This window comes from Corynebacterium sp. MSK044 (assembly GCF_030232825.1).
Taxonomy (GTDB): domain Bacteria; phylum Actinomycetota; class Actinomycetes; order Mycobacteriales; family Mycobacteriaceae; genus Corynebacterium.
Genome location: NZ_JASPJJ010000003.1, coordinates 57070 through 114059 on the forward strand (window position 1 = coordinate 57070; position 56990 = coordinate 114059).

Annotated in this window: 55 protein-coding genes and 1 tRNA gene (2 of these 56 only partly in view); 19 read left to right on the plus strand and 37 right to left on the minus strand. The window is 62.6% G+C overall.

Going from position 1 to position 56990, the window contains the following annotated elements; all coding sequences use genetic code 11:
- The 4 genes in view from QP994_RS03035 to purD are tightly spaced (at most 26 nt apart) and all read right to left on the minus strand, a layout consistent with a single transcriptional unit that may run on beyond the window.
- Positions 1-1055 carry the start of a S9 family peptidase gene (locus tag QP994_RS03035; protein ID WP_284865328.1) on the minus strand. 1063 nt of this gene lie to the left of the window's left edge, so the window shows 1055 of its 2118 coding nt (coding positions 1-1055); the start codon lies at positions 1053-1055; its stop codon lies off the left edge, out of view.
- Positions 1056-1081: 26 nt separating this feature from the next.
- Positions 1082-1957, minus strand: a complete 876-nt coding sequence (locus tag QP994_RS03040) for a phosphoribosylaminoimidazolesuccinocarboxamide synthase (protein WP_284865329.1) — start codon at positions 1955-1957, stop codon at positions 1082-1084.
- 22 nt (positions 1958-1979) lie between these two features.
- A complete protein-coding gene (gene purB / locus QP994_RS03045) occupies positions 1980-3422 on the minus strand; it encodes an adenylosuccinate lyase (protein WP_284865330.1) in 1443 nt (480 codons plus the stop codon).
- A 13-nt stretch (positions 3423-3435) separates the two neighbouring features.
- Entirely contained in the window at positions 3436-4707 is a 1272-nt protein-coding gene (purD, locus tag QP994_RS03050; RefSeq protein ID WP_284855142.1) for a phosphoribosylamine--glycine ligase, read from the minus strand.
- Positions 4708-4738: 31 nt separating this feature from the next.
- Here purD and QP994_RS03055 point away from each other — a divergent pair, with 31 nt between their 5' ends.
- Positions 4739-5161, plus strand: coding sequence for an HIT family protein (locus QP994_RS03055; RefSeq protein ID WP_284865331.1), 423 nt, complete (start codon positions 4739-4741; stop codon positions 5159-5161).
- Between the two features lie 4 nt (positions 5162-5165).
- Here the strand turns inward: QP994_RS03055 and QP994_RS03060 are convergent, their stop codons facing one another.
- The 3 genes from QP994_RS03060 to QP994_RS03070 form a co-directional block, all read right to left on the minus strand.
- Complete coding sequence (locus QP994_RS03060) at positions 5166-6473, minus strand: sensor histidine kinase (protein WP_284865332.1); 1308 nt, start codon at positions 6471-6473, stop codon at positions 5166-5168.
- Between the two features lie 133 nt (positions 6474-6606).
- The gene (locus tag QP994_RS03065) at positions 6607-7320 is read right to left on the minus strand and encodes a response regulator transcription factor (protein ID WP_284865333.1); all 714 of its coding nucleotides are present in this window, start codon (positions 7318-7320) and stop codon (positions 6607-6609) included.
- A gap of 148 nt (positions 7321-7468) precedes the next feature.
- Positions 7469-7541 (minus strand) — tRNA-Thr (locus tag QP994_RS03070).
- Between the two features lie 111 nt (positions 7542-7652).
- Here QP994_RS03070 and thrE point away from each other — a divergent pair.
- From thrE to QP994_RS03095, 5 genes are all read left to right on the plus strand, one after another.
- Positions 7653-9185: a threonine/serine exporter ThrE gene (gene thrE, locus QP994_RS03075; protein ID WP_284855146.1), complete on the plus strand. Its 1533-nt coding sequence runs from the start codon at positions 7653-7655 to the stop codon at positions 9183-9185.
- A gap of 66 nt (positions 9186-9251) precedes the next feature.
- Complete coding sequence (locus QP994_RS03080) at positions 9252-9638, plus strand: histone (RefSeq protein ID WP_284855147.1); 387 nt, start codon at positions 9252-9254, stop codon at positions 9636-9638.
- Positions 9639-9656: 18 nt separating this feature from the next.
- Positions 9657-10994 carry an alpha,alpha-trehalose-phosphate synthase (UDP-forming) gene (locus tag QP994_RS03085; RefSeq protein ID WP_284865335.1) on the plus strand — a complete coding sequence of 446 codons (1338 nt, stop codon included), beginning with the start codon at positions 9657-9659 and terminating at the stop codon, positions 10992-10994.
- Positions 10991-11434, plus strand: coding sequence for a hypothetical protein (locus tag QP994_RS03090; RefSeq protein WP_284865336.1), 444 nt, complete (start codon positions 10991-10993; stop codon positions 11432-11434). Before QP994_RS03085 ends, QP994_RS03090 begins: the two co-directional genes overlap by 4 nt.
- Positions 11431-12198 (plus strand): trehalose-phosphatase, encoded by a 768-nt coding sequence (locus QP994_RS03095; RefSeq protein ID WP_284865337.1) that lies wholly within the window; start codon positions 11431-11433, stop codon positions 12196-12198. Before QP994_RS03090 ends, QP994_RS03095 begins: the two co-directional genes overlap by 4 nt.
- Here QP994_RS03095 and QP994_RS03100 read toward each other — a convergent pair.
- A complete protein-coding gene (locus QP994_RS03100; protein WP_284865338.1) occupies positions 12128-13246 on the minus strand; it encodes a LacI family DNA-binding transcriptional regulator in 1119 nt (372 codons plus the stop codon). The genes QP994_RS03095 and QP994_RS03100 overlap by 71 nt on opposite strands.
- A 29-nt stretch (positions 13247-13275) precedes the next feature.
- On the opposite strand from QP994_RS03100, the gene QP994_RS03105 reads away from it, so the two are divergent.
- Positions 13276-14199 carry a CE1 family esterase gene (locus tag QP994_RS03105; RefSeq protein ID WP_284865339.1) on the plus strand — a complete coding sequence of 308 codons (924 nt, stop codon included), beginning with the start codon at positions 13276-13278 and terminating at the stop codon, positions 14197-14199.
- Between the two features lie 41 nt (positions 14200-14240).
- On the opposite strand, the gene QP994_RS03110 is transcribed toward QP994_RS03105, so the two are convergent.
- Positions 14241-15263 carry an ABC transporter substrate-binding protein gene (locus QP994_RS03110; protein ID WP_284865340.1) on the minus strand — a complete coding sequence of 341 codons (1023 nt, stop codon included), beginning with the start codon at positions 15261-15263 and terminating at the stop codon, positions 14241-14243.
- A 76-nt stretch (positions 15264-15339) separates the two neighbouring features.
- Between QP994_RS03110 and QP994_RS03115 the strand changes: the two genes are divergently transcribed.
- The 4 genes from QP994_RS03115 to QP994_RS03130 are packed head-to-tail and all read left to right on the plus strand — an operon-like array spanning position 15340 to position 19166.
- On the plus strand, positions 15340-16413 hold the full coding sequence (locus QP994_RS03115; RefSeq protein ID WP_284865341.1) for a FecCD family ABC transporter permease: 1074 nt from the start codon (positions 15340-15342) through the stop codon (positions 16411-16413).
- Positions 16414-16448: 35 nt separating this feature from the next.
- Entirely contained in the window at positions 16449-17474 is a 1026-nt protein-coding gene (locus QP994_RS03120) for a FecCD family ABC transporter permease (protein WP_269965847.1), read from the plus strand.
- Positions 17474-18262 (plus strand): ABC transporter ATP-binding protein, encoded by a 789-nt coding sequence (locus QP994_RS03125; RefSeq protein ID WP_284855155.1) that lies wholly within the window; start codon positions 17474-17476, stop codon positions 18260-18262. Before QP994_RS03120 ends, QP994_RS03125 begins: the two co-directional genes overlap by 1 nt.
- 4 nt (positions 18263-18266) lie before the next feature.
- Entirely contained in the window at positions 18267-19166 is a 900-nt protein-coding gene (locus QP994_RS03130; protein ID WP_284865342.1) for a siderophore-interacting protein, read from the plus strand.
- A 56-nt stretch (positions 19167-19222) separates the two neighbouring features.
- On the opposite strand, the gene rlmB is transcribed toward QP994_RS03130, so the two are convergent.
- The 6 genes from rlmB to QP994_RS03160 all read right to left on the minus strand — a co-directional run bounded on the left by rlmB (position 19223) and on the right by QP994_RS03160 (position 24666).
- Positions 19223-20161, minus strand: coding sequence for a 23S rRNA (guanosine(2251)-2'-O)-methyltransferase RlmB (gene rlmB / locus QP994_RS03135; protein WP_284865344.1), 939 nt, complete (start codon positions 20159-20161; stop codon positions 19223-19225).
- Between the two features lie 6 nt (positions 20162-20167).
- On the minus strand, positions 20168-21571 hold the full coding sequence (cysS, locus tag QP994_RS03140) for a cysteine--tRNA ligase (protein ID WP_284865345.1): 1404 nt from the start codon (positions 21569-21571) through the stop codon (positions 20168-20170).
- Between the two features lie 14 nt (positions 21572-21585).
- Positions 21586-22086 carry a 2-C-methyl-D-erythritol 2,4-cyclodiphosphate synthase gene (ispF, locus tag QP994_RS03145; RefSeq protein WP_284865346.1) on the minus strand — a complete coding sequence of 167 codons (501 nt, stop codon included), beginning with the start codon at positions 22084-22086 and terminating at the stop codon, positions 21586-21588.
- A 21-nt stretch (positions 22087-22107) separates the two neighbouring features.
- A complete protein-coding gene (locus QP994_RS03150; protein ID WP_284855160.1) occupies positions 22108-23214 on the minus strand; it encodes an HNH endonuclease signature motif containing protein in 1107 nt (368 codons plus the stop codon).
- 117 nt (positions 23215-23331) lie between these two features.
- A complete protein-coding gene (gene ispD / locus QP994_RS03155) occupies positions 23332-24072 on the minus strand; it encodes a 2-C-methyl-D-erythritol 4-phosphate cytidylyltransferase (RefSeq protein ID WP_284865347.1) in 741 nt (246 codons plus the stop codon).
- 9 nt (positions 24073-24081) lie between these two features.
- The gene (locus tag QP994_RS03160) at positions 24082-24666 is read right to left on the minus strand and encodes a CarD family transcriptional regulator (RefSeq protein WP_284855162.1); all 585 of its coding nucleotides are present in this window, start codon (positions 24664-24666) and stop codon (positions 24082-24084) included.
- A 206-nt stretch (positions 24667-24872) separates the two neighbouring features.
- Here QP994_RS03160 and QP994_RS03165 point away from each other — a divergent pair, with 206 nt between their 5' ends.
- From QP994_RS03165 to disA, 3 genes are read left to right on the plus strand one after another with little or no spacing between them, the layout of a single operon-like run.
- Complete coding sequence (locus tag QP994_RS03165) at positions 24873-25424, plus strand: hypothetical protein (RefSeq protein ID WP_284855163.1); 552 nt, start codon at positions 24873-24875, stop codon at positions 25422-25424.
- Between the two features lie 12 nt (positions 25425-25436).
- The gene (gene radA, locus QP994_RS03170; RefSeq protein WP_284865348.1) at positions 25437-26837 is read left to right on the plus strand and encodes a DNA repair protein RadA; all 1401 of its coding nucleotides are present in this window, start codon (positions 25437-25439) and stop codon (positions 26835-26837) included.
- Between the two features lie 12 nt (positions 26838-26849).
- Positions 26850-27887, plus strand: coding sequence for a DNA integrity scanning diadenylate cyclase DisA (gene disA / locus QP994_RS03175; RefSeq protein WP_284855165.1), 1038 nt, complete (start codon positions 26850-26852; stop codon positions 27885-27887).
- Between the two features lie 22 nt (positions 27888-27909).
- On the opposite strand, the gene QP994_RS03180 is transcribed toward disA, so the two are convergent.
- Both QP994_RS03180 and QP994_RS03185 read right to left on the minus strand, forming a co-directional pair.
- Positions 27910-28704, minus strand: coding sequence for a hypothetical protein (locus tag QP994_RS03180; RefSeq protein WP_284865349.1), 795 nt, complete (start codon positions 28702-28704; stop codon positions 27910-27912).
- A 9-nt stretch (positions 28705-28713) separates the two neighbouring features.
- A complete protein-coding gene (locus QP994_RS03185; protein WP_284865350.1) occupies positions 28714-29328 on the minus strand; it encodes a carbonic anhydrase in 615 nt (204 codons plus the stop codon).
- Between QP994_RS03185 and QP994_RS03190 the strand changes: the two genes are divergently transcribed.
- Positions 29327-30211: an iron-sulfur binding domain-containing protein gene (locus tag QP994_RS03190; protein ID WP_284865351.1), complete on the plus strand. Its 885-nt coding sequence runs from the start codon at positions 29327-29329 to the stop codon at positions 30209-30211. The genes QP994_RS03185 and QP994_RS03190 overlap by 2 nt on opposite strands.
- Here QP994_RS03190 and QP994_RS03195 read toward each other — a convergent pair whose 3' ends face one another.
- Positions 30212-30382, minus strand: coding sequence for a DUF4236 domain-containing protein (locus QP994_RS03195; RefSeq protein WP_284855169.1), 171 nt, complete (start codon positions 30380-30382; stop codon positions 30212-30214).
- Positions 30383-30469: 87 nt separating this feature from the next.
- Between QP994_RS03195 and QP994_RS03200 the strand changes: the two genes are divergently transcribed.
- A complete protein-coding gene (locus tag QP994_RS03200; protein WP_284865352.1) occupies positions 30470-31813 on the plus strand; it encodes a lipase family protein in 1344 nt (447 codons plus the stop codon).
- Positions 31814-31946: 133 nt separating this feature from the next.
- On the opposite strand, the gene QP994_RS03205 is transcribed toward QP994_RS03200, so the two are convergent.
- From QP994_RS03205 to QP994_RS03230, 6 genes are all read right to left on the minus strand, one after another.
- On the minus strand, positions 31947-34751 hold the full coding sequence (locus tag QP994_RS03205; protein ID WP_284855171.1) for an AAA family ATPase: 2805 nt from the start codon (positions 34749-34751) through the stop codon (positions 31947-31949).
- Positions 34752-34899: 148 nt separating this feature from the next.
- Positions 34900-36573 carry a phosphoenolpyruvate--protein phosphotransferase gene (locus QP994_RS03210; RefSeq protein WP_284865353.1) on the minus strand — a complete coding sequence of 558 codons (1674 nt, stop codon included), beginning with the start codon at positions 36571-36573 and terminating at the stop codon, positions 34900-34902.
- A 21-nt stretch (positions 36574-36594) separates the two neighbouring features.
- Positions 36595-37092, minus strand: coding sequence for a hypothetical protein (locus tag QP994_RS03215; RefSeq protein ID WP_284855173.1), 498 nt, complete (start codon positions 37090-37092; stop codon positions 36595-36597).
- Positions 37093-37097: 5 nt separating this feature from the next.
- Complete coding sequence (lysS, locus tag QP994_RS03220) at positions 37098-38648, minus strand: lysine--tRNA ligase (RefSeq protein WP_284865354.1); 1551 nt, start codon at positions 38646-38648, stop codon at positions 37098-37100.
- 156 nt (positions 38649-38804) lie between these two features.
- Positions 38805-40160 carry a hypothetical protein gene (locus QP994_RS03225; protein ID WP_284865355.1) on the minus strand — a complete coding sequence of 452 codons (1356 nt, stop codon included), beginning with the start codon at positions 40158-40160 and terminating at the stop codon, positions 38805-38807.
- A gap of 45 nt (positions 40161-40205) precedes the next feature.
- Positions 40206-41162: a hypothetical protein gene (locus QP994_RS03230; protein WP_284865356.1), complete on the minus strand. Its 957-nt coding sequence runs from the start codon at positions 41160-41162 to the stop codon at positions 40206-40208.
- Positions 41163-41339: 177 nt separating this feature from the next.
- Here QP994_RS03230 and QP994_RS03235 point away from each other — a divergent pair, with 177 nt between their 5' ends.
- Positions 41340-42503 (plus strand): hypothetical protein, encoded by a 1164-nt coding sequence (locus QP994_RS03235; protein ID WP_284865357.1) that lies wholly within the window; start codon positions 41340-41342, stop codon positions 42501-42503.
- Here the strand turns inward: QP994_RS03235 and QP994_RS03240 are convergent.
- The 10 genes from QP994_RS03240 to hpt form a co-directional block, all read right to left on the minus strand.
- On the minus strand, positions 42500-43303 hold the full coding sequence (locus QP994_RS03240; RefSeq protein ID WP_284865358.1) for a pantoate--beta-alanine ligase: 804 nt from the start codon (positions 43301-43303) through the stop codon (positions 42500-42502). The genes QP994_RS03235 and QP994_RS03240 overlap by 4 nt on opposite strands.
- 18 nt (positions 43304-43321) lie before the next feature.
- Positions 43322-44014 (minus strand): 6PGD fold domain-containing protein, encoded by a 693-nt coding sequence (locus QP994_RS03245; protein WP_284865359.1) that lies wholly within the window; start codon positions 44012-44014, stop codon positions 43322-43324.
- A 10-nt stretch (positions 44015-44024) separates the two neighbouring features.
- A complete protein-coding gene (locus QP994_RS03250) occupies positions 44025-45146 on the minus strand; it encodes a DUF6779 domain-containing protein (RefSeq protein WP_284865360.1) in 1122 nt (373 codons plus the stop codon).
- A 10-nt stretch (positions 45147-45156) separates the two neighbouring features.
- Complete coding sequence (locus QP994_RS03255) at positions 45157-45624, minus strand: DUF3180 domain-containing protein (RefSeq protein WP_284855181.1); 468 nt, start codon at positions 45622-45624, stop codon at positions 45157-45159.
- Positions 45621-46103, minus strand: a complete 483-nt coding sequence (gene folK / locus QP994_RS03260) for a 2-amino-4-hydroxy-6-hydroxymethyldihydropteridine diphosphokinase (protein WP_284865361.1) — start codon at positions 46101-46103, stop codon at positions 45621-45623. The genes QP994_RS03255 and folK overlap by 4 nt, the downstream gene beginning before the upstream one ends.
- Positions 46104-46108: 5 nt before the next feature.
- Positions 46109-46501 carry a dihydroneopterin aldolase gene (gene folB / locus QP994_RS03265; protein ID WP_284865362.1) on the minus strand — a complete coding sequence of 131 codons (393 nt, stop codon included), beginning with the start codon at positions 46499-46501 and terminating at the stop codon, positions 46109-46111.
- A complete protein-coding gene (gene folP, locus QP994_RS03270; protein WP_284865363.1) occupies positions 46494-47354 on the minus strand; it encodes a dihydropteroate synthase in 861 nt (286 codons plus the stop codon). The genes folB and folP overlap by 8 nt, the downstream gene beginning before the upstream one ends.
- Positions 47355-47356: 2 nt before the next feature.
- A complete protein-coding gene (gene folE / locus QP994_RS03275; protein WP_284865364.1) occupies positions 47357-48025 on the minus strand; it encodes a GTP cyclohydrolase I FolE in 669 nt (222 codons plus the stop codon).
- Positions 48018-50474 carry an ATP-dependent zinc metalloprotease FtsH gene (gene ftsH, locus QP994_RS03280; protein WP_284865365.1) on the minus strand — a complete coding sequence of 819 codons (2457 nt, stop codon included), beginning with the start codon at positions 50472-50474 and terminating at the stop codon, positions 48018-48020. The genes folE and ftsH overlap by 8 nt, the downstream gene beginning before the upstream one ends.
- Positions 50475-50629: 155 nt before the next feature.
- Positions 50630-51280, minus strand: a complete 651-nt coding sequence (gene hpt / locus QP994_RS03285) for a hypoxanthine phosphoribosyltransferase (RefSeq protein ID WP_284865366.1) — start codon at positions 51278-51280, stop codon at positions 50630-50632.
- Between the two features lie 187 nt (positions 51281-51467).
- On the opposite strand from hpt, the gene QP994_RS03290 reads away from it, so the two are divergent.
- Positions 51468-52391, plus strand: a complete 924-nt coding sequence (locus QP994_RS03290) for a hypothetical protein (protein ID WP_284865367.1) — start codon at positions 51468-51470, stop codon at positions 52389-52391.
- 99 nt (positions 52392-52490) lie between these two features.
- On the plus strand, positions 52491-53552 hold the full coding sequence (locus tag QP994_RS03295) for a hypothetical protein (protein ID WP_284865368.1): 1062 nt from the start codon (positions 52491-52493) through the stop codon (positions 53550-53552).
- Positions 53553-53701: 149 nt separating this feature from the next.
- Here QP994_RS03295 and tilS read toward each other — a convergent pair whose 3' ends face one another.
- From tilS to QP994_RS03310, 3 genes are all read right to left on the minus strand, one after another.
- Entirely contained in the window at positions 53702-54667 is a 966-nt protein-coding gene (tilS, locus tag QP994_RS03300; protein ID WP_502869999.1) for a tRNA lysidine(34) synthetase TilS, read from the minus strand.
- A complete protein-coding gene (gene dacB / locus QP994_RS03305) occupies positions 54640-55899 on the minus strand; it encodes a D-alanyl-D-alanine carboxypeptidase/D-alanyl-D-alanine endopeptidase (RefSeq protein WP_284865370.1) in 1260 nt (419 codons plus the stop codon). Before dacB ends, tilS begins: the two co-directional genes overlap by 28 nt.
- A 112-nt stretch (positions 55900-56011) precedes the next feature.
- Positions 56012-56990, minus strand: the end of a protein-coding gene (locus QP994_RS03310) for a SpaA isopeptide-forming pilin-related protein (protein WP_284865371.1). Its footprint extends 2129 nt past the window's final position; only the last 979 of its 3108 coding nucleotides appear in the window; the start codon falls outside the window, past its right edge; it ends in the stop codon at positions 56012-56014.

Sequence of the window (56990 nt, forward strand, 5' to 3'; positions counted from 1 at the left end):
ACGAAGGCGAAATCGCGGTAGGCGTCAACGCCTTCGATGCGCACCTCATCGTTGTGCTGAATCAGCTCGTCCAGCTCGCGCAGCGGCACAAGATTGCCTATGCGCGTCGCGCCCACCCCCGAGTTCACTCCACACGCATTGTGGGTGACAATCCAGTATTCCTCCCCGGCGACAGCGGCGTAGTCGACGTGGTACTCCACGCCCGATTCGCGGTGCCAGAGAACCTCGAATTCACCTTCGGGGGTGGACATGGGCAGGACACGATACTCGGTGGTCAGCGAAGACGAAGACAAGATGAGTAGGTAAGACTCCGAACGATCCGCTGCGATGCCCACACCGAACTTCGCGTCCTCCTCCTCGTACATCAGCACATCGTCGCTGGCTGGGGTGCCGACCTTATGGCGCCAGATCTGGTGCGGGCGCCACGCCTCATCAACACGGATGTAGAACAGGTAGTCCTCCCCCGCCCACGTTGCGCCGTAGAAGATGCCCGGGATGGTGTCAGGCAGCAGCTCGCCGGTCTCCAGGTTCTTTATCTGCAGGTCAAAGCGTTCGTCGCCGGCGGTGTCCGTCGAAAAGGCAAGGAGGCGGCCGGATGTGGTCACGCTGGATGCGCCGACAGCGAAGAAGTCATGCCCCTCCGCTAACTCGTTGAGATCCAAAAGGATCTGCTCCCCTGGCAAGCCCGAACCGTCCTCCGGCAGGGTGGGTGGCAGCCACGGATCTCCACCTGAAGCGACAGGAACGCGGCAACTGATGCCGTAGTTCTTCCCCTCCTCCGTGCGGCCGTAGTACCACCAGTTACCCTGGCGCACGGGCACGGACATGTCCGTCTCCTTCACACGGGACTTGATCTCGGTGTAGATCTGCTCCGTCAGACCATCAAGGTGCGCCGTGCACTGCTTCGTGTATTCATTCTCCGCCTCGAGGTAGGCGAGGGTTTCCCGCGACTCTTTATCGCGCAGCCACTCATAATCATCCACGAAGTCACGGCCATGGAAAGAGCGCGTGATCGGGTGTTTCGGGGCAGAAGGTGGGGTGAGCTTGTCAGTCATGCCCACCGAGTCTAGCCCCCGTGAGATCACACGAACTTGCGGCCCGACAGGCGCTCGTACGCCTCGATGTAGCGGTCGCGCGTGGCCTCCACGACGGAGCCCGGCAGCTCGGGTGGCGGGGTGCCTTCTGCTGGGTCCCAGCCGGATTTCGGTCCGGTCAGCCAGTTGCGCACGTACTGCTTGTCAAAGCTGGGCTGGACCTGCCCCTCCTCATAGGAGTCAGCGGGCCAGTAGCGGGAGGAGTCGGGGGTCAAGACTTCGTCGGCAAGCACGAGCGTGCCGTCTTTGTCCAGGCCGAACTCAAACTTCGTGTCCGCAAGAATGATCCCGCGCGACTCGGTGTACTCCGCGGCACGCGTGTAAATATCCAGGGTGGTCGCGCGAAGTTTCTCCGCGAGCTCGCCCCCAAGATGCTTCACGACGTACTCAAACCGCACATTCTCATCATGATCCCCCTGCTCCGCCTTGGTGGCAGGCGTAAAGATCGGCTCCGGCAGCTTCGAAGCTTCCTTGAGCCCCTCCGGCAGCGCAACGCCGCAGACGGCACCGCCAGCGTCATATTCCTTCTTACCGGAGCCCGTCAGGTAACCGCGGGCAACGCACTCGAAGGGGATCATTTGCAGACGCTTTACGACGATCGCCCGACCCAGCACCTCTTCCGGGATCCTCTCATCATCGAGGGGGCCGGCGAGGTGGTTGGGCACGCCACTGAGAAGCGAAAAGAAGAAATCGCTGGTGTAGGTGAGAATCTTGCCCTTGTCCGGGATCTCCGGCTCGAGCGCAAAATCGAACGCGGAAATCCGGTCGGTGGCCACCATCAAGAGGGTGTCATCGTCGATCTCGTAGATCTCGCGGACCTTGCCCGCGGAGAGATGTTGATAGTCAGAAAGCTCTGGACGCATGCGAGAGATGTTACGCCTTTCGCTACAAGATCTCTCCAGGAGTGTAGGCAACCGCCTCCGGGTACTTCTCGGCCCACGTTTGAATCCGCGCCAGAACGTTGTCTACCTGGGACTCCGCAGCACCTATGAACGCGTGGCGGTCCGCGAGCGCCTCTTCCAACTGCTGCTGGTTGAGCGGCAGGCGATCATCCGCGGCGAGGCGCTCCACGAGGTTCTGCTCCTCACCGTTTTCGCGCATATCCAGTGCCATGGCCACGGCGTGTTCCTTGATCACCTCGTGCGCAGTCTCGCGGCCAACACCGGCACGAACGCTGGCCATGAGGATGCGAGTAGTAGCCAGGAACGGCAGGTAGCGGTCCAACTCACGCGTGATCATGGCCGGGAACGCGCCGAATTCGGCGAGGACGGTAAGGAAGGTCTCCATCATTCCGTCGATGGCAAAGAACGCATCCGGCAGCGCCACGCGGCGCACAACAGAGCAGAACACGTCGCCTTCATTCCACTGCTGGCCAGCAAGGTCACCGACCATGGTGAGGTAGCCACGCAGAATCACCTGGAAGCCACCGACGCGCTCGCAGGAACGCGCATTCATCTTGTGCGGCATAGCGCTGGAGCCGACCTGGCCTTCCTTGAAGCCCTCAGTGACGGTCTCGTTGCCCGCCATGAGGCGGATCGTGGTGGCCAGGCTCGACGGGCCAGCGCCGAGCTGCACGAGCGCGGACACAGCGTCGAAGTCCAGCGAGCGTGGGTAGATCTGTCCCACCGAATCGAAGATGCGCTCAAAGCCGAGGTGCTGTGCAATCGCGAGTTCGAGCTGGTTCAGCTTCGCCTCATCACCGTCGACGAGGTCGAGCATGTCCTGGGCCGTGCCCATCGGACCCTTGATGCCACGCAGCGGGTAGCGGCCCAGCAGGTCTTCGACACGGTCGAGGGCGACCAGCATTTCATCGGCAGCCGAAGCGAAGCGCTTACCCAGAGTGGTGGCCTGGGCCGCCACATTGTGGGAGCGGCCCGCCATGACCAGGGAGCGGTACTCCGCCGCGCGGTTGCCCACCGCGTTGAGCACCGCGAGTGCGCGGCCACGAACAAGCTCGAGCGAACGGTAGATCTGCAGCTGCTCCACGTTCTCCGTCAGGTCACGGCTGGTCATGCCCTTATGGATGTGCTCGTGGCCCGCCAGCGCATTGAACTCTTCGATACGCGCCTTCACATCGTGGCGCGTCACGCGCTCACGGTTCGCGATGGAACCAAGATCCACCTGGTCCACCACGGCCTCGTAGGCTGCGATGGCATCTTCGGGGATGTCCACGCCGAGGTCGCGCTGGGCGCGCATCACGGCGATCCACAGTTGGCGCTCGAGCACGATCTTGTGCTCGGCGCTCCACAGCCGCGCCATCTCCGGCGAGGCGTAGCGGTTGGACAGGACGTTGGCATTATGGGGCTTCGCGTTACTCACGCGGCCCATTATCGCATGAGTCCTAGCGGGAAGGGCCTACCGTGATCTTTCCGTCAATCGCGGGGCGCGCAATGTCGTGGCGGTAGAAGGAGCCGTCGAGCGAGATCTTCTCAATCACGTCATACGCTGCCTTCGTGGCCTCCTCCAGGGTTGCGCCGGTACCCACGACGTTGAGCACACGCCCACCTGCAGCAACGTAGCCGCCGTTTTCGCCCTCTGCGGTGCCGGCGTGAAGAACTATGCGCGGATCCTCCAACCCCTCACCCGTGATCTCCCCGCCCTTACGCGGGTTGGCCGGGTAACCCTCGGCAGCCAACACGACGGTAGCGGCGTAGCCATCCTTCCACTTCAGCGGCGGTAGGTCCGCCAGCGTGCCCGTCGCAGTGGCGTAGAGCGCATCCGCCAACGAGGACTCCAGCAGTGCCAGCACCGGCTGGGTTTCCGGGTCGCCGAAGCGAGCGTTGAACTCGATCACTGCCGGGCCTTCGTCGCCCCATGCCAAGCCGGCGTACAGCAAGCCTGAGTACGGGGTGCCGCGGCGCACCATTTCACGAGCAACAGGTACAACAACATCATCGACGATGCGCTGCACGCCATCTTCCGGCAGCCATGGCAGCGGAGTGTAGGCACCCATGCCGCCAGTGTTGGGGCCTTCGTCGCCGTCGTAGGCACGCTTGTGGTCCTGGGCGGGCAATAGTGGGACGACGGTTTCGCCGTCGACAAGGCAAAACAGCGAGACTTCCGGGCCGCCCAAGAAGGTCTCGAGCAACGCCGGATTACCTCCCTCAATCACAGCCTTCGCGTGGGCCACGGCCTCACGCACGTCGTCGGTGACCACAACACCCTTGCCTCCAGCCAGGCCGTCGTCCTTCACAATGAAGGTCGGCCCGAACTCACGCAGCTCCACCTTCACCATGTCCGGGTCCGTCACCTGCTTCGCGCGCGCAGTACGCACACCGGCAGTGGCCATGACCTCCTTGGCAAACGTCTTGGACCCCTCCAGCTTCGCCGCCTCCTGCGACGGGCCGAAGACCGCAATACCTGCCTCACGCAGCGCGTCTGCCACACCAGACACCAGCGGCTGTTCCGGGCCGATGACCACCAAATCCGCCCCGATTTCGCGGGCCAGGGCGGTCACTGCCGCCGGATCATCAACAGCCACATCGTGCCGCGTTGCGCGCATACCAGCGTTTCCTGGTGCGACGTGAAGCTCGTGCTCGCCGGCTGACGTGCGGGACAGTGCAGTAAGCAGGGCGTGTTCGCGGCCGCCCGAACCGATGACAAGGATGCGCATGCCTGTGATTGTATCGCTACCCTGGGCTGGCATGAGCACAGTATTTACAAAGATCCTGAACGGCGAGATCCCCGGTCGCTTCGTTTACCGCGATGAGACCGTCGCCGCGTTTTTGACCATCGAGCCCATCGCCTACGGCCACACCCTGGTCATTCCTGTCGCCGAGGTGGACAAGTGGACTGATCTTGACCCGCAGGTCTGGCTTCATGCCAACGAGGTCGCGCAAGAAATTGGCAAGGCTGTCATCGACGCCTTCGGTTCCCAGCGGGCCGGCTACCTCATCGCCGGTTTTGAGGTTCCGCACGCCCACATCCACGTCTTCCCCGCCGATGACATGTCCGGCTACAACCTGGCTAGTGTCATGCGCCACGACGAAACTGACCCAGCCCAGATGGACGAAGCAGCGGCGAAGCTGCGGGAGAAGTTGGGCACGGGGGTAGACGGGCGCAGGTAAACGATCAGAGCTTGGGCAGGCTGACGGTGAACTTCGTGCCCTTGCCCAGCTCAGTGGACACTGTGATCGCGCCGTCATGCTGCTCGACGAGTGACTTCGTAATAGCTAATCCCAGCCCGGAACCGCCGCCGCCTTTGGAGCGGTTGCGGGAGGTGTCGGTGCGGTAGAAACGCTCGAAGATGTGCGCGGCATCTTCCTGCGACATGCCCACACCGTTGTCTTCGACGTCGATGTAGACGCGGTCGAGGTATTCGCGCACCGTGACGGTGACTTCGGCGTCGGGGCCAGCATGTTTAAAACCGTTGGCGATCAAGTTGAGCAGCACCTGGTGCAGGCGGTCGGGGTCACCGGAGACCATGGGGATGTCGTCGGCCGCGTTGTTCACGTTCAGCGTGCGATCCGGGAATGCTGCGCGCGCGGAGCTAGTTGCGGAGAGCACGAGTTCAAGCATGTCCACGCTGCGCATGTTCAGGCGCGAGCCCTCCGCGCGGGTGAGCGCCAAAAGGTCCTCGACTAGGAGCTTCATGCGGCCGGATTCTTCGTCGATCTTGCCCAACACCATGTCCGCATCGTCGGTCGCCCCGGCGCGATACAGTTCCGTGTAGCCACGAATACTGGTCAGCGGAGTGCGCAGTTCGTGCGAGGCGTCGCCGACAAAGCGACGCATCTGTTCCTCTTTCTCCTGCGATTCCTCGAGCGTTTCCTGCAGCTGCTCAATCATGGTGTTCATCGCGTACGACAGCTGCCCCACCTCAGTGCTCCGGGGCCAGTTGGGGGCGCGGCAATCGGTCGCGCCATCCGCAATTGCCATCGCGGTATTCTCCAGTTCCTTGATGGGTAGCAGCGCGCGCCGCACAAAGAACGTACCCGCCGCGCCCATCATCGCAAGCACAAGAATGCTTATCGACGCCAACACCACCCCCAATCCATCCAACAACCGCACCTCATCATCTAGGCGTTTAGCCACGATGGTGACGGTGCCATCCACAGACCGCACCGCGATCACCCGGAACTGCTTCTCTTCCCCGTTATCCCCCGTGGGCAGGGAAGCGACGGTGTGTGGCTGGCGGTCGTAGGTCAGCTCACTCAGGTTAGGGATGGTGCCTGAGGCGTTAATCGCGCGCAGCTCGCCCCCCACGAAAGAGATGAGCATGTACTCACTCGGCAGCGACGAATTGATGGAGCGGGTATCCGGGTTCAACGCCCACGTATCCAGGCTGCGTTTCAGGTCGGAGTCCACGCGCTCATAAATCTGGCCGCGGGTTAAGCCATACACGGCCGTAGACATGCCCACGAGGCCAAGGCCAGACACCACTATCAGGATGATCAGCAGGCGCGTGGCCAGTCGAGTCCGTGAGACCCTACCGGTGGCAAGGCGCAGAAAAGTAGTTGGCTGGACGCGGAACCGTTGCGTGGGAGACCCCATAACAGGTGGAGTCTAGCCTCTACTGGCGCGGAGTTCGCAGAACGTATCCGACACCGCGCACCGTCTGGATAAGCTGCGGCTCCTCCTGGTCCACCTTGCGGCGCAGGTAGGAAATGTAGGACTCCACGACGTTGCCGTCCCCACCGAAGTCGTAGTGCCACACGTTGTCCAGGATCTTCGCCTTGGACAGCACCACCTCAGCGTTGAGCATCAAGTAACGCAGCAGGTTGAACTCGGTGGGCGACAGTTCGACGATCTGTCCTGCCTTGGTCACCTCATGCGTCTCATCATTCAAGGTGAGGTCTGCGTAGCGGATCGTGGCGTCCTTCGACTCCTCATCGGTGACATTGCCACGACGCAGGATCACACGCAGGCGGGTGATCACCTCTTCGAGGGAGAACGGCTTAGTCACGTAATCATCCGCACCGATGGTCAAACCGTGGATGCGGTCCTCCACCGCGTCCTTCGCCGTGAGGAACAAGACCGGAGCATCCAAACCGTCAGCACGCAGCTTGGACAGCAGCTCAAAGCCATCCATCCCCGGCATCATCACATCCAGGATGTACGCATCCGGCTTGTGCTCGTGAGCCAGCTTCAGTGCCCCCTGACCCGAATCCGCTGTAACAACGTCAAAGCCTTGGAACTTCAACGACACAGTCAGCAGGTCAACAATATTCGGCTCATCATCAACAACAAGCACCTTTACGTTCTGCGGGGTTGTGGTCTCAGCCATAATGTTCTCTGGGTTCGCTTTCTCTCGGATTCTTAAGGCGTTTCATAAAACGCGCGCAATGACCACCAGTAAACAACCCCACCCTGAACGTTTGCTGTACGTGGGCTGGGTGGGGGTGATGGGTTTATCGTCGATAAGCGAAAAAATGAGCTGGAGACGAGACTTGAACTCGCAACCTACGGTTTACAAGACCGTTGCGCTACCGATTGCGCCACTCCAGCACCCGTGCCCCAAAAGGCACTGACCCGCCATCATACAAGCCGCCCACCCCAAGCAACAAAAGGCGACGGGGGAACGCCCAACAAGATACTGTGTCCGATGTGGCACCGGTGATGAAGAACTTACGCGACGCTTTGCGCTCCTCTGGCCCTGTAGCAACGATCGACCAGGCACGCACGTCTCCGCCGCCTTCTGTCCTGGCTCCTGTTGACCTCACGGACCCAGCGCAGGTCGCCGCGGTGATGACCATCGGGGCGCGCGTCGGCGAAATCCTCATCGCCAACGGCACCACCAGCTCCGATGCCAAAGCGCAGATCCACGCCGTCACGTCCTCCTACGGCCTGCACTACTGCCACGTGGACATCACGTTGAACACGATCACCGTGAACTCGATCATCGGCACGACGCGCAAGCAACCGGTCGGGGTGTTCCGCGTGGTCACCGACATGACCGAGAACTACACCAAACTGCAAGAAGTCGACCGGCTCATCCGCTCCATCCGCGCGGGTGCCACCCCGCCTGAGATGGCCGAAAAAATTCTTGACGGCATCTACAGCGCCAAACCCCCCTACCCCTGGTGGGTTTCCATCGCCGGCTGGACCATGCTGGGTGCCGCCGTGGCGATTCTGCTCGGTGGCGACATCTTCATGTCTGCCCTCGGCGCCATCACCGCCGCACTGATCACCACCATCAACCTGTGGCTAGGCAAGAACGAACTGCCGTACTTCTACCACTGCGTTGTCGGTGGCTTTTTGGCCACGGTGCCGGCAGCGATCTTCTACACCCTGGCCGCGCGGGCGGGGACGACGATTGTGCCAAGCCAAGTCATCGCAACCGGCATCGTCGTGCTGCTCGCCGGCTTAACGCTCGTGCAATCACTCCAAGACGGGGTGACCGGCTCCCCCGTCACAGCGAGTGGCCGCTTCTTCCAAGCAATCCTGTTCACCGGCGCAATCGTCGCCGGTGTGGCCGGCGGCATCCAAGTGGCCGATCTCATGGGCGCAGGCCTTCCTCCGATTGAGACACAACCGCCCACACCGTCGTACAGTTCCGCCGCCGTGCGCATCATCGGCGGCGCCGTGGCAGCCGCTGGTTTCGCGCTCGCCGCCTACGCGGAGGTCCGCGCGATCATCGTGTCCGCTGTCACCGCGCTCGTAGGTGGTTTCACCTACTATGCGGTGCTCATCCCCTTCGGCGCTGGGCGCCTTTTCGCCGTATCACTGTGCGCCGTCATGGTCGGCCTCGCCGGTGGTTTGCTGGCCCGTCGCTTCCTCATCGCGCCGCTCATCACCGCCGTCGCCGGCGTCACCCCGTTCCTTCCAGGCTCCGGTGTGTACCGCAGCATGTACGCCCTGCTCAACGAGCAAACCGTGCTGGGACTGAACAACCTCTTCCTTGCTATCGGCACCTGCATGGCTCTTGCCGGCGGCGTTGTCCTCGGCGAATGGATCACACGCCGCATCCGTCGCCCCGAACTGTTCAACCCGTACAACGCCTTCCGCACCGCCGGCCGCATCACATTCCAGCAGATCAGACGCGCCGAACAAGCTGCTTCTCGACGCCTCTCAGGCAACCCCGCCAAAAAACAACATCCCAAGCCCCACAAGCAGCCAAAGCGTCCAAACACGCCGCCGGCTGGGCAGTAGCGTAGGATGAATGGGTCGAGAAGGGCTCGTCGATAAGCAATCAACCCGACACCGATGGAGGTAACCGTGCCCCCCAAGATCACTGATAGCCGCCCGAACCCGGAAGCCGTCCACGCGGTCGAGGAACAAACCGCCGCGGGCGCGCGCAGTGTTGTGGCCACCTACGCCGAGGATCTGACCGACGGCGTGACCCTCATGTGCATGCTCGGCGTTGAGCCTGAAGGCCTGGTGTACAAGCAGTTCGAAGAAGACCTGGCCAGCGGCGCGCAGGCCGAAAGCGAACCTGCGAAGAAGGCGACGAAGAAAGCCGCGAAGAAGACGGCCAAGAAGACCGCCAAGAAGACCGCGAAAAAGGCAGCGAAGAAGACGGCCAAGAAAACCGTGAAGAAGGCGGCCAAGAAGACCGCGAAGAAAACCACCAAGAAAACCGCCAAAAAATCCACGAGCAGCTAGAAAGTTCGAGGACGAATCATGAGCGGGGACAACGCATTCGTTGTCGTGGCTAACCGGCTGCCGGTTGACCGGGTTGACGAACAGTGGGTGGCATCCCCCGGCGGGCTTGTGGCGGCGCTCGCTCCCGTACTGAAGCGCAACAGTGGCTGCTGGGTCGGCTGGCCCGGCGAGCCCGACGCAACATTCCCGCCTTTTACTCACGACGGCATCCTGCTCCAGCCCGTCGAACTCGACGCCGACGACTTCGAAGACTTCTACGAAGGTTTTTCCAACTCCACGCTGTGGCCGCTGTACCACGACCTCATTGTCACGCCGCAGTACCACCGGCAGTGGTGGCAGCGTTATCGCGCGGTGAATGAGAAGTTCGCGCGCGCTGCTGCTGATGCCGCCGCGGAAGGCGCCACAGTGTGGGTGCAGGACTACCAACTGCAGCTGGTACCCGGCATGCTGCGAGAGCTGCGCCCCGACGTGACCATTGGGTTTTTCCTGCACATCCCCTTCCCCCATCCGGATTTGTTCCGCCAATTGCCGTGGCGCAAGCAGGTGCTGCGCGGGCTGGAGGCAGCGGACTTGATCGGGTTCCAGCGGCGCCGGGATGAAACTAACTTCTTGGATCTTGCCGCCAGCGACCCGGAGACGACGACACCACGGACGGGAACGTTTCCTATCTCGATTGATGCCGGCGAATTCGACAAAGCCGACGACACCGCCATCGCACAGGTCCGCAGCCTGGTATCCAACCCGGACACCCTCATGTTGGGGGTGGACCGCCTCGACTACACCAAGGGCATCCTGCAGCGCCTCACCGCGTTCGAGGAACTCTTGGAGGAAGGGCGTTTGGAGTCGGCAGCGCTGATTCAGGTGGCTACTCCGTCGCGGGAGCGCATCGATAGTTATAAGGCCACCCGCGCTGGCGTAGAGGAAGCGGTGGGTCGCATCAATGGCCGCTACGGCAAGTTGGGCCACCCGGTGGTGCACTACGAACATCATGCGGTGCCAAAATCCCTGTTGCGCAGCTACTATTCAGCGGCCGACATTATGCTGGTCACACCATTCAAGGACGGAATGAACCTAGTGGCTAAGGAGTACGTGGCGTGCCACCCGGATGGTTCTGGCGCGCTCGTGCTTTCGGAGTTCGCCGGCGCTGCGGTGGAGTTGGACCGGGCCCACCTGTGCAACCCGTTTGATGTGGAGTCGGTGAAAAACTCGATCGTCGCCGCCGTCGAGGCGCAAGGCTCCCCCACCGCGCGCGATGCGATGCTGCATATGAATGCGCATGTCCGCGCGCACGATGTGTCGCGTTGGGCAGAATCGTTCTTGAGTGAACTCGCCGCTGTAAGGAAGGACCGTCGATGAAGCGTGTGTTGGCGTTGGCCTCCTGCGTTCTGCTTGCCGGGTGCGCGTCGCAGCCCGGGGAGCTGGAGCAGACGACGTGGGAAGTTGTCGCGGTCTACGTGGACCCAGCAACCCCCGGCGGTGTGACGACGGATGCGGCGGGGCGTGCGGTGCTCGCGTTCGGGCCGTCATCAATCGCTGTTCAGACGGGGTGTGCTCCGCTGCAGGCGCGGGCTGAGGTCTCCAATGATTTTGTCCGGTTGGTGGAGGTCAAGGAGGGCCCGCTTATCGACGACTGCCTCGGCGGCACCCGCACCCTCCACACCCACCTGACCTCCCTGCTGACCGAGGGCTCCGAGTTCGACATCCGCACCTACGGCGAAGATGCACCTAAGGAGTTGGTGATGACGAAGCGGACAGATGGGGTGGATAGACCCGCGATAAGGCTTGTGGCGCAATGATCGATTCACTGGTTGACAAGCTGCTTGCTGAGCTTGCGCAAGTAGACAACCTGCTGGTCTGCGTAGATTTTGATGGCACGATCTGCGAGCTTGGTCCGGACGCGTATGCCGTGCATCCACATCCGGGTGCGATCGCTGCTCTGGAGGAGCTCGCGGGGTTGCCGGGGACTTCGGTTGCTGTGCTCTCAGGGCGCCACCTGGACGGCTTGCGGCAGGTGTGCCCGCTGCGTGAGCCGGTGATCCTCGTGGGTTCCCATGGTGCGGAGCCAACGCAGGGTGGCCCGACCCTGACCGCCGAAGAACATGCGGAATTAGACCGCATCGGCGCCGAACTGGAACGCATTGCGGTGGCACCGGCCTTCGTGGAGGTGAAGCCCTACCAGCGTGTTTTGCACGTAGCCAAAGTGGAGGACACCACGCTCAAGGCCGCGATGCTGCAGGAAGCCCTCGCGCTACCGTCACGCATTCCACCGACTCCAGGCCACAACGTCGTGGAGTTTTCTGCCGTGACCACCACGAAGGGGACATGGTTGAGCGCGGAGAAAACCCGCTTCGACGCCACACTCTTCGCGGGTGATGACGTCACCGATGAAACCGCCCTCGCCGTCCTCGACCCGGCGCGAGGGGATGTAGGGATTAAGATCGGCGCGGCAACGGGCACCGTCACCGCCGACACCTGCGCGCAGCATCGCCTCAGCTCGGTGGAAGAGATGGCACAGTTCCTTCTGAGGCTCGCGGCGGCCCGACGGTCTGCCCAGGGCTGAAACGGGTGGGAAGGGTGAGGCGGGGGAGGTGGGGGGAGGCGTCGATAAGCGAGCTTTCCACGAGCTCCGAGAGCACCTTCCCTACTGTCGCGCCCTTCTGTTTGTTGGGCTGAATCACCGTGGTCAGGCCGCGGGCGAGTGCCCACTCGACGCCATCGAAACCCGTGATGGAAATGTCCCCCGGCACGTCCAGGCCGTGCTCGAGACAGTATTCGAGCACGCCGAGCGCCATCGAATCCGTCGTACACAACACTGCGGTCAGGTCCGGGGCCAGCGCGAACAGCTCACGCGCGGCATCCATCGCAGAACCGTAGTCGTTGAAGTGGCGGGTCACTATAGGCACATCGTTGATGCCGGCCTCCTCGAACACGTCGAGGGCTCCCAACACGCGGGCGCGCTGCGCGTGCATGTCTGCCGCCTTGACCTCCGCTTTGGTCACGGCACCGTCGCGCGCCGCATCCTTGAACAAACGCTTGCCCACAATGCCGATCCGCCTATGCCCCGCCCCCACGAGGGCACGCGCGGCAGGCTTGATCGCCTCCCGGTCATCAATGCCCACGAAGGCAACATCTCCATCCGGGTACGGCTGGTCACACACCACCACCGGCAACCCACGCGCTTGCACCGCCTCAAGGTGCGGCTCGCCGTGTGGCACGGAGTACACCACGAACCCGTCCACCAGCGCGCTGGCAATGAGCGGACTGATCTCCCCCGTTTCGCTCGGACCCAACGGGATCAGCGTGAGCGCGGTGTTGGCACCGGCGGAACTCTCGCCGAGCCCGGCTAAAAAATCTATCGACGCCTGATCCTCAAACGCATACGACACATGCTCTGTCAGAATCACCCCAATCGCCCCCACCCGGCGCGTGCGCAGGCTACGCGCCATCGGGTCCGGCCCCGTGTAACCGCGGGCGCGGGCCACTGCAAAGATCTTCTCCCGCAACTCCGGCGACAGCTGCTCCGGGCGGTTGTAGGCATTCGACACCGTCGTACGCGAAACACCCAGCTCAGCGGCAATGGAGGCGAGTGTGCCCTTCTTCTGACCCATGTGGACACTGTATCGCTAGTGTGTAGGACGTGATTGTCCAGCGTCTCAACCTGCCCCACGACGGCCGCGAACGTCGCGTCACCTGCGTCCTGCCGGGAGAGGTGTCACCGGGTGCGGATCTGGTGTTGTTCCTTCACGGCTCCTTGCAGTCCGGCTCCGTGGCGCGACGCTTCACGGGCAACACGTTTGACGCGTTGACCGAGCGTGGCTGCGTCGTCGTGTACCCGGACGGCGTGGACAGGCATTTCAACGACCATCGAGTCGGCTTCAACGAGGCAGCGCGCAAATCGCTTATCGACGATACCTCCTTCCTCACCTCCCTCCCCTCCCACCTCGCCGCAGAGTTTGATCTCAACTTTGGCCAGATCATCGGCTGCGGTTTCTCTAACGGAGGCCAGATGCTGCAGCGATTGGGATTGGAGGCGCCCGGTTTCCTGGATGGCATCGCGTGTTTTGGGGCGCCGTGGCCAGCGGCCGATAACGTGCTGCCGGAGCTTGCCACCCACTACAAGGATTGGGTCCCAGTCCCCGTCCTGTCTGTCCAAGGGACGGCAGATCCCCTTGTGCCTTATGAAGGCGGTGCTTCCGGCATTGGTAATTCCAACCGCGGGGTGGCGCGCTGCGCCGTGGATTCGGCACGCTTCTTCGCACAGCTCAACGGCCTGGGCACGGAGGACACGAACAACCACGCGCACACGGAAACCGACGGCCTAACGCCGACCCCTGTCAACGCCGAACCTCTCTCTACTCGCCCCATCGACGGGGTACGAGTGGACCGTTTCGGCCCAGGGGTTCCAGAATCACCCGCGGGTGGAGCGGCACCAGTCGAGCTGTGGACGATCGAGGGCATGGGCCATGTCGTCCCCAACCCGAAAGAGATGGACAAAAAGCTCGGCCCCGGCACGAACAAAGTCGTGGGGGCCGAACTCGTCGCGCACTTCTTTGGGCTTTAGATAAATAGCTCAGGTCGAGCCAGTGCGACTAGTGCCTGGGATTACTTGTTAGCGTTGGCGATGGCGACGTCGATAAGCTCTTTGAATCGTGGTGCGGCCCACCGCACGGTCAACGGATTGATGATTGAGGACGCGGTGACCAGCGACTGATCCGTCGATGCGACCTCGGCACCTTTCTCAATCGCCTTGATGCGGGAGTAGACGGGGTCCTTGTGCATCTCATCACGGTTAGCTTCATCAGTGTAGAACGTGAAGATGAGATCAGCGCTGCTGAGCGCGTCTGCGTTCTCTTTGGATAGTTCAGCGGAGTCGGTGCCGGGAACTTCCGGGAACTGCTTGTACACGTCGTCGACTTTAAGGCCCAGGTTGGACACGAATGCTACGCGCTGCTCATTGGGAAGGAAAATACCCAAGTTCTGGGGGCCGTCGTTGTAGATGTAGCTGAAGGTGTAGTTGCCGTAGTTTTCTTCGGACTGTTCCTCGAAGGCAGCTTTGACATCGTCCTTGACGGCTTGGGCCTTGTCAGGTTCACCAAGTGCCTTAGCAATCATGTCAACTTGCTCTTCCCAGGTGATCGTCCACGGCTCTTTCTCGTAGGCGATGGTTGGGGCAATTTCGGACAGCTGGTCGTACTGCTCCTGCGTGATGCCTGACCAAGGCGCGAGGATCACGTCGGGTTTGTATCCGAGGATTTCCTCTGCGCTAAGCGCCTCATCGCCTTCGAATTGTTTGGGCAGCTCATCGCCGCGTTCTTCGACGGCTTCTTTGATCCAGGGCAGGTAGCCGGACTCGTCGGACCCCCAGGCGTAGGACTGGATCGCGACGGGGGTATGGCCCATCGCGATGGCGATTTCGGCAGAGCCTTGACCAATGGTGACGATGCGCTCGGGCTTCTCCTTGATTTCTGCGGTCCCGAGCGCGTGTTTGATGGACACGGGCTGGAAGTCGCCTGCGGGCGCGCCGTTTGCGGAACCGGGGTCGTTCGGGTCGTTTGCGGTGCCGGAGCACGCGGCGAGTGCCACCGCGGTTGCACAGGCTACGAAAAGGCTAGCGATACGTTTCATGTCAATCCTTCCACCCATAAATAGTTCGATAGGTCAGGCTACCCTAACTGGTGCTAGGTAGTCTAGACTGCCTGTCATGAAAATTGCGACGCAGGCGGACCTGCCACCCCACACGGTGCGCGCCGGTTTCAGCCTGACGGGCAAAAGCAGTGCACTAGCAGTACTTTTCGCATTGCTCGCAGTAGGGTTCATGCTCAGTCTTGCGGTTGGCGCGCGCAGCATCGCGCTTGTCGACGTCTGGCACGCACTCACCCACATCCGTGACCTCCACCGCAACATGGACACGATTTCGCAGGACGAACTCACTGTTGCGGCGCTACGATTCCCGCGCACGCTGCTGGCCATCCTCGTGGGAGCGGCCCTTGGGGTAGCGGGCGCGTTGATTCAGGGGCACACACGCAACCCGTTAGCGGATCCGGGGATTTTGGGGGTGTCTGCAGGGGCGGCGCTGGCGGTGGTGGTGTCATTCACGTTCCTCGGGGTAACAAGCGTGACCGGGTCAGCGGTCGTGGCGTTCATCGGGGCGGGGCTAGCCACGGTAACAGTTTTCGCGCTCGCCGCTGCGGGAAACGGCCATATCAACCCGTTGAATCTGGTACTTGGCGGGGCTGCGTTGTCGGCGGTGATGCGGGCAGCCACCTCCGCCTTCGTGCTTATCGACGCCAACTCCCTCGACCAAATGCGTTTCTGGAACGTAGGCTCCGTGGCAGGCCGCAGCCTCGACGTCTTCTGGGGTGTGCTGCCGTTCATCGGCTTCGGGGTGGTGGCGGCATTCGCTTCGGCCCCAGGGCTGAACCTGTTGACGCTGGGCGAAGACGTAGCCAGCTCACTAGGCGTAAATGTGCAACGACACCGGGTGGCCGGGATGGCGATCATCGCTCTACTAGCCGGCTCCGCAACAGCAGCGGCAGGCCCAATCGGCTTCCTCGCCCTGGTTGTTCCGCACATCAGCCGCACAATCTGCGGTCCGGACTACCGCTGGATCCTCCCCCTCTCCAGTGTCATTGGGGCGAACTTTTTGCTGTACGCCGATATCGCCGGACGCCTCATCGCCCGCCCAGCGGAAGTGCAAGTGGGCATCGTGCTGGCGTTTGTGGGCGCACCATTTTTCATATGGATGATGTACAGGAATAAGGTGATGGCGCTGTGAGGAGGGAAACTAGGGCGTCGATTAGCGTGGGCACGATGAGCGCGGCGTGGCGGCCGCGAGTCTTCCTAGCCACAGTGCTGCTGGCGCTGACTGTGCTTGTGATCTTCGCCCTCAAGCTCGCTGTGGGCGATTACAACCTGCCACTTGGCGCCGTTTGGAACGTTCTGCTCGGCGGGGGTGAGACGACAGAGAAACTCGTGGTGCTCAAATGGCGTATGCCACGCGCTGCAACAGCCGTCGGCGTGGGCGCCACACTGGGGCTATCTGGTGCGCTGATGCAGTCTGTCACGCGGAACCCGCTGGCTAGTCCCGATATCCTCGGCATCACGATGGGTGCGTCCGCTGCAGCCGTCACTGTGATCGTGATTGGCACGGGAAGCGCGAGCGTGGTCACGTCATGGATCGGTGGGCTGGGCATCTCCACTGCGGCAGCAGTCGGCGCAATGGCGTCGGCGCTGGTGATCTGGCTGCTTGCGTTCCGGCGCAATGTCGATTCCTTCCGTCTGGTCCTCTTCGGCGTGATCATCAATGCGCTGCTCCAAGCGTACGTCAGCTATCTTCTCATCCGCGCCGATCTTCGCGACGCCCAAGCAGCCACTGTCTGGCTTACCGGCTCCCTCAACGCCGCCAACTGGCATACCGCCACCCCCGTCTTCGTCCTGCTGGGAGTATTTATCCCTGTCATAGCCTGGATCAGCTACCAGTTCAAAGCGATGGAGCTTGGCCCTGATTTCGCCACCGGATTGGGGCAGAACCCCCGCCGGAACCAATTAACGTTCATCGCCTGCTCGGCCGTTCTTGCAGCCGTGGCGGTGGCAGCGGCAGGACCAATCGGGTTCGTCGCATTCGTCGCGCCGCAGGTGGCGTTGCGTCTGTGCGCGGTTTCTTCACCGCCACTGACCGCTTCAGCGCTCACCGGCGCGCTGCTCGTCACAGCGTCCGACTTGGTCACCACCCATGCTCTGCCCGTCGCCCTTCCGGTGGGCCTGCTCACCGCAGTGCTTGGCGGAAGCTTCCTCATCTACGTGCTGATTCAAAACAACCGGAGGAATTCGATCTAATGGACGGCATCACCGTGCGCAACCTACGGGTCTCATACGGAACGAAGACAGTCATTGACGGACTCGACGTAAACATCCCTGCCGGCAAAGTGACCACGGTCATCGGGCCTAACGGGTGCGGGAAGTCGACAATGTTGAAGGCGGTGGGGCGACTAGTGGCGTCGTCAGGCGAAGTGCTTCTTGGTGGCCGCGACGTGCGCGCGATGCCCCGCAAACAGCTCGCCACGCTGTTGTCCATGCTGCCTCAAAGCCCCACAGCGCCCGAGGGACTACTGGTCAAAGACCTGGTGGGGCGGGGCAGACACCCGCATCAAACGTGGTTCAACCAATGGTCATCGACAGACCGCGAGGTCGTCGCAGACGCGCTCGCCCAAACCCAATCGACCGACCTGGCGGACCGTGACATCAACCAGCTCTCCGGCGGGCAGCGCCAACGCGTCTGGATCTCCATGGTCCTCGCGCAACAAACGCCCACTATGCTTCTCGACGAACCCACCACCTACCTCGACCTCTCCACCTCCATCGACGTACTTAACCTCGTACGACGGCTCAACACCCAGAGCGACCGCACCGTGGTCATGGTGCTACACGACCTCAACCTCGCCGCCCGCTACTCCGACCATCTCCTTGTCATGCGTGACGGCGCGCTGCAGGCTTCCGGCTCCCCCACTGACGTGATCACACCTGCGCTACTGCGCAGCGTCTTCGACCTCGACGCGCTGGTCGAAAAAGATCCTGCCGTCGGCGGCCCGCTCATCATCCCCGCAGCCCCGGCGGAGAAGGAGTGACACCATGGCTGTCTCACCATCGGTGGCGTTTAACGACCCCCACATCAATACCATCCCCACCCGCGACGGCGCAGAAATATTCACAGCCGAGGTAGTGTCCAACAAGCTGATTGCGCCACACGTCCGTGAGATCACTTTCTATGCCCCTGAGCTGGCCAGTTTCGGCATCACAGGACCCGACGAATTCTTCGGCCTGCTCATGCCACAGCACGGCCAGGACTATACGCCGATACCGCCGCAGGCAACGGCGAACATCCGCAGCCATGTCGCGTCGTTGCCCAGCGCTACTCGTCCCGATCTTCGCTGGTACACAATCCGCCACTTGAACTGGCGTGACAACACTTTGTCCACGCAGATCGTCACTCATGGAGTAGACAACGTCGCTGATGCGAAAGGCCCTGGTCTACGCTGGGTGCTCTCCGCTGCTCCCGGCGACAAGGTGGGCATTGTGGTGGCGAACGGGCTGTGGCACCGGCCGTCGTACGCTCCGTCCAAACGTGCGGAGCCACAGCTGCTCGTCGGTGACGCAACCTCCGCCCCGTCGATCTTGGGTATTCTCGAATTCCTCGACGAATTCCACCCTGCCGAGCTGGCGCAAACGCACGTTGTTCTCGTGTCCGAATCGTCCGCCGATCATTCACCGGAGTTCCTCAATTGGCGATCACGCGTGGCCAGCATGGACATCGTGTATGCCGGCTACTCCGATCACGTCGATGCTCTACTACAGTGCCTGACCTGCAAGCTCCGTGTTGAACGCAAGTTTGACGGCATCCGCTACGTCTACGCCTGCTGCGAATCCGCGTTAGCGAAACAAGCGCGCCGGTTTGCCAAAGAAGAACTGGGACTTGCCCCGAAGAACATCTTCTGGAGTCCTTTCTGGATCCAGGGCCGCGCCCGTCCCTGACCGCACCCCCTCTGCGCACGGCAGACGATACAGCCCGCCACCACAACGCGGCAGCTCTAGCTCGTGCGGCGCTGGCGGGCGAACTCGCTGAGCACAACACCCGCGGCGACAGACGCGTTGAGGGACTCCACCCAGTCCGCAGTGGGGATAGACATGATGACGTCGCAGTTCTCACGCACCAGGCGGGAAATGCCCTTGCCCTCGGAACCGACGACGATGACCACCGGGTCGGTCGCGGCGTGGAAGGTGTCCAAGGTGTGCTCCCCACCCGCGTCAAGGCCAACAACCATGTAGCCGTTGTTTTTGAACTCCTTGATCGTGCGCGTGAGATTCGTCGCACGCGCAACCGGCAGACGGGCAGCCGTGCCGGCAGACGTCCGCCACGCAACACCCGTGACCTGTGCTGAACGACGCTCCGGGATGATTACGCCGTGGCCGCCGAACGCCGCTGTCGAACGGATCACCGCACCTAAGTTGCGCGGGTCCGTGATGTTGTCCAGCACAACGAACATGCCGTTCTCACCGCGATCATTCACGCCAGCGATGAGGTCGAAGACATCCGCGTACTTGTACGGCTGGATCTTCAGGCCGATGCCCTGGTGGAGCGTGTTGCCGGTCATGTTGTCCAGGTCCCGGCGCGGCACCTCGTGCACCGGGATTTGGCGGGTGTTGGCAATGAGGACCGCCTCGCTCAGGCGGTCGTCGTGGCCCGTGCCATGCGCGATGATGAGAGCCTCGGCGGGCACCTTCGCGTGCAGGCACTCGATGACCGGGTTGCGGCCCACCACGAGGTCCGCCTGCTCTCGCTCGTGACGGCCCTGGTCACGGCGTTGGCGCTCCAGCTTCCGCTTGTGGGCGGAGTGGTAGACGCGGTCCTCGGCCTTCGGTGTCGGCCCCTTGCCAGCGAGGCCACGGCGGCGCTTGCCACCGGAGCCTTTGGTGGCGCCTTTCTTGTTCTTCTTCTGCTTGTCGGGGCGCTCGTACGGTTTAGCCATTTTTCTTTATCCCTTCAGCTCCCACGTGGCACCATCTGCGGTGTCGGTGACCTCAATGCCGGCGGAGGCGAGGCGGTCGCGGACCTCGTCGGCGGTGGCCCAGTCCTTGTCTGCGCGGGCCTGAGCGCGGCGTTCCAGTTCAGCCTGGACGAGGACGTCCAGCGCCGTCTCTGCCGCACCAGAAGCACCGGAAGCGCCCGAAGACGCCCATTCGCCGGGGTCGATGCCCAGCACAGCGGTCATGGCGCGCACGGAGCCAGCAAGCGTGCGCGCCAACGCTGCGTCGCCTTCCGCGAGCGCCTTGTTGCCTGCACGGACGGTGTTGTGGATCTCTGCGAGCGCCTTGGGCACGCTGAAGTCCTCGTTCATGGCGTCGGCGAAGGCGGGGGTCCACGAGCCACGAGCCACGGGCTCCCCACCAGCAGCAGCGCGAGCAACGAAGTCTTCAATACGCCGGTAACCCGCCGCTGCCTCTTGCAGCGCAGCCGGCGAATACTCCAGCACGCTGCGGTAGTGCGCGGACCCCAGGTAGTAGCGCAGCTCCACTGCGCGCACGGTCTCCAGCATGTTGTCGATCGAGAGCACGTTGCCCAACGACTTCGACATCTTCTCCCCCGCCATGGTCACCCAGTGGTTGTGCATCCAGTACTGGGCAAATCCATCGCCGGCAGCGTGGGATTGTGCTTGTTCGTTCTCGTGGTGCGGGAACTGCAGGTCAAGCCCGCCACCGTGGATGTCAAACTCAGCACCCAAGTACCACGTGGACATCGCGGAGCATTCCAGGTGCCAGCCGGGGCGGCCATCGCCCCAGGGGGTGGGCCAGCTTGGCTCACCGGGTTTCGCAGCCTTCCACAGTGCGAAGTCATGGGCGCCGCGCTTGCCGGCCACGTCGGTTTCGCCTTGTTCCATCTCCTCGACGCGGTTGCCGGACAAAGACCCGTAGTCAGAGCCTTCCGCCGCCACCCAGGCAGCAACGTCGAAGTAGACGGAGCCGTCGGCGGCGTAGGCAAACCCAGCGTCGATAAGCCGAGACATGTAGTCGACCATCTGAGTCACGAACCCAGTCGCGCGCGGCTCCACGCTCGGTGGCAGAACGCCCAGCGTGCTGTAGGCGCGTGTAAATTCGCGCTCGTGGGTGGACACCCATTCCCACCAGGGGCGACCGTTTTCGGCGGCTTTTGTGAGGATTTTGTCGTCGATGTCGGTCACGTTGCGCACAAAAGCGACATCGTAACCGGTGGCGAGGAACCAGCGGCGCACGATGTCGAAGGCCACGCCGGAGCGCAGGTGCCCGATGTGTGGCGAGGACTGCGGCGTCGCACCGCACACATACATCGAGACGTGCCCCTCACGGAGAGGTTCGAAGTCGCGGAGTGTGCGGGTCGCGGTGTCAAAAATGCGTTGAGTCACGCGCCCCAGTTTAGCTATCGCTTATCGACGAGCGCCGTCGCCACCGCCGCTCTCCCCTCCCCCGATCCCGTGAAACCCATCCCGTCGGTCGTCGTGGCGCTCACGGAGACGGGTGCGCCGAGAGCTTCGGACAGGACGCGCTCCGCTTCTTCGCGCACCGGGCCCATCTTGGGTGTTTGGCCGATGAGTTGGGCTGAGGCGTTGAGCACCGTATATCCGTTGGCAGTGACAAGCTCGCGCAACTCGGTGAGCAGCTGTACGCCGGTGACCCCTTCGTATTCTGGGCGGTCGACGCCAACGAAGCTCCCCAGATCCCCCAGCCCGGTCGCAGACAAAACTGCGTCGACGATGGCGTGGCTGACCACGTCACCGTCGGAGTGGCCTTCGCATCCGTCTACGCCTTCGAAGAGGAGGCCGGCGATCCAGCAGGGTTTGCCGGGGTCGATGCGGTGGGCGTCGAAAGCAGTACCAACGCGCAAAGTGGACAGCGGATGAGGGCTCTGAGAGTTGTTCATGCGCCCCGATCCTAGTTGGCCCTAACTTGCAGGGGCTGGCACCTTCGACGGGTCGTGGTTGAACAGGGACCGCATCCCGCCGAAGGGGTGCAGCTTGTTCGTCCTGGCGAATCCGCGTGGGGAGACCCACACCGGCGCACCACCACGCATCTCCGCGTGACCCCGGCGAGCCAGGTGTGCGTCATCGTCGTTGACGCGGTTGTGGTACCGGCACAGTGGCGCAAGGTTGTTAACGTTGGTCTCCCCGCCGTTCTTCCACGCCTTGATGTGGTGGATTTCGCACTGGTCCGCGCCCCGGCGACAGTCAGGGCTGGTGCAGATCGGCTGCGTTGCACGCGCCATGTCGCGCTGCTTCGCGTTGGCGAAGCGCTCCAGGCGGTACTGGTTCACTGCGCCTTCCGTGGGGTGGAAGACGATTGCTTCCAATTCGTTGTCCGGGTTGGCGGTGTGGGTGGTGAGGAAATCGGCGCCGGTGGTGGTGGTGCCGTCGGTAAGCCCGAGCACAACATCATCGCCTTCGCCGCGGATGATGCGCACCCACTCTGGCAACGGGATGAGCAACTGCGGCCGCGGGACGGCGTATGGCACGCCCCCGCCATCCCGGATGAGCGCCAGGAAATGCTCAAGGAGCTGTGGCGCTAAAGGCATGTCCGGATCCACCCCCTCCAGCAACGCGTATTCCAGGTCAGCGACATCACGCTCATCCGCCCAGAACACCACGCGACGCCGGCCGTGACGCGACGGTGAGATAGTCATCTTCTTCTCCGGCGGCGTATCCGCACCCGGTAGAAGTTTCCTAGCTAAGGCGAGCAGCGCCTTGTAATTGCCACGCACCGCGAGCAAAGTGAGTCGAAGCTTGTTGCGCGTCCGGTTGTTCTTGATCGGCTTGAGCTTCTTCTCAATGTGCACGAGTTTGTCGAGGCTCACCCCCTGCGCACGTGCTTTCTCCCGCGCCTGCCGTTGCTTCGACGGCGACGTGGTCGGACCGTAATACGCGTCGTGCACGAGCTTCCAGTTATTCGCAGTTGTCTGCGACATCCCGGCGTCCAGCGCGGCTTCGCGATCAAACCCCTCCAACATTTCTATTGCGCCCCCCGATAAGGCCGCGATCACAGTATTAAAGTTCATGCCCCCAAAGGTATTACCCAAAAGCGCTGCTTAACAAGGGTTTTTGAGATTTCCCACATTTTCACATTTCATGGAACCAAACAGGGGTCTAAAGCAGTCTAAGTAAGATGGGGTTTTTCACTTTCCGGGGTTGCCGGGCACGTCAAAAACAGTGGGTTCTGCCTCGTCCGTGATGCGTTGCGCCAGCACAAGGTCGATGGGAGTGGTGATTTTAAAGGCCATCGGGTCGCCCTGCACCGTGGACACAGGGACGCCGAACCATTCCATGAGGCTCGCATCATCGGTGGGCACAAAGTTCGCGCCATCACTCGAAGCAACAGCAGCGAAGTAGGCCTCATTCGCCTTCCGCAAGGTAGCCAGGTCAAAGCCTTGCGGGGTTTGGACAGCGCGCAAGTGGGAGCGGTCGGGGGTGGAGAGGACGGCCCCGGAGGCGTCGACAAGCTTGATGGTGTCGGCAACGGGCAGGACCGGAACGACGGCTGGGGCGCCACCGAGTACTCGGCGTGCAACGCGCGCGATCATGCCCGGTGGTGTCAGTGCGCGGGCGGCGTCGTGAACGAGGACCACGGCATCGCGGAAAGGCAAGGCCTGCAGGCCCGCCCACACGGAATCGGCGCGTTCGCCTGCGCCGTGGATGAACTGGACGTCATGGTCGCGCAGTAACTCACGCGCGAGTGGCTCCATGTCGGGGCTGACTAGCACACCGACGTGGTCCACGACAGCCGACGTTTCCATCGCCGTCACGGAACGTTCCAACAACGTGCGGCCACGCAGCGACACGTAGGCCTTCGGTATCTCCGCGCCAAGCCGGGTTCCGCGCCCCGCCGCCGCAACAAGCGCGACGACGCGCCGGTTCACACTGATGGTCTAGTCCTCGTCGTCGAAGCTCAGATCGTCGAGGTCGACGTCATCTTCCGCGTCGAAATCGCCCTCCGGTTTAGCCACGAGGCCCTGCTCCACGTGGCGGGCGATGATGGCCTGGATTTCTTCTTCCATGCCGGTGGCCTTGGCTTCGTCGACAGGTTCGGCGAGCGCAAGCTCACCCACGAGCACCTGGCGAGCTTTGCCCAGCATGCGCTTCTCACCCGCGGACAGGCCACGGCCCTGGTCACGGCGCCACAGGTCACGCACAACTTCCGCGACCTTATTAATATCGCCGGACGCGAGACGCTCCTGGTTGGCCTTGTAGCGGCGGGACCAGTTGCCAGCCTCCTCCACATCGGTCTCACGCAGCACAGAGAAGACCTTGCGTAGGCCCTCCTCACCGACAACATCGCGCACGCCAACGAGCTCCGCGTTCTTAATAGGCACGCGCACCGACAGGTCAGACTGAAGAATGTTGAGCACGAGGAAGTCCAGCGTCTCCCCGCCCATCTCTCGCTGCTCAATGTCCGCAATTCGCGCCGCACCGTGGTGCGGGTAGACAACTACCTCTCCGACCTTGAAATCCATTCGCTCTCCTTCGCGCATGCTTATCGACGACTACCGCCACACGAATAACGTCCCGATTCTACCACCGGCCCCAAACAAGCACCGGGCCCCATTATGGATACCCCCGGTTGCACCCACACGCTGACCGGAAACTGTGAATAGTCGGGGAGAAAAGACTAGGCTGATACGTTGATACGCCTAAAAATTCCTACCAGGAGGACATCGACGTGAACTCCCTGAAGCCGGTTATCCGCCGCGCAGGTGCCGTCTCTATCGCAGCTGCTTCTGCTGTGCTGCTCACCGCATGCTCTGCAGGCCAGATTACTCAGACCTCATCCCAGGTCGCTGCCGTGAACGGCGCAAGTGTTCAGACTGAGGATGGATCTGTCACCGTCCACGACATCACCATTGTCTTGGAAGAAAACGGTGACGCGGCTGTGAAGTTCACCGCTTCCAACCAGGACTATGACCGCCATGAGCACGAGCTGAAGTCCGTCACCGTGAACGGCAAGCCGGTCAGCATGTCCACCCCGGATCCGATGGCCTACAACTGCTCCATCGTGGGTGATTCCGCTGCTGGTCTGCAGAACATGCCGCAGGCGGAGGACGCTTGCATCGAGTACGTGAGGACCTCGGTGGCGAATGACAACTTCGCTTACGGCGGCAACGTCCCAGTCACCTTCACGTTTGATTCCGGCACGGTTGAGGCTATGGCTACCGTTGCTGCGCCGACCGTGAAGTCCGGTGAGACGGACCGCCAGCCGGAGACGAAGCACTAAGCCACTGAAGCTGTGGTGAAGCAGCGCACCGTCCACACCTGCACTGAGTGTGGGTATTCGTCGCCGAAGTGGTTGGGGCGCTGCCCCGAGTGTGGTTCGTGGGGCACGCTCGAGGAATCGGCGGCTGCTACAACGAGCGCCGCTGGGGGTAAAAAGGCGCGCCCCGGCATAGGCGCGAGTGCGCCGAAGGGGTTAGCGCCAGCGTCACCGGCGCAGCCCATCACGAAGATCAACGCCAGTGCTGCTGGGCGTGTGACATCGGGGATTTCTGAACTTGACCGCGTGCTCGGCGGCGGTGTTGTGCCGGGCTCTGTGGTGCTGCTGTCGGGTGAACCCGGAGTGGGCAAATCAACACTGCTGCTGGAAGTGGCTAGCCGCTGGGCGGCGACGGGGGATCGCACCGCTTTGTACGTGACCGCGGAGGAATCCGCAGCCCAAGTCCGAGGCCGCGCGGAGCGCACGGGTGGCCTGAACGAGAACTTGTACCTGGCCTCCGAGTCCAACCTGGATGTGGTGTTCGGCCACGTAGACCAGGTGAAACCCAGCCTGCTTATCGTCGACTCGGTTCAGACGATGCAGGCCGCCGGCGTCGAAGGCGTAGCCGGCGGTGTTGCGCAATCACGGGCAGTGACGGCGGCGCTGACCACCCTGGCAAAGACGACTAACTTGCCGATCTTGCTCGTTGGCCACGTGACCAAGGACGGCAACGTCGCTGGTCCCCGGGTGCTGGAGCATCTGGTGGACGTCGTCCTCGCCTTCGAAGGTGACCGGCAGACCAGCCTGCGCATGCTGCGCGGCATGAAGAACCGCTTCGGCGCTACAGATGAGGTCGGCTGTTTTGAGCAGACCGCCGACGGCATCCGCGAGGTGCCGGACCCGTCGGGGTTGTTCCTCTCCCACCGTGGGCAGACACCGGACGGTTCGGCGGTGACCGTGGCTATGGACGGTGTGCGCCCGATCCTCGCCGAGGTCCAAGCCTTGACGGTGGATCCGGTGAACAAGTCGCCCCGCCGCGTGGTCACGGGCCTGGATTACAACCGCGTCCCCATGGTGCTCGCCGTCCTCCAAGCCCGCTGCGGGGAGCGCACCAACGACCAGGACGCATACGTGGCCACTGTCGGTGGCGTCCGTATCACGGAAACAGGCACGGATCTCGCCGTGGCACTAGCCACGTGGTCAAGCCTGCACACCACTCCCCTACCCCCAAAAACAGTGGTCATCGGGGAAGTCGGCCTCGCCGGCGAAGTGCGCCGCGTACCCAACCTGGAGCGCAGGCTCACCGAAGCAGCCCGCCTGGGATATGAGAATGCGATCGTGCCCACGGGACTCACCAAGAAGATCCCAGGGATGCGGGTAACGCAGGTGGGGACGGTGAGAGAGGCGATTGGGGCCGTCGATAGGCAAAATGCGTAAGATCTGAAAGCTATGACCATGCGCGATGTTTTGCTGCGGCTCGCCCCTGGAACGGAACTGCGCGACGGGCTCGAACGCATCAAGCGTGGGCGCACCGGCGCGCTGATTGTGCTGGGCGACGGGCCCGAGGTGGCCGCTGTGTGCGACGGCGGCATTGAATTCGACGTCCCCTTCACGCCGACGCTGCTGCGCGAGCTTTCCAAGATGGACGGCGCCGTCGTGCTGTCGGAGGACGGGACGCGCATCACGCGTGCGAATGTGCAGCTAGTGCCGTCGCCGACGTTCCATACGTCGGAGACCGGTACGCGCCACCGCGCGGCGGAACGTACGGCGCTGCACACGGGTGTGCCGGTCGTGTCGGTGTCCGGTTCGATGAACATTGTCACGGTGTACGCCGACGGGAAGCGCCACATCATCGAGGAGCCGGCGGTGCTGCTCACGCGGGCCCGCCAGGCGATCGCCACCGTGGAGCAGTACCGCATCCGCGTGGACAAGGCGAACCAGCGCCTCTTCGTGGCGGAGATGAACCGCTACGCCGCCGTCGAGGATGTCTTGCACCTGCTGCAACGTCAGCTTCTGCTGCAACGCGCCGCGCGCGATATGGACGACCAGATCGTGGAGCTCGGCACCGACGCGCGCCAGCTGCGCCTCCAGCTCACCGAGTTGCGCGGCACGATCTACCACGACATTGCCATGCTCGTGTGCGACTACCTCGTCGCGGAGGGTGCGCCGAGCAATGAGCTTATCGACGCCACCATCGACACCCTCGACCACCTCCCCGACCGCGAACTGCTGAACACGGCCACCCTCGCGCAGGTCTTGGGGCTGCCGGCGACGGAAGAAAACCTCATGGAATCGGTGACGCCGCGCGGCTACCGGGCTCTGTCGCGTATTCCGCGGGTGCAGAAATCCCTCATCGACTACCTCGTGGCCGAATTTGGCGATCTCAACGCCATCCGCGCTGCCGATGCAGAACGGCTCGCGGAAGCGAAGAATGTATCGCCCTTGTGGGCGCGCCACATCGTGGAGGGGCTGCGGCGCAACGCCTAGCGCTGCGGATTAGCGCTGCCGCCTAGCGGATGTTGAAGGTCACACCCTCCGCGTGGTTATCGCCAAGGGTCGCGGTGACCACGTAAGCACCTTCCGGCACGGCCTGACGGTTCGAGCACTGCCCCGGCGCGGAGGCCAAGCGGGACCAGGTGGCGCGGAAGTTACGGGACTCTCCGGCAGCGAAGGTCTGCTCACCGTTGATCACCGGGTCGTAACAGTCCGTGTCGCCCCACACTGGCTGGAAGCCTTCGCGGGCGATGGAGTAGACCTCAAAGCGCAGCTTGTCATCGTTGGCATCAATGACGCAGTCAGCGCCCGTCGGGTTCTTCACCTGCACGTTCAACTCAGGCTGATCCTTCGGGTCGTTGATGTCAAAGCTGGTTTTGTTGGCCTGGATGGTCAGCTGAAGGTCGCTGAGCTCGCAGGTCTTCTTCGCGGCGAGCTCTTCATCGTCGGGGCGTTCACGGGTGGCGGTGGGATCGAAGTCCTCGTCCTTCTTCTCCGTTTCGGTGGCCGTTGCCTCAGTGGTCTCCTCGGCGGCACCAGGGTCTGGTTCGGTCGGGGTGGTTACCAACGTGGTGGGCAGCGCTGTGGTGCTCGGCTCATTCTCGCTCGAACCTGAGCGCGCGAAGGACGTGAGCGCCCACACCAGCAAGGCCACCACCGCCAAGACGATCACCAGCGCGGCAACACGGCGACGCATGTAAATCTGCTCGGGCAGACGGGCCGAGCGTTCCGCCCCGCGCTCCTCGAAGGAATCTCCGTAGGAATCTCGCGGGGTACGTGATGTTCGTGGGGTTCGCGGCTGGTAGGTCACACCGCGATCCTAACCCGCAAAATGCTCCTCGACGCTTGTGACGCGGCCATCTTCAAGCCTATATCTTGCGGCAACGACCCCCAGGGAGCCGTCGGCGATCCTCGCCTGCACCGGCGGGATGCGGTGAACCAAGTGCTCCGCGGTCTCTGCGGCGTGGATTTCTTCGATGGCAGAGCGATCCTCATGCCCGTCGTGCTTCGCGCGGATGACGCTGGGGGCAATCTTTTCCACGAACACTCGCGTCAGATCGGACGGCAAATCCCCCTCCTCGAAGGAGGACACTGCTGCACCAATGGCGCCACACTCTTCGTGGCTCAGCACGACGATGAGGGATACACCCAACGTAGTCACCGCGAACTCCAACGAGCCGGTCACTGCGGCGTCGACGCAGCCGCCGGCGGTGCGGACGACGAAGAGGTCGCCCAGGCCGGCGTCGAAAAGCATCTCGACGGGCACCCTCGAATCTGAACACGCCAGCACCGCCGCGAATGGCGCCTGGCCCGAGCGAAGTTCCTCCCGGCGCGACGCCCCGGAATGCGGATGGACGGATGTGTCGGTGGCGAAACGCTGGTTGCCCTCAAGCAGGTGGGTCCACGCGTCCCGCGGAATAGTCCTAAACGCCATGGCCACTATTGTTGCATGTACTGTGATTGATCCTTCTATTGTCTCTGCTTGGTTTGTTGCGAACGCCCGTGATCTGCCGTGGCGTAAGCCGGGAACAAGCCCGTGGGGTGTGCTGGTCAGCGAGGTAATGAGCCAGCAAACCCCGGTCGCTCGCGTTGCCCCGCAGTGGGAAGAGTGGATGAGGCGCTGGCCAACCCCTGCGGATCTAGCGGCGGCGCCAACAGCGGAGGTGCTGCGGGCGTGGGACAGCTTGGGGTATCCGCGCCGCGCGTTGAGGCTGAAGGAGTGCGCTGCGGAGATCGCGGAGAAGCATGGCGGGACAGTGCCATGTGAGGTGAGTGAGCTTTTGGAGCTGCCGGGGATTGGGGATTACACGGCGCGCGCGGTGGCGGCGTTCGCGTTTGCGCAGGCAGTGCCGGTGGTGGATACGAACGTGCGGCGGGTGTATGCGCGGGCCGTGCTCGGGCGGCCACTGGCGAAGCCGCAGAAGGCAGAGTTGGAATGGATCGCCGCGTTGCTGCCGGAGGAGGATGCGCACGTGTTCTCGGCCGGGCTCATGGAGCTGGGTGCGCTGGTGTGCACTGCGACGCAGCCGGCATGTGGGTCGTGTCCGCTCGCGGACTCTTGCGCGTGGCTCGCCGCCGGTTCCCCACCACCGACCGCGGAAGAGCTAGCCGGCAAGAAGGTGCAAAAGTTCGAGGGCACCGACCGGCAAGTGCGCGGCAAAATCATGAAAGTGCTGCGCGAGGCACCCGAGCCAGTGCCGCAAGAAGCCATCGACGTGGTGTGGCCCGACGCCCCGCAACGTTCGCGGGCGCTCTATTCATTGCTCAAAGACGGCCTCGCCGTCCAGAACGCTGACGGGCACTTCCACCTGCCGTAGCTACTTCCAGCGCCCCCGGTACGTCATCCCACCAGGCAAGTTCACCCACACTCCGCCACGGGAGTTAAAGGTCACCGGCCCCACCTTTGTGGACACGGACGCCCCGGAACCGGAGATGTTGATCCACGAGTTCTTGCCCAGTTTCTTCTTATCGCGGTACATCAAACCCATAACTTCAAAATCTTAGATCACCCGCAGCGAAAAAGATGCTCGGCTCGAACGGCCACGAAAAAGCGGGGGCTACTTTAGGATTCACTCATGCGTAACCCCGTGTCTCGATTCTCCTGTTGGGCGGTAGCAGCCGTCATGGTCTTTGTGGCCAGTGGGCAGCCTGCTGGTGCGCAGTTAAGCGTCGATAAGCTGCAAGGTGTCTTGGCTCATGCCGCGAACCCCCCTGATAAGCCCCTGCTCAAGCAGTATGACCCGTTCTATGACGACCCGGTTCCGGCAGAGCAGCTCGATCGCCCCGGAAAGCTCCTGCGCACCCAGCCGGCGCCGCACCTGCTGAACTTGCTCGGCCCAAACTTCCCCGGATATGCGCAACGGATTTTGTATACCTCCACCACGGTGGATGGGCGCATCGTGCCGGTGTCGGGCTACATGATTGAGCCCGCAAATCCGTGGCAAGGCGCCGGACCCACCCCGACCGTGGTGTTCGGCCCCGGTACGCGCGGCGCGGGTGACGGGTGCGCCCCTTCGCGCGGCCCATGGATGATGGGGCAGATCGACCCAGCACAGCCCGCCGTGGGCACGAACTACGAGAACCTGCACCACCAGGCCGCCGCGCTGATGGGCATGCGGGTTGTTGTCTCTGACCTCATCGGCTTGGGCACACCCGGCGCGCATACATACGTGCTACACACCGAAGAAGGCCACGCGCTTATCGACGCCGCCCGTGCCACCACCCAACCCCACCACCCCGTCGGTTTCTGGGGCTACTCGCAAGGCGGAGGTGCCTCGGCTGCTGCAGCGGAACTCGCCCCCAGCTACGCGCCGGACCTCAACGTCAAGGGCGCTTTCTCCGGCGCGCCACCTGCGGACCTAGTGGAGACGATGCGCGGGGTGGACCAATCCTCCATCCTCGCCGTGGTTGGCTTCGCCCTCAACGGCTGGACGGAGCGCTACCCGGAGTTCCAGCCGGCGTTGGACGCGAATTTGAGTCCACGCGGCCGCGAGTTCCTCAACTCCACGCGTGATGCGTGCATGGCGGATAGTGCGGTCCGGTGGGGTTTCCAGGACTCGCGGACGTTTACCGCGTCGGGTGAGCCGATGGTGGATGTGCTCACCCGCGACCCAGCGATCCGCCGCAAGCTCGATGAGCAGAAGCTTGGTCAGCGCGCCCCGCAAGTCCCGGTGATGGTGTCCACGCTTGGCGGTGACCAGCTCGTGCCCACGTCGCAGGTCATCCAGCTTGCACGCGACTACTGCACTGCGGGAGCCAACGTCACTTTGCTTGACGACGCCATCCCCGCCCTCACCCCTCCCCACAAAATCGGCCTCAACCACGCCATCGGCGTGTTCGCCCACTCTGCCCCGTCCCTGATGTGGCTCGTCGACCGCTTCAATGGGGTGCCCAACGCGTCTAACTGCGGCAGCTTCTAGCCAGGGAAACTTCTAACTGGAGGAACAGCGCGCGCCGCCATAAACAGTTCTTCACGTCATTTTTGGCGCAGAGATAAACCCCGCCGGCTTCCCTCAGCAGTTCGTTGAGGAAGGTGGCGGGGTCTATTAGCAGTTAGCGCTGCTCCGAGTCCGAGTGGTCCGGGCGGTCCAGCACCGCGGTGCCCGGCGCGCCATCAGTCTCCGGGCCAGCTTCCGGTTCGATCTCTGGGTCTGAGTCTGGGCCAGTGCTCGGGCCGCCATCTGGGCCGCCGTCAGCATCACCGTCTTCGTCGCTATTAGCTGGCGGAGTGGTGTCGCGGACAGAGGCGATGTCGCGGACCTCTTCCTCGTCCAGGTCACCGAAGGTGTCGGCCGGGAGTGGCTTCGGCTTCGGGGTGAAGGTGAACTCGGCGTTTTCGTAGTCGCGTGGGTTGTCGGTCTTGCCGTCCCAGTTCTTCACACCGACCTCGATGATCTCGCCGGCACCGATCTCGCCGAAGAGGATCTTCTCCGACAGCACGTCTTCGATCTCGCGCTGGATGGTGCGGCGCAGCGGGCGGGCACCAAGGACAGGGTCGAAGCCGCGGGTGGCAAGGAGGTTCTTGGCGTCGCTAGAAAGCTCAATGCCCATGTCTTGTGCGGCGAGGTTCTTCTCCAGGCGACCTGCGAGCAGCTCGACCATCTGAACGATCTGCTCTTGGGTGAGCTGGTGGAAGACCACGATCTCGTCGATACGGTTGAGGAACTCGGGGCGGAAGTGCTTCTTCAGCTCGTCGTGCACCTTCTGCTTCATGCGCTCATACTGCGCATCGGAGTCGGTGGCGTTGGAGCCACTGAAGCCCAGGCCGACAGCCTTGGAGATGTCAGAGGTACCCAGGTTCGAGGTGAAGATGAGCACCGTGTTCTTGAAGTCCACCATGCGGCCCTGTCCGTCGGTGACATGGCCTTCTTCGAGTACCTGGAGGAGGGTGTTGTAGATCTCTTTGTGGGCTTTCTCGATTTCGTCGAAAAGCACGACGGAGAATGGCTTCCGGCGAACCTTTTCGGTGAGCTGGCCGCCCTCCTCGTAGCCGACGTATCCCGGAGGGGCGCCGAAGAGGCGGGAGGCGGTGAAGCGGTCGTGGAATTCGCCCATGTCCACCTGGATCAGGGAGTCCTCGTCGCCGAAGAGGAACTCGGCGAGCGCCTTGGACAGCTCCGTCTTACCCACACCGGACGGGCCGGCGAAGATGAAGGAACCGGACGGGCGCTTCGGGTCCTTCAGCCCCGCGCGGGTGCGGCGGATGGCGCGGGAGACGGCGCGGACTGCTTCGTCCTGGCCGATGATGCGCTTGTGCAGCTCGTCCTCCATGTGCAGGAGGCGGGAGGACTCGGACTCGGTGAGCTTGAACACTGGGATGCCGGTCCAGTTGGCCAGCACGTCTGCGATTTGCTCCTCGCCGACCTCAGCGATGTCCTCCAGCTCGCCGGTGCGCCACTTCTTTTCCTTTTCCGCCCGCTCTTCGCCGAGCTTGCGTTCGGTGTCGCGCAGGCCAGCAGCCTTCTCGAAGTCCTGGGCATCGATCGCGGCTTCCTTTTCGCGGCGCACCTCTTGGATGCGGTCATCGACTTCGCGCAGGCCTTCCGGCTGGGTCATGCGCTTGATGCGCATGCGGGCGCCGGCTTCGTCGAGAAGATCGACGGCCTTGTCCGGCAGGAAGCGGTCGTTGATGTAGCGGTCCGACAAGTTCGCGGCAGCTGCCAAGGCGTCATCAGTGTAGGAGACGCGGTGGTGCGCCTCGTAGCGGTCGCGCAGGCCCTTGAGGATCTGGATGGTGTCTTCCACACTCGGCTCATCCACCTGCACCGGCTGGAAGCGGCGCTCGAGGGCGGCGTCCTTCTCAATGTGCTTGCGGTACTCATCCAGGGTGGTGGCACCGATGGTCTGCAGCTCACCGCGGGCCAGCTTGGGCTTGAGCAAGGAGGCAGCGTCGATAGCTCCCTCCGCAGCGCCGGCACCGACGAGGGTGTGGATCTCGTCGATGAACAAGATGATATCGCCGCGCTGGTTGATCTCCTTGAGCACCTTCTTCAGGCGTTCTTCGAAGTCACCGCGGTAACGCGAACCCGCGACGAGGGAGCCGAGGTCCAGCGAGTAAACCTGCTTGTCCTTGAGGGTCTCCGGCACGTTGCCGTTAGCGATGTCCAGTGCCAGGCCTTCTACCACCGCGGTCTTACCCACGCCGGGTTCACCGATGAGCACCGGGTTGTTCTTGGTGCGGCGGGAGAGCACCTGCATAATGCGCTCGATTTCCTTGTCGCGGCCGACGACCGGGTCGAGCTTGCCTTCCTTGGCAGCAGCGGTGAGGTTGCGTCCGAACTGGTCAAGCACGAGCGAGTTGGAACGCTCGCCGCCACCGCGCGGGCCCCCCATGCCGCCGATGCTCGGGCCTGCGCCAGCGCCGGTCATGCCAGAAGCCTGCGGGCCTTCGGGGCTTTCGGGGTTCTGGCCTTCGCCACCCTCGTAACCAGACAGCAGCTGGATGACCTGCTGGCGCACGCGTGGGAGGTCAGCGCCCAGCTTGGTCAGCACCTGCGCAGCCACGCCTTCACCTTCGCGGATAAGGCCAAGCAGCAGGAATTCGGTGCCAATGTACTTGTGGCCCATCTGCAGACCTTCTCGCAGGGAAAGCTCCAGGACCTTCTTCGCGCGCGGGGTAAACGGCACGTGACCGGTGTGCGGCTGGGTGCCGCGGCCGATGATCTCTTCGACTTCCCGGCGGACGTCGTCAAGGTTAATCCCCATGGATTCGAGGGCCTTGGCGGCAACGCCTTCCCCCTCCTGGATCAGCCCGAGCAGGATGTGCTCAGTGCCGATGTAATTGTGGTTCAGGTCGCGCGCTTCTTGCTGGGCCAGCACGATGACGCGCCGTGCACGGTCAGTAAACCGCTCGAACATGTGGCTACCCCTTTATTGGCTAAATGAAATCGTTCCACCCACCATAACGCGGGGTCGTCGGAACACTTCCCACGCTTCTGCACGGAAAAGCCATAATCCCAGCTCAAGGGCATGTTCGCCAGTAGCGAACACTCTTTTTGGTGCGGTTTTACAGCAGGGCGTGCAGCCCCGGATCAGCCAGGGCGAGGGCAGCGGCGCGCGCGTCGTCCGCAGTCCGCGCGGCAAGAGCATGTTCGGCCATCTGTTGGCAGGTGTTCAGGTCGTGCAAAAGCAGCGCCGCGCGCGCAGCGGGAATGTTCGCCGACACCATGGACAAGGACGTCACGCCAAGCCCCACGAGCACGAGCGCGAAGAGCGGATCACCGCCAGCCGCGCCGCACACGCCGACGGGAACACCGTTCGCACCACGACACGTCGCATGCATGAGCGCCAGCACCGCTGGTTGCCACGGGGACAGCAGCGACGGCCCAGCCAATCGGTCCGCCGCCATGGTGAACTGCGCCAAATCGTTCGTGCCTATCGACGCAAACTCCGCCACCCCCAACAACTCCCCCGCACAGATCGCCGCGGCAGGGGTCTCCACCATGATTCCGGCCCGCGGGAGCCCGGCCTTTTTCGCCTTATCGACGAACCACTCAACCTCCCCCACCTCCCCCACCATCGGCGCCATCACCCACAGGTCCGCCTCCGGCACCGCTGCGTGCGCGGCGGCAAGAGCCGCGAGTTGGTCGTCCATGAGGCCTTCCTGCACACGGGTCAAGCGGATACCGCGACGACCGAGCGCTGGGTTTTCCTCAGGGCCGGAGTCAACGAAGGCCAAGGGCTTGTCCGCACCCGCGTCGAGGGTGCGCACCACCACCGTGCGCGCACCAAACGCGCGCAGGACCTCGGTGTAGGCCTCCGTTTGTTCGGCAACGCTGGGGGCTTCTGCCCGGTCAAGGAAAAGGAATTCGGTGCGGAACAGACCCACGCCTTCAACATCCGTGTCAGCTACCGATGCAACATCGGCCGGGGTGCCAATGTTGGCCATGAGCTTCACCGGATGCCCATCTTTCGTGGCTCCCGGTCCGACCGAACCAGTCAGTGCAGTCGCGTGGCGCGCAGACCGGTCACGCAGCTCAGCGATGTCATGAAGGGTCGGCGCGAGGATGACGGTGCCGGTGGTGGGGTCGAGGGCGATGGGAGTGCCACGGTCAAGCAAACCATTTATGCCAGCAACTTGGACGATCATAGGAATGCCGAGCTGAGCTGCGAGAATCGCCGTGTGCGACGTGGTGCCGCCAGCTTCGGTGACCAGGCCGAGGACCATCGTTGGGTCGAGCGTCACGATGTCGGCGGGCGCGAGGTCCCGTGCGACGAGGATGGATGGGCGGCCGAATGCCGGAATTCCCGGCTCCGGCAGGTCGCGCAGGTGGGCGATGGCGCGGTCACGGATGTCGTAGAGGTCTGTCACGCGCTCAACCATGCGGCCGCCGAGGCTGCGGAGCTTCTGTGCGTAGACCTCCACCGCGGCATGCACGGCAGCGGTGATGCCGGCACCGGCGGCGAGCTCCACATCGACACCTTTGATCAGCGCGCGGTCCTGCGCCAACGCTGCGGTTGCCTCAAGGATCGGAGCAGCCTCCGGGGCGTGCTCCGCGCGCGCGAGCATGCCGGCAGCGACAGCAGCGAGGGCCGCGCGCACCCGCTGACCATCGGCTTCCGCGTCGGTGCAAGCTGGTTCGTGCGGGTCAACCCCCGCGGCGGGAGCGACGACCACGGCGGGGCCAACTACAAAAGCACCAGCCACACCAACGCCGTGAAGGACATGCCTATCAGCCATGCGTGTTCCTTTCCCGGCCCCCTAGCAGGGATCGTGGAAATCGCCAGAGTTGTTCAAAGTTCGGCCGTTGCCACCATAGCGGGCTTTCGCCGCGCACATCCCCGCTTCATCGGAACCAAAATCAAGGTAGACGGGATAGATCAGATTCCCATCGACGCTTTTACGCAGGGAGGAACACTGCCCCGGGACGGTGAACTCTTTATCGGCGGGGCTGCCGGTGAGCACGGCTTCGGCAAGGTGGTTGTAGGTCTCTTCAGCGCCGTGTTCGTCGATGACAGACATGAGAATCAGGATGTTGCGCCCGTCGCATGCCGGAAATGAGGCTTCTTTCGAGGCCCCATCACGGGTAACCGCCGCAATAAAGTCATCACTCTTGCTTATCGACGACGCCGTCGTGGTCGTCGACGTCGTCGGCACCAGCGTCATCTCTACTTCCTCCAGCCCCTCACTGGAGCAGGCGGTCACACCCGCGGCCAGTGCGAGCATGGTAAAGCCACCGGTCCAGCGAGTCAGACGCATAAGGTTTAGGCCTCGGGGCGCACCAGCGGGAAGAGGACGGTCTCGCGGATGCCCAGGCCGGTCAGGGCCATGAGCAGGCGGTCCACGCCCATGCCGCAGCCGGCAGTGGGGGGCATGCCTTGTTCCATGGCGGCGAGGAAGTCCTCGTCGAGAACCATGGCTTCGTCATCGCCGTGGGCGGCGAGGCGGGCTTGGTCTTCGAAGCGTTCGCGCTGGATCACCGGGTCAACGAGCTCGGAGTAGCCGGTGGCCAACTCGAAGCCGCGGACGTAGAGGTCGAACTTCTCGGTCACGCCACGCTGTTCGCGGTGGTCGCGGGTCAAAGGCGAGGTCTCCACCGGGAAGTTGATCACAAAGGTTGGCTCGTAGAGCTGGTCAGCACACAGGTGCTCCCAGATTTCCTCAACGAGTTTGCCGTGGAGCCAGCCTTCGTCCTTGGGCACCTTCAGGCCGATGACGTCCGCAATGCCCTTGAGTTCCTCCACGGAGGAATCCACGGTGACCTCCGGCTGGCCGGGGAACTTGCGAGCCAAAGCCTCGTTCAAAGACGGGTACATCTCCATGACTTTCCAGTCGCCGCCGAGGTCGTAGGAGGTGCCGTCGGCAAGCGTGACGGTGGTGGAGCCGAAGACTTCCTGCGCGCAGAACTGCACGAGTTCCTTCATGGTCTGCGCGCCGTCCTTGTAGGTGCCCCATGCCTGGTAGGTCTCCAGCATGGTGAACTCCGGCGAGTGTGAGGAGTCAATGCCTTCGTTGCGGAAGTTGCGGTTGAGCTCGAAGACGCGCTCAATGCCGCCGACGACGCAGCGCTTGAGGTACAGCTCCGGCGCAATGCGCAGGTAGAGGTCCATGTCCAGCGCGTTGGAGCGCGTGATGAACGGACGCGCCGCGGCACCGCCGTGCAGGGTCTGCAACATCGGGGTTTCCACCTCGACAAAGTCATGGCCCGTGAGGAACTTACGCACAGCCGCGATGACCTTGATGCGGGTCATGGCATTCTTGCGGGCGTCTTCGCGCATGATCAGGTCGGTGTAGCGGTGGCGCACACGCTGCTCTTCGTTCATGTCCGCGAAGGCAACGGGCAGCGGGCGCAGCGCCTTCGACGTCATGCGCCAAGACTGCGCCATGACAGAGAGCTCCCCGCGTTTCGACGCAATCACGCGCCCCCTCACCGACACAATGTCACCCAAGTCCGTGTCCGACTTCCACGCGGCCAGCGCCTCTTCGCCGACCTCAGCCAGAGAAAGCATGACCTGCAGCTGCGTGCCATCACCCTCCTGGAGGGTGGCAAAGCACAGCTTGCCGGTGTTGCGCTGGAACATGATGCGTCCGGCGACGGCCACCTCGTCGGAGGTTTCTTCGCCGGGGTGGAGGGCTACGGTGCCGTCGATAAGCTTAGGCGCCTCTTCCGTAACAACGTGGTACTTGTTGCGCAGATCCTTCAGCGACGTGGTGCGGTCCACGACGACGGGGTATGGCTCATGCCCCTCGCTAAGAAGCTTTTCGCGCTTCGCGCGGCGGATCTGTTGCTGCTCTGAAAGGTCCTGGGTAGTCACGGCTATCTACCGTAGTCGGTTTGGCTCACCAATACTCGGGCAGGGTCCACACCGGCGGGTCATCCAGTTGACCACCCGGGTGGATCGTGCCGTCTTTGCCCGCATAAATCGCGTCTGCCTTGCGGGGCGACAGCGAACTGTGCACGGCTAGGACGGTTAACCACGCGACTTTTCGCACAGGTTGAGGTACATGCGCTTGCTTTCGGCTTCACCACCGTTGACCACGAACAAGTACTGTGCGTCCTCGCCTTCTGGGACGATGCGGTAGGCCGGTGGGGTCACGTCTTCCATCTTGTAGGAGCGTGCAGAGCACTTCTCATTACCAATGACTTCCGCGTCTCCGTCCGGTAGCTGGCTGTCGCGGGTCTGCTCATCGCCGTAATCAATGATGCTCACGCCGAGGTCCTGGTCAGAGCAGCGGATGCGGGCTTTCTGCCCATCCTCCGGGGACTGGGACTGGCACTTCATGTTCAGCCAGCCACGCTGACCGGATTTCTCCGAAATGATCCGCGGGAACGTGTCCGCCATCTTCTGCTCTTGCGCATTCCAGTCCTCGCCCTGGTTGTTCCAGAGCCACCAGCCACCAGCGCCGATTCCGCCAAGCAGCAACAAGATCACGAACACGAGCAGCCAGGTCAGACCCTTGGACTTCTTCTTCGGTTGTGGCTCAAAAGCCGCCGGCTGGCCGTAGCCTGCCGGGTAGCCGTAGGGCTGCTGGTATTGCGGTTGCACGGGCGGGAAACCCGGGTTGGTGTCTGGGAAGTGCTGCTTCGGGCGCTCCGGCTGCTCTTCTACCGGCTGGGCGGGCAGGCCCCACTGCACTGTCGCGTCGTCGGCCTCTGCTTCGGGCTGAGCCTTGTGGGGGAAAGCCAATTTCTCCAGGTAGTCGCTGGCGGATACAGTAGATTCCAGCAGCTCCTCATCCACCGGTTTGGTGGTCAACTGGGAGATAATCTCCGCGAAGGTACGGCGGTTCTCAGCTGCAGTGCTCGTGGCATCCGGTGTGGGGCCGACCATTGCCAGCATCACCGGCGCAGACAGGTTGCCCTGCTGCACCAGAAGGTTGTCCACGTTCAGGGACCGTGCCAAAAGATCAGCGTGATCAGCATTGTTGTAGTGGTCAATAGCGCTGGCCACCGGCGCGAGCAGACTGTGCGCCTCGGAGTTAGAAAACGGAGTGCCCCACTTCACGCGCCCCTCAATGATGGAGCGCAGCGTGTTACCCTTCGCCTCATCGCGCACCACGTAGAGCTTGCCGTCCTCGGTGACACCGCAGTCACGCAACGACACCACTGCTGGCTCATCCAACCAGCGCAGGCCGGAAGCGAGCTGAGTGATGGCGGTAGCCCGGTCGCCTTCGACGACCTCGTTGAACAGCTCCACCTCAGCGGTGCTGTTACCCCACGTGTTCGTAGCAAAGTAGACGGTGGAATCCGCTGTCGCCGCTTTTTCCTTTAATTCCGTCAACGCATACTTTTCGTGCAGGAGCTGAGCAAGCTGTGAATCAACCATGGTGAAGCTTTCGATGTGAACCGATGAGAACTGGGATGTGTACTGCTACTTGTAATCGGAGAAGAAATCGCTAGCGTCCCGGTTCGCGAACTGGAAATCAGCAAGGCGTGCCTTGCCGTCCTGGATCACCACAAAAACAGCACCGCCGGACGAAGAACCGTTCTTGTTGCGAACCTCCACGAAGTACGCCGCATCAGCACCCAACTCATCCTTCAATGCACGCTCGTAGGCCTCATCATCGGTCTTTGTAAAGATGTAGAGGAAGTCTCTCGCATCCAAAACCTCGCCAGCCTTCGGGTCAGAAGCCTTGAAGTAGTTGTCCACGCCCGAGAAGCCGTCGTTCACTTCAAGCTCATCAAGAATGTCGCTGCGCGATTCACTCAACGAGTTGTCAATGAGCCAACGCTCAGTCTCCTCGTTCGTGCGCAGTTCAAGGAACTGATTGGTCAGCTTCTGTGCCTTCGAGGCATTACGGTCCCCACCACCGATACCGGCGACCAGACCCCAGATGAGCAGCATGACCAGCGCAGTGGCCACTGCGGTACCAAGGATGACGCCCTTGGAGGAACGGGCAATCTCTGACTTGGTCTTCTCCATCGCCGGGTTCAGGCGCTCCTGCGCCATCTTGGAGTACTCGGTGAAGGTCTCGCGCCCCTTGTCAAAAGTACTCGGGCCCTGCTCACTCTGTGGCTGACCCGGCGCGAAGCCCTGCGCACCGGCAGCACCAGCAGCACCTGCCGGGGCACCCCCAAAGTTGGCCTGGGCCAGGTCGCGGAGGGCGGCGATGTTGATGTCGGGCGCGTTGACGTCGTTAAGCTTCTGATCGTAGAGGCTGCGACGCTGCGGATCACCGAGAATATCGCGGGCGATGCGCAGCTCCTCAATGCCACCCGGGTTGGTGGCAATGCCGGAGTTGATGCGGTTATCCAGCTCCTGTGCCAGCGTCGCGGGGTCTGCTGAACGGTCGAGGCCGAGCGAGTTGTAGAGGTCGTAGTGTGCCATGTTCTGAACTAAGTCCTTTCTCACATCCCGGCGCAGGCCGTCGGGCTTCCGCTGTCTAGGGCTGAATGATAGCGAAGTATTTTCAGTCTGGACACATGAAACCTGGACAAACCACTACGGTAACTAGTGTGAAACCCGCACTGTTGGGCAGATTTCGCACCATGAAGGAGCACATCCATGACGCAGCAGAACCCAGGTTCCTACAACTGGGGAGTCCCCACCCCGGCGTATGGCGCAGGACCACCTCAGCCTATGCCGCCACAGCAGCCACTCAACACGCAATCAGCTAAGCGAGGCTTACCGACGACTCTCAAGGTCCTCCTCGCCCTCCTCGCCGCGCTGGCCTTGACATTTGCTGGACTGTGGATCTTCCAGAAGCTGCGCCCTTCCCCGACAGGCCCACTGGGTTGGGATGAAACCACGTTGTCCTCCAAGTTGGAGGCAGGCAAGCTCACGGAATGTGAGCTGGGCACTGACTTCTATGATTCAGTGGGCATCAAGGACGTGGAGAAGGATTACGAGGAGTGCATCGGCACCGCGACAAGCTCCGACGGTGCGGAATTCACCGTCACTCTCGACGCGTCTGCCTCGCCGAGTGGCAACGGCAAAGCCCCCAAGGATGCGGCATTGACTGGGTGGAAGGAATCCACCGACTCGTCCTCCGTCCCGGATGAGGTCAAGGACTTGGCTAATGACAGCTACGGCCGAGGCCAGCAATGCACCATGTCGAGCTCGAAGCCCATGCTGCAGAAAGTAGAGCTGAGCACCAATGGCCCGTGCGAGGCGCTGTACCCGGTGGCACGCCAGCTGAACAACCTGCAGACGCAGTATGACTGGGAGCGCACCTCTCACGGCATGTTCGACTTCGGATCGCCAGAATTCCTTGAAGTGAAGGCGGAGCCACAGTCCCTGGTGGTGCCTGTATTCAAGCAAGCCAAGGATGAGGCCCGCGGCTTTGGTGACACGCTAGAAATCAAAGACCCGGATTATGAGGGCACGACCTTCACCATCACCGGCGGCAACATCAGCAGTGGCAGTTCACCACGCGTGTGCGCCGAGGGCGAAGTGACGCTGGGCAGGAACACCAATGAGGGTGCCTACCGGTTCAACCTGCCAGACACCTACGTGGCGTTGTTCCCGAATGGCCAGCGCTTACAGCTGAACGCGGAGGACTACCCAGTACGCATGCAGGAGGGTGAGACCAAGGGTGGCCTGCGTTTCTGCTCCTCTTACACACCCGAAGTGATGAGCAAGGAATTCGTGGTCTTCGTTGGTAGTTCTCCTGACGACGAGTACGCCACCTGGGTAGTCAAGGACGGCGGCGAGAACGAGGAGGCTTAAACCCCCGGCCCCTCACCCATGTTTTTAAAGCCGACACCGACGGGCACGCCCACGTTGTCAATGAGGCGCACGGGACCGAAGGTCGCGGCGGCGAGCAGACGCGCGTCGCCCGTCTCCGGTGCCGGACCGAAGCTCAAGTCGCGCACCTCGACATAATCGGGGGTGACACCGCCAGCCTCTAAGACACCGCGCACGGTCTCCAAGATCACGTCCACACCACGCTCCGCCACGTGCGCCCCAGCGGTCAGTGCTGCCGAGAGCGCCAAGGCTGCATCTTGCATGTCATCGGGGACGCGGTCATTGCGCAAGGACATGGCGACGCCGCCGGTTGCGCGGATCGTCGGCAAGCTATGAAGCTGAACCTCCATGTTGAGCGCGCTGACTGCCTGCTGCAGCGCGACGAGTTCCTCAAAATCCTTCTCCCCCACGACGACGTCTGAGGCGTGCGCGGCGTTGATCGCGGCGATAGTGCGCGTGATATTCGCACTGATCTCCTCCGGATCCTCCAGGTGATCCAGCTGCGGACGAATGCGCACCGGCGGGGTGAAGCTGCCATGGAAGACCACGTCCACGCCCTCACGCGCGAAGTCCTCCGGAACCTCCTCACCGCCGAAGGTGACCATGACAATGCTGCCCAGCAGCGACTTCGCCGCGCGGATCAACGCGATGTGACCAGCGTGAATCCCAGTGCCGAGCGGCACCAGCACAACCCTCTTGCCGGTCTTGCGGAACGCCCGGCCGTACGTAGCAAACTGCGCGGGGTCCGTCACGACCACCGCATTCCCCGGTGTAAACGTCATACCCGCAAGGGTACGGCCCTACAGCGAATTCTTCCCCATCGCCCACAGTTCAACTGACGACGACCCCCTGCGCGCTGCTTGCCTACGTTCCAATTCCACAAACAATCTCCCAATACTCGGGTCCTCGATGGTGTGGTACATCTGCTCCAGATGTGGAACGTCCACCTGCAAGTTCTGGCCTTCCCCAGGCAGCGTCCAGTACTCATCGAGCTCCAGCCCGATCGCCGGCACTGCCTGGGTGAGCAGCTCAAAAGCATCCAGACGCGCCTCATCCACGAGATCAAGCATCCTTTTGCCTGCCATGATCACGGGGCGCTGCGCATCCTCAATCATGGTGAGGTTCCCACCCATCTCCGGGATGAGCAGGCTCAGCACCGACTCCCCCACCTCATCAGCGGCGGATGCGACCCAAAAGTCCTTCCACACCCGGTGCGCCGCCATCACGATCGCGCCCTGCACCTCCAGCGGGTCCAACACCTGCACGCCGTACTCCAACGACGTGTGCATGACCAGCTGCCCGCGACGGACCTCGCTGAGCCACCGGTCCACCATCACCTCAAGCGGCACTCCCGGCACGTCCAAGACAATCATGTCCACGTCCAGGTGGTCCCCATCGCCGTTAATCTGGCGCGCGGTATGCCCAGCGAGCTCAAACAGCTCGACGGTTTCCTGGTCCCCGAGCACCCCAACAGTCAGGCGCGGTTGCGTCATCGTGATTGACCTACTTGTTCTTCTTGCTGCGCGCCAGAATCTCCGCCACCGTCAGCGCACCCTCGCGGTGCTCATCTGCACGACGACGCCCACGGTGCGTCTCCTCCGGCGCCTCCTGCTCAGCCGGCTCAGCCTGGACAGCCTGCGCGGCTTGCTTGCGCTCGGCGCGTTCACGGGCCTCCTGCTCCGCGCGTTCACGGGCCTCGCGCTCTGCGCGCTCTTGGGCTTCTCGCTCTGCACGTTCGCGGGCCTCGCGCTCTGCGCGCTCCCGAGCTTCGCGCTCTGCGCGCTCCCGAGCCTCACGCTCTGCACGCTCGCGCGCTTCACGTTCCGCACGTTCTCGCGCTTCGCGTTCGGCACGCTCGCGGGCTTCCTGCTCCGCACGCTGACGAGCTGCTTCCTGCTCTGCTCGTTCGCGCTCTTCCTGGCGTTCGCGGATCAGGTCCGTCAACGGGTTACGGCCCTCCGGTATCGGCTGGGAGCCCACGCGTCCAGCAACAGCATCCGACGACGGCGCGCCACTGATGTGCGAAGTCGCAGGCTGCGTCGGGCGGGACAGAGCATTGATCGCCTCTTTCTCATCCCGGTCGCGCACAGGGGTAATGCGGGCGGTGTCCTCGGTGGAGTTGGACATCTGCGGGGCAGGCTGTGCTGGCTGCGACGGCCCTGCAGGCTGTGCCTGCTGCGTACGCGCTTCGATCTCGCGGATGCGACGGGCTTCGGCCTGGAGGGCAGCGGGCTCATAACCGAATTCGCGGCCGGAGAGATCCTCAAGCTGGGCGCGAAGCGCAGCGAGTTCCGCGCGGATTTCGCGCAGGACATCAGTGTCAGCGGCTGGTGGCTGGCCGTCGGCAGCGCGGGCGGCTTCGTTGCGGGCGCGGAGGGCTTCCAGCTCAGCATCGTGTTCGCGTTCGCGGGCGGCGAGGAGGGCTTCGGCCTGTTCACGGTCCTTACGTGCGCGGGTAACTAACAGGAAGCCGATGATCGCGGCCCACAGGGAGGCGAGGAGGGCAATCTGTAGCCATGCGGAAGAATCGCTGAAAAGCATGATCACGGTCGCAACAAGCGCGAGCACGATCAGAACAATCATCCAGAAATTGCCGCTGTCGCGGGATCGGTCCTCACCAGTCATGGTGCTTACCTTATCCTGCCGACTCACCCTCAGCAGGTGGCGACACCTCACAGGACCTCTCCAGAATCAGCCCAGCTACAGCCAACGCCACACCCCCAAGAGTGCCCGCCAACACCCCAGGTAGGTCCGCCTCCGCGGCCGCCAACACGTTCACGCGCGGCACGACCCACACCGCCAAACCCAAAAACCAGCCACCAGCAACAGCGCCCGCCCAAGCACTAGCCTTACCGACGACCATAAAGTTAGCCACCATCATCGGATTCATCTGCGAGCGATCCAACCCCACGCGTCCTTCCTCACGCCGGCGGCGCACCATCACAGTGAGGAAAACGCACAGCACAGCAATAATCCACAACGGCAGGGACCACACCGGAGAAATGGTTTGCCACGCCCCGTAGAACCTACGCACGAGGATGAGCGCCGCCGCGGCGAAGAAGCCGGCAACGGCAACGAGTTCAGCCGTGTTCGTGCGGGTCATGCGGGGCTCACCTGGTTCTCGGAGGTATCTGGAAGTGCGCGCAGAAGCGCGTCCACGCGCTGACCACCCATTGTGGCCTGCTCGTCGAGCTCCAACCAGGGAACCAACACGAAGGCTCGCTCACTCGCGCGCGGGTGCGGGACGGTGAGGTCGGGGGTGTCGACGAGGATTTCCTGCCCCGCTGCGCTAAAAAGCGCAACGATGTCCACGTCAAGCGTGCGCGGCCCCCACCGCACATCCCGCACGCGGCGCGCGTTATTCTCCGCGGCTTGGCAGCGCGCCAACAGTTCATGTGGCGTGCAATCGACGTCCACGATGAGCGTCTGGTTGAGGAAGTCGGGCTGCTGCACTCCACCCCACGGCGCGGTGCGGTACACCTGCGACGCTGCGACGAGCTCATCTGCGAACGAGCGCACCACGCTGGCCAGGTGGGCGCGGGAATCCTCCATGTTGGAACCGGTGGACAGCACAGCACGCATCACGTTTACGCCTCCCGGCCGGGCAGGGTTCGGGTTTTGCGGGAGCGGCGGGCGGTGACGGCGATGTCGTCGATAAGCAAGCCCACCGGCGCGTGCGGCTTGTGCACGGTGACCTCGACGGCGTGGAGCTGCTCGTAGCGCGCGAGCGCGTCGTCGGCGATCTCCGTGGCCACCGTCTCGATGAGTTCGCGGCGCGTGCCCTCCGCGATCCGGACCGCGCCGGCGGCGAGCTCGGCATAGTTGATGGTTTTGGTCAGGTCGTCCGTGCGCGCGGCGTCAGCGAAGTCGAGCCAACACGTGATGTCCAGCAAGAATGGCTGGCCAAACTCCGCCTCGTGCGGCAGAACTCCGTGCCCGGCGAAGACCTTGATGCCGGTGAGTTGGATGCGATCAGCCACGAGCTCCTCCTTGCCATGCAGCGGCGACGTCGACCGCATCGCGCGAGACGTCGACCTCATGCACGCGCACGCCCCACGCGCCGAGGTGCGCGCTGATCGCGGTAACAGCGGCGGTTGCCGGGTCAGCCAGCGACGGGTTTGCCTCCAGCCCACGGTTCGCGCGAATCTCCGTAAGGAAGCGTTTGCGCGACGCCCCCACGAGGACCGGCAGGTCACCGGCAATGAACTCCGGCAGTGCGTGGAGCAGCGCCCAGTTATCGGCCGCCGTTTTGGCAAAGCCCAAGCCCGGATCAAGCACGATCTGGGAGTGCTCCACGCCGGCGGCGAGGGCGTTGTCGGTCAGGCGTCTCAGCGTCTCGTGCACGTCCGCCACCACGTCCCCGCCGTGGTCAGCGCTGCCCGATGCGTTGACAAAGTCCGCATTGTCCACCGTGCGCCAGTGCATGAGGCACACCGGCAGCGCGGTTTCCGCCATGACGCGATACATGTCTGGATCAGCTAGGCCACCAGAGACGTCATTGATCATGTCCACGCCGGCCTCCGCCGCGGCGAGTGCCGTCGACGCGCGCATCGTATCCACTGACGTGCGGATTCCTTCCGCGTACAACGCCGCAATCACCGCTTTAGCGCGCTCCGCTTCCACCTCCGCCGGCACGCGGGTCGCGCCCGGGCGGGTAGATTCTGCGCCGACATCGATCATGTCCGCGCCCTGCGCCACCAGCTCCTTCGCGTGCGCGATCGCACGGTCGCGGTCGAGCCACTTCCCGCCGTCAGAAAAGCTATCCTCCGTGACATTCACAATGCCCATGACCATCGTGCGGCCGGGTGTGGTCAGGTCTGCAACAGTAACCATCTTTACCCCCTGATCAAGCTCAACACTTCAGCGCGCGAGGCCGCATTGCGTTTGAAACCGCCGCGCACAGCCGACGTCGTGGTCGTCGCCCCCGGCTTCCGAATACCACGCATGGCCATACACAAGTGCTCACATTCGATCACCACGATCACGGATTGCGCATTCAGCTTATCGACGAGCGCATCCGCAATCTGACTAGTCAACCTCTCCTGCACCTGCGGCCGCTTCGCATACATATCCGCCAGGCGCGCTAACTTGGACAGGCCAGTCACGTGCCCGTCCTCGCCGGGGATGTACCCGATGTGCGCGACACCGTAGAACGGCACCAAGTGGTGCTCGCACGTGGAGTAGATCGGCACATCCCGCACCAACACCAGCTCTTCATGGTTTTCCGCGAAGGTCTTTTCCAACACCGTCGTCGGATCCGTGTGCAAGCCCGCAAAGACCTCTTCATAGGCCCGCGCCACCCGCGCTGGCGTTTCCAAGAGTCCCTCACGGTCCGGGTCCTCGCCCACCGCAAGCAGCAGTTCACGCACCGCTGCCTCTGCGCGCGCCCGGTCGAAGGAGGGGCGCTCCTCGGATTGCTGTGGCGTGGCCTTCTTCGTCTCTGCCGGGGCTCCCGCATTCGGGTTCACCGCACGGGCAATTGCCGCGTTCAAAGGATCAGTCATCATTAGTGTCCTCCGGCTTGAAGTGGCGGGGAGCAGATTCACGCTCAATGCTTTCAGTGTCCTGCTGAGCACTAGTCGCCTGGTCACTGTCGTCCCAGACGTGGTCCGACTGTTCATTCTCCGGCAGGCGGAAACCGATCACTTCGGTGTCAGCGTTGCCAGCTGGACCTGTCGGTCCAGCAGGAGCGACGGGGTCATGCGGTCGTGCCGGGCCTTGTGGCCCGGTTGGGCCGGAAGGCCCAACCGGGTATGCACGGTTACCCGGGTGCTGCTGCGGTGGGCGTTTGTCGCCAGGGAAGGACCAATCGGCGGGAGGCTGGGGGCCACCATAACGCGGTTGCGGACCACGCGGGCCGGGGTTCATGGGGCCATTCTGAGGGTCATTCTGCGGACCACCTTGCGGACCACTCGGTGGCGCAGCGTACGGCCCAGCCTGCGCCTCACGCTCAGCTTGACGGCGAGCGCGAGCTTGCTGCGATGCCTCCAACAGCGAGAACTTCTTCGGCGGTTCCTCGCCTCGTTCCTCGGCGAGTTCAACCGGAGTTTTCACCGGTTCGCGTCCAATCTGACGGCCAAAGCGGGAATCCACCGGCGGAAGACCAGAACCCTGTGGCTCAATGCCATCAAAGATGGCCTCCAGGTCACCACGGCGCAGCGTCTCCTTCTCCAACAGCTTGGAGGCAAGAACATCTAGGTAGTCGCGGTGTTCTTCGAGGATGGAGTAGGCGCGGGTGTGGGCGACGTCGATAAGCTCATGCACCTCGCGATCGATGGTCTCGGCGACTGCGGGCGAGTACTCCAGCACACCACCACCCATCGCGCGGGCGAAGGGGTCGCCGGCTTCATCGCCGTACTTGACCGTGCCCAGCGTGGACGACATGCCGTACTCCATCACCATCGCGCGAGCGATCTTCGTGGCCTGCTCGATGTCCGCGGACGCGCCTGTGGTGGGCTCGCCGAACACGAGCTCTTCCGCCGCGCGACCGCCCATGGCGAAGACGAGGCGGGCGAAGAGCTCATCGCGGTTGTACATGCCCTTGTCATCTTCCGGCGCTGTCATCGCGTGGCCGCCGGTTCGACCGCGGGCGAGGATGGTGACCTTATATACGCGCTCAATATCCTTCAGCGCCCACGCCGCGAGCGTGTGACCGCCCTCGTGGTAGGCCGTGACCTTCTTCTCCTTCTCGGAGATGACCTTGGAGCTGCGACGCGGGCCGCCAATCACACGGTCCGTGGCCTCCTCCAGCGCGTCCGCCGTGATCACGTTGCCACCGATGCGGGCAGTGAGCAGCGCAGCCTCGTTGAGCACGTTAGCCAGATCCGCACCCGACATGCCTGCCGTGCGCTTGGCCAGGGACTTCAAGTCCACGTCTGGGCCCAACGGCTTGTTCTTCGCATGGACCGTCAGGATCTTCTCGCGGCCGGCCAAGTCAGGGTTGGTCACCGGGATCTGACGGTCAAATCGGCCCGGACGGAGCAGCGCCGGATCGAGGATGTCCGGACGGTTCGTCGCCGCGATGAGGATGACGCCTTCGCGGTCGCCGAAGCCATCCATCTCCACGAGCAGCTGGTTCAAGGTCTGCTCACGCTCATCGTGGCCGCCACCGGTACCGGAGCCACGCTGGCGGCCCACCGCGTCAATCTCATCCACGAAGATGATGCACGGGCTGTGCTCACGCGCCGTTTTGAACAGGTCGCGGACGCGGGAGGCGCCGACACCGACGAACATCTCCACGAAATCCGAGCCCGAAATGGAATAGAACGGCACGCCCGCCTCGCCCGCAACAGCGCGGGCCAGCAACGTTTTACCGGTTCCCGGCGGGCCGTAGAGCAACACGCCACGCGGGATCTTGGCACCCAACTTCTCGTAGATCTCCGGATCCTGCAAGAAATCCTTAATCTCCTGCAGCTCATCCACCGCTTCATCGGCGCCGGCGACATCCGCGAACGTATTCGTCGGCATGTCCTTAGTCAGCTGCTTCGCCCGCGAACCACCAATACCGAACATGCCGCCACCAGCCTGCATGCGGTACATGAAGAAGAAGATAAGGCCGAAAACCAACAGCATCGGCAGCATAAAGCCGAGCATGGACATCAGGAACGACTCCTGTGTCACATTCGTGGTGTACTTATCAGCCTCCGCGCCCTTCACCGCGTTGAAAATGTCCGGCGTGGTGCGTGCCGGGTACTGAGCCTGAATCTCCTCAATCCCCTCACGCTCCTCCACCGTGATCGGCTCGCGCAGAGTCAAGCGGACGCGCTGCTCCCGGTCGTCGATCTGAGCTTCCTTCACGTTCTTCGTGTTCAGCTGCTCAATCGCGACCGACGTTTCCACCTCTGTGTAATTACGCGACGGGTCCCCGATCAGCGTGGTCACATACAACAGGATGAGGACAACGGCGGCAAAAATGCCGTAGCGCACAACGTTTTTGTTGGTCTTGTTTTTCATCTAGCCTTCGTGCGTTCTCAAGCGTAGGGATTAGGGGTCAATAACGCCTACAGCCTACCCATCGCCCGGAGCATTCCCACTTTTGTACCAGTGGGCGGGATGAAAGAGCCGGTCCGCGCACGGACCCCGTACCGCCGGCCCACAACCCAGCGGGGCTAGATCTCTACCGCGTCCGGGCCTTCTTCGCGGGACGGCACCGGCTCTTCACCGGAGTAGACGCGCGGGTGCAGCGTGCCAATGTAGGGCAGGTCACGGTAGCGCTCGGCATAGTCGAGGCCGTAGCCGATGACGAATTCGTTGGGGATGTCAAAGCCGACGTCGAAAAGCTCGATCTGCGCACTTTGCACCTCGGGCTTACGCAGCAGGGTTATCACGTTCAGGCTCTTCGGTTGGCGGCCCTTGAGGTTCTTGAGCAGCCAGGACAAAGTGAGGCCGGAATCGATGATGTCTTCGACGACGAGGACATCGCGGCCAGAGATTTCCTTGTCCAAGTCCTTCATAATGCGGACGACACCGGAGCTGGTGGTGGAGTTGCCGTAGGAGGACACTGCCATGAATTCCACCTGGGAAGGGATGGACAGTGCACGGGCGAAGTCAGTAAGGAAGTACACCGCACCTTTGAGGACACAGACCAAGATGAGGTCTTCTTCGGCGTCCTTGTACTGTTCGGAGACTTTGTCCGCCATTTCGCGGATTCGGTCTTGCAGTTCGTCTTCCGGGATCAGTATCGCCTCAACGTCGTCGCCGTAGCGGTGTGCTGGGACCTGGAAGTCTTTGTGATCGCGCAGCTTCGTTCCATCAGCCATACGGCTATTTTGCCAGAAGATTGCTTGCGCGCGGTCCCCCACCCCCTCTTCCCTCAACCTCATCCGGCGTGTAGTAGCCGAGTTGAGCTTCGCAAACGTTGAAACAAAGGCTGCTCCATGCGCTACTCTGTATAAAACTCTGCTTAAAGGAGCCTGAGAAATGCGTCCTCGCCTTATAGTTTCCGCTGTGTTTACCACTGTGGCTGTGTCGTTGTCTCCCGTGGTTGCCCACGCCGCACCCGCCCCGGTGACGGGCGTGGGGTTGAACGGGCCCGAGAATAAGTCTGTTGCCGTTGACGCGCAATTTAATCCTGACGATGCCTACACCGTCGGCCTTCAGGCATTACGTCAGCTGCGCGGCGAGATGTGGGACCTCAACCCGCGCTTTACCCTGCACCTTAATTCCAAGCCAACTCACCTCCAAGACATTGCGGCCGAGTACCGCCTGAACAATAAGGAGGAGTACGTCAACGGCTTTTCCATTGATCACACCTTGACCCGCATTGCCATTCAGCGTGCTGTGGAGGAGACCGGCAGCAAGGACTACACGCAGACGCGCAAAGCCAACCACATACGCCCAGATGGCACGGACTTCTGGAAAGCCATGGTTAATCCCACCTTTGAAGATGAGGCACAAACCGTGGAGGAAGCCCTAGATGCTGGTAGCAATCTGCGGGATTCCATTCTGAACCGCTGGGGGCGCAGCCAGCTAGACGGCCTCAATAAGGTTGGTGGCCATAGCAAATATGAGAGTGTCTACCTTCACTTGTTGCTCAACCCGCAGTACAGATACTACGGCTTCGCCCAAGTGAGCATTCCGGGTTCGAAGCATGGGACATACACGGTGGCGGAGGCAAACACAGTGCCCCACAAGGGCACCAAAATGCCGACGGGCGAACAGCGCGTGTGGCTATACCGCCCCGCAGCGCCCGGTGAGAAACCAACGGGATTAAGAAAAGGAGTACCGGGCCCGCTGCGTGACCTCAACGGCCCCAGCAGCGCAGGTGGATCGAGCGGTGGGGCGGGCCCGATCCTCGGCATCATCTTCGGTGTCTTGGGCGTGCTGGGGATCATCGCGGGAATCGCGCGACAGCTCGGCCTTCTCGGCTAACTCATCTGCATGACAAGGCGCAAAACCATCTACTCCTTTAGAGCTGGAAGACCCGGTCCCACGTCCACTTGTTTTTCTTAAAAGCGAAAGAGCATGAACATGAACAACTCAAACCCCTACGCCCTGCAACTCCCGCAACAGCCATACCGCCCACCACACGAGCACCCAAAGAAGACCTCGGCTGGGCTCATCGTCGGGGCGATACTAGCAGTCCTTGTGCTGATCGGGGTTGTATCGGCGGGATGGAATTACTTCAGCGAGATCTCCAGCAGGAAAGTAGCGGACGCAAAGAAACTCGAACAAGCTTTCACCGGGGGCAAGCTGAGCGGCTGCGACTTGGGGGATGAGTTCTTCGGCCCAACGGGGTGGACGGACGTCGAGAATAAGGGCGAATTAGGTTGCTCCGGCTACTATGACACTCTGCAGGGCCAGATTTGGACTATGTTGAGGTTCGGCAGGGACACCAGCGACACCCCCATGGAACCCGCAACGGAGGACATCACGGGCTGGGAACAGTCCGCTTACTACTCTCCGGAAAATCCTGTGTGCGTGATGCGGAGCGACGCCCCAGAGTTAGCTCATGTTCAGCTCATAACCAAGGCACCGTGCAAAACACTGTATTCAATGGCTGTGCAGCTGAATAACCTCGTGGTGCAATACCGAGGCGAGAAAAGCGACCTCACGTATATGGACGCCACGCGAGAGCCACCGTACATCGCATACGGCCTCTATGTGGAAATGATCGAGTATACGACGCCGCTGGGCACCACGCAAACGATTGTTACTAGTGAGTCCGAAGGAACGTTGACCGTCGACGATGTGCAGATCCTTTATCGGCCAGACGAGCAACGACACGACCTGTGTGTGCATGCCACATTCAACACCGGGCCGTTCAGTCCGGGTCAAACCACAGTGCCTAAGCCTGGCCTGACCCTAATCAAGCCAACGGGTGAGACCACCGTCATCGACTATCAGGTTGAAAACAAGACGTACAAGGAATACGAGGACGTCCCACTCGAAGGCTGCATTAATTATACGCTGGAATTCCGCAATGCAGAGCTGTTAATTGGCGCGTCAAATCGCATCAACCGCGATCCTCTCGTCACCAAGTCATGGTCCTTTCGCGTTGGTGGAGATTTCGGCGAGAAAGTAGTGGGCTAGAGCGCTGCCACGGTGGGTCCGCTCGGCCCCAGCTGGGGGGGATTCTGCCTGTCGTGCGCCACCAGAACGACACCGAACAGAAGTCAACCGATCGGCTCGGCAATGCAGCCGAGCCAGTTAATGTTTTCGTGGGTACAGGTTGTGGCGTTTCACGCTTGCTTATCGACGTTCAATTCCCCACCCCGCCGCACCACCTGCAGCCCACCGCCAATGGCCGCGGGGCCTTGTCCTCGCCAGTCTGTGCACAAGCGTTCAATCGCGGCGAGCTGCGAGCTGGAAACACTTACACCGTGGCCACGCAACCACGCCATGATGCGGCGTTGGCGGACGGGCGCGGGTTCAGTGGCTAGGACGGCGCAGTCATTCGTCGGACTGAGGTCGACCAGGGAGGCGAGTAGTTCCTGGTCAGCAGCAATACGGTCTGCGGTGCGCGCGAGGGCAGGGATAGCATCACCACCAATGAGTTCTGTCAGGGCGGGGATGATGGAGTGGCGGATGGAGACTCGTCGATAAGCAAGCTCCTCATTCATGGGGTCGTGCCAGGGGGCGAGACTCACTTCACGGCACGCGCCGACGGTATCCGCGCGGCGAATGGTGAGGAAAGGGCGAACCAGGCGGACACCACTATCAAGTGCTGTGACAGCAGCCATCCCCGCTGGGTTCCCCCGCAGCGCCCCCAACAGCAAGGTCTCGGCCTGGTCCTCGCGGGTGTGGGCCACCCAGATCTCCCGGCCATCGCGATTCGCTGCGGCCGCGAGGGCTGCGTAACGGGCCTCCCTCGCCACCGCCTCCACACTCTCCCCCGGCGCGGCCCCGACCTCGACGGGGATCACCTCTGCGGGCACGCCCAGCCCCTGTGCGGCTGCCACCGCACGACGGCCGGCTTCCGTGGAGCCCTCCTGCAGCCCGTGGTCGACGACAACAGCCCGCACATCCTTGCCCTCCGCAGCAGCTGCAGCCACCAGTGACAAAGAGTCAGGGCCGCCTGACAAACCGATCAGCGCTGGCTCATCAAAGGGCCGTACCGCCCGGCGACATTCCACAAAGTGTGGCGAGACCCGCGGCCAAAAAAGTTCCGCCACCACGGCTAGAACTCCCGGAGGGTGGACGCGAATTCATCCAGCTTCTCGCGCGCCTTCAGGATGTCACTGTCGTTGCTGATCATTGCGAATGTGTACACGTTGCCAACTTTCGACGTCACCGTGCCCACCAGCGCGGACGTCCCCGTCAACGTCCCCGTCTTCGCACGCACCCAGCCTTTGCCCGGCAGGTCCACGTACCGGTCGTAGAGGGTGCCGTCGCCGCCGGCAATGGCGAGCGTGGGCAGCAAATCCCGCAGCTCATCCGTGGTCGTGGCGCGCAGCATGATGTCATCCAGCAACCGCGGCGGGATGAGGTCAAAGCGTGACAGCCCGGAAGAATCCTCCAGCGTCACCCCCGCGACATCAAAGCCATGTTCGCGCAGAATATCGAGCGTCACGCTCGGCGACGTCCCACCCTTCGCCCGCGCCACCTCACGCCCAATCGCTTCCGCCATGACGTTGTCGGATTCCTTCATCATCTCCCGCAGACGCTCAGACAGCGGCGGGGATTCCACACTGGCGATTACTTCCCCCTCCGCCGGTGCCGGACCAAAACCAACGGTCTCCGCCCCCACCTTGTCGGCGAGTGCCCGTGCCACATCCAACGCCGGCGTGTGCGAGCGTGGCACATCCCCCGTTGCCTCACCGATGCGCCCGCCGTGAATCATCACCGGTTCCATGGGTGCGATGTAGCCACCATCAACATCCTCCGGATCCCACCCCGGCATGAATGCCTCTTCCGGCCACACCGACGTGTCCACATACACGGCGGTGGCGGAACCCACCTGTTGTGCCACTTTGTCAATGCTCTCCGGAGTCCACCACACATCCCCTGCGGCCTTGATGGTCACCGCGTCTCCTTGGCGCACGACCTGCGTGGTGATCGTGGCATCCTGCTCAAGCGTGTACAACGCCGCCGCCGCGGTGAGCACCTTCGTTGCACTCGCTGGCTGCAGTGGATCGCCTGCCTTCTGCTCAAAGATCGTCGCCCCCGTCGTGCCGTTGCTCACACGCACATGCAACGTGCCCAGCTCCGGGTTCGCTGCCTGCGCCGCCAACGCTTCCTTCAGCCGCGCCTCATCGATCGGCTCCGCCGACGCCGACTCCACCGGCAACTCCCCCGGCTCCGCCATGCTGTACGCCGGGCCATGGGTGAGCTCCCCCACCTCGTTCTGCACCCACACACCCGTGCCGGCAACACCTGCCACGACCGCCAGTGCCACCGCACCCACCGCCCAAGGCCAACGCTTCTTGTTTTCACTCATCGTGTTCAAGGGTAGCGGTACCGGCCACCTCAATCGCCTTCGGACAAACAAAAGCTCCTCATCAGCCGGACCGATCTCTCGATCCCCGATGAGGAGCTTCCGTCACCCGGCGCTATGCCACCATCCGACGTCGCGCCGTAAAGGCACCCGCCAGCAGCAACAGCACACCAAGCAAGATCTGGATGAACACGCCGTGCCCACCGGTCTTAGGCATCTCACCGGTCTTGGTGTTGGCCAGCTTCATGGTCACCTGGACTGAGCCATCCTTTGACTCCTGGCTAAACCCAACGACAGGGAAGCCATAGATGTCTCCAGCATTATCAGCCGTTACTTCCGTACCGGTCTTATCCTGCGGGCCAGAAAGAATGTACAGCCTCGTCTGATCTCCATCCTTCACCACACGGAAGTAGATCGGTTTGACCAGCAGGTAGCCACCGTCCGCAGCCTTCGTCTCCGTCAGCTTGTAGCGTCCGTGTTTCAGCTTGTCCCAGTTGAACTCACCCTTCGCAGCGCTCTGGACGTCAGCTAGCTTCTGCTCACCTTTGTTGCCTGCATCCAGGCCTTCAAGCTTGAACTCAGCGCCGTCAAGGCCCATATTGTTGTCCTGAGCATCCACCTTGTTCAGCTTGAACTTAAAGGTCGTTGGCTTCTTCATGTAGTACACGATGTAGTGACAGCCACCTTCGAGTGGAATGTTCTTTGCCCTGAAGGCATTACGCCTGTCATCTTCACCAGGGGGAACCGGGATATCTTCAATGTTGTGGTCCTGACTCCTAAGATCCGTCTCGGTGCCGCATCGACCTTCAGCATTTTTGCCGCTAGCTACCTTGATAGGCACCCAGCCATCCGGCACCTTGTCCTTGTCGCGCCGCGCACCAGCGATGGAGATTTCCCTGTAACCGCTAGTTCCGTTGAGTTCATACTCCGCAACAAGGTTGTCGTGCCCGGCCTTTTCCTTCGGCAGGATCGTCCGGTTATCAACAACCGGTCGACCCTCGGTCATAGCCGTGAAGTCAAACGCCCAGTTCTTGGATTCTTCGATCGTCGGACGAGTGTTCTCAGGCGACGGGATGAAGTTGGGATCATCACCT

Bases quoted from the DNA above. Each gene is read 5' to 3' on its own strand.
- QP994_RS03040 (WP_284865329.1), bottom strand. From the start codon at position 1,957: ATGCGTCCAGAGCTTTCTGACTATCAACATCTCTCCGCGGGCAAGGTC.
- purB (WP_284865330.1), bottom strand. From the start codon at position 3,422: ATGGGCCGCGTGAGTAACGCGAAGCCCCATAATGCCAACGTCCTGTCC.
- purD (WP_284855142.1), bottom strand. From the start codon at position 4,707: ATGCGCATCCTTGTCATCGGTTCGGGCGGCCGCGAACACGCCCTGCTT.
- QP994_RS03055 (WP_284865331.1), top strand. From the start codon at position 4,739: ATGAGCACAGTATTTACAAAGATCCTGAACGGCGAGATCCCCGGTCGC.
- QP994_RS03065 (WP_284865333.1), bottom strand. From the start codon at position 7,320: ATGGCTGAGACCACAACCCCGCAGAACGTAAAGGTGCTTGTTGTTGAT.
- thrE (WP_284855146.1), top strand. From the start codon at position 7,653: ATGAAGAACTTACGCGACGCTTTGCGCTCCTCTGGCCCTGTAGCAACG.
- QP994_RS03085 (WP_284865335.1), top strand. From the start codon at position 9,657: ATGAGCGGGGACAACGCATTCGTTGTCGTGGCTAACCGGCTGCCGGTT.
- QP994_RS03090 (WP_284865336.1), top strand. From the start codon at position 10,991: ATGAAGCGTGTGTTGGCGTTGGCCTCCTGCGTTCTGCTTGCCGGGTGC.
- QP994_RS03095 (WP_284865337.1), top strand. From the start codon at position 11,431: ATGATCGATTCACTGGTTGACAAGCTGCTTGCTGAGCTTGCGCAAGTA.
- QP994_RS03100 (WP_284865338.1), bottom strand. From the start codon at position 13,246: ATGGGTCAGAAGAAGGGCACACTCGCCTCCATTGCCGCTGAGCTGGGT.
- QP994_RS03110 (WP_284865340.1), bottom strand. From the start codon at position 15,263: ATGAAACGTATCGCTAGCCTTTTCGTAGCCTGTGCAACCGCGGTGGCA.
- QP994_RS03115 (WP_284865341.1), top strand. From the start codon at position 15,340: ATGAAAATTGCGACGCAGGCGGACCTGCCACCCCACACGGTGCGCGCC.
- QP994_RS03120 (WP_269965847.1), top strand. From the start codon at position 16,449: ATGAGCGCGGCGTGGCGGCCGCGAGTCTTCCTAGCCACAGTGCTGCTG.
- QP994_RS03125 (WP_284855155.1), top strand. From the start codon at position 17,474: ATGGACGGCATCACCGTGCGCAACCTACGGGTCTCATACGGAACGAAG.
- QP994_RS03130 (WP_284865342.1), top strand. From the start codon at position 18,267: ATGGCTGTCTCACCATCGGTGGCGTTTAACGACCCCCACATCAATACC.
- rlmB (WP_284865344.1), bottom strand. From the start codon at position 20,161: ATGGCTAAACCGTACGAGCGCCCCGACAAGCAGAAGAAGAACAAGAAA.
- ispF (WP_284865346.1), bottom strand. From the start codon at position 22,086: ATGAACAACTCTCAGAGCCCTCATCCGCTGTCCACTTTGCGCGTTGGT.
- QP994_RS03150 (WP_284855160.1), bottom strand. From the start codon at position 23,214: ATGAACTTTAATACTGTGATCGCGGCCTTATCGGGGGGCGCAATAGAA.
- QP994_RS03160 (WP_284855162.1), bottom strand. From the start codon at position 24,666: ATGGATTTCAAGGTCGGAGAGGTAGTTGTCTACCCGCACCACGGTGCG.
- disA (WP_284855165.1), top strand. From the start codon at position 26,850: ATGACCATGCGCGATGTTTTGCTGCGGCTCGCCCCTGGAACGGAACTG.
- QP994_RS03190 (WP_284865351.1), top strand. From the start codon at position 29,327: ATGGCCACTATTGTTGCATGTACTGTGATTGATCCTTCTATTGTCTCT.
- QP994_RS03185 (WP_284865350.1), bottom strand. From the start codon at position 29,328: ATGGCGTTTAGGACTATTCCGCGGGACGCGTGGACCCACCTGCTTGAG.
- QP994_RS03195 (WP_284855169.1), bottom strand. From the start codon at position 30,382: ATGGGTTTGATGTACCGCGATAAGAAGAAACTGGGCAAGAACTCGTGG.
- QP994_RS03200 (WP_284865352.1), top strand. From the start codon at position 30,470: ATGCGTAACCCCGTGTCTCGATTCTCCTGTTGGGCGGTAGCAGCCGTC.
- QP994_RS03205 (WP_284855171.1), bottom strand. From the start codon at position 34,751: ATGTTCGAGCGGTTTACTGACCGTGCACGGCGCGTCATCGTGCTGGCC.
- QP994_RS03210 (WP_284865353.1), bottom strand. From the start codon at position 36,573: ATGGCTGATAGGCATGTCCTTCACGGCGTTGGTGTGGCTGGTGCTTTT.
- QP994_RS03215 (WP_284855173.1), bottom strand. From the start codon at position 37,092: ATGCGTCTGACTCGCTGGACCGGTGGCTTTACCATGCTCGCACTGGCC.
- QP994_RS03225 (WP_284865355.1), bottom strand. From the start codon at position 40,160: ATGGTTGATTCACAGCTTGCTCAGCTCCTGCACGAAAAGTATGCGTTG.
- QP994_RS03230 (WP_284865356.1), bottom strand. From the start codon at position 41,162: ATGGCACACTACGACCTCTACAACTCGCTCGGCCTCGACCGTTCAGCA.
- QP994_RS03235 (WP_284865357.1), top strand. From the start codon at position 41,340: ATGACGCAGCAGAACCCAGGTTCCTACAACTGGGGAGTCCCCACCCCG.
- QP994_RS03240 (WP_284865358.1), bottom strand. From the start codon at position 43,303: ATGACGTTTACACCGGGGAATGCGGTGGTCGTGACGGACCCCGCGCAG.
- QP994_RS03245 (WP_284865359.1), bottom strand. From the start codon at position 44,014: ATGACGCAACCGCGCCTGACTGTTGGGGTGCTCGGGGACCAGGAAACC.
- QP994_RS03250 (WP_284865360.1), bottom strand. From the start codon at position 45,146: ATGACTGGTGAGGACCGATCCCGCGACAGCGGCAATTTCTGGATGATT.
- QP994_RS03255 (WP_284855181.1), bottom strand. From the start codon at position 45,624: ATGACCCGCACGAACACGGCTGAACTCGTTGCCGTTGCCGGCTTCTTC.
- folK (WP_284865361.1), bottom strand. From the start codon at position 46,103: ATGCGTGCTGTGCTGTCCACCGGTTCCAACATGGAGGATTCCCGCGCC.
- folP (WP_284865363.1), bottom strand. From the start codon at position 47,354: ATGGTTACTGTTGCAGACCTGACCACACCCGGCCGCACGATGGTCATG.
- folE (WP_284865364.1), bottom strand. From the start codon at position 48,025: ATGACTGATCCTTTGAACGCGGCAATTGCCCGTGCGGTGAACCCGAAT.
- ftsH (WP_284865365.1), bottom strand. From the start codon at position 50,474: ATGAAAAACAAGACCAACAAAAACGTTGTGCGCTACGGCATTTTTGCC.
- hpt (WP_284865366.1), bottom strand. From the start codon at position 51,280: ATGGCTGATGGAACGAAGCTGCGCGATCACAAAGACTTCCAGGTCCCA.
- QP994_RS03295 (WP_284865368.1), top strand. From the start codon at position 52,491: ATGAACAACTCAAACCCCTACGCCCTGCAACTCCCGCAACAGCCATAC.
- dacB (WP_284865370.1), bottom strand. From the start codon at position 55,899: ATGAGTGAAAACAAGAAGCGTTGGCCTTGGGCGGTGGGTGCGGTGGCA.